This window comes from Kosakonia sp. YIM B13571 (assembly GCF_042788095.1).
Lineage (GTDB): Bacteria > Pseudomonadota > Gammaproteobacteria > Enterobacterales > Enterobacteriaceae > Kosakonia > Kosakonia quasisacchari.
The window spans coordinates 56,797-102,099 of record NZ_JBHZPL010000014.1 but is presented as its reverse complement, the minus strand read 5'-3'; the positions used below and the strand labels follow the sequence as shown (position 1 = coordinate 102,099).

The 45,303-nt window shown below is 54.5% G+C and carries 49 protein-coding genes and 1 tRNA gene (1 of these 50 only partly in view); 25 read left to right on the top strand and 25 right to left on the bottom strand.

Translation table 11 applies throughout. The features are described from left to right. Position 1: 1 nt before the first annotated feature. A tRNA-Met gene (locus tag ACFX4O_RS22310) sits at positions 2-78 on the bottom strand. Positions 79-284: 206 nt separating this feature from the next. Here ACFX4O_RS22310 and mltA point away from each other — a divergent pair. Then, positions 285-1,388: a murein transglycosylase A gene (gene mltA, locus ACFX4O_RS22305; protein WP_380211198.1), complete on the top strand. Its 1,104-nt coding sequence runs from the start codon at positions 285-287 to the stop codon at positions 1,386-1,388. A gap of 66 nt (positions 1,389-1,454) precedes the next feature. After that, the gene (gene tcdA, locus ACFX4O_RS22300) at positions 1,455-2,267 is read left to right on the top strand and encodes a tRNA cyclic N6-threonylcarbamoyladenosine(37) synthase TcdA (protein ID WP_020455040.1); all 813 of its coding nucleotides are present in this window, start codon (positions 1,455-1,457) and stop codon (positions 2,265-2,267) included. Here the strand turns inward: tcdA and csdE are convergent. Together csdE and csdA are read right to left on the bottom strand one after the other, a co-directional pair. Next, positions 2,252-2,701 (bottom strand): cysteine desulfurase sulfur acceptor subunit CsdE, encoded by a 450-nt coding sequence (gene csdE, locus ACFX4O_RS22295; protein ID WP_380211199.1) that lies wholly within the window; start codon positions 2,699-2,701, stop codon positions 2,252-2,254. The two genes, tcdA and csdE, sit on opposite strands and share 16 nt — an antisense overlap. After that, positions 2,698-3,906, bottom strand: coding sequence for a cysteine desulfurase CsdA (gene csdA / locus ACFX4O_RS22290; protein WP_380211201.1), 1,209 nt, complete (start codon positions 3,904-3,906; stop codon positions 2,698-2,700). The genes csdE and csdA overlap by 4 nt, the downstream gene beginning before the upstream one ends. 192 nt (positions 3,907-4,098) lie before the next feature. Here csdA and ACFX4O_RS22285 point away from each other — a divergent pair, with 192 nt between their 5' ends. The 4 genes from ACFX4O_RS22285 (at position 4,099) to rlmM (ending at position 7,121) form a co-directional block, all read left to right on the top strand. After that, a complete protein-coding gene (locus ACFX4O_RS22285) occupies positions 4,099-4,326 on the top strand; it encodes a YgdI/YgdR family lipoprotein (RefSeq protein WP_017457702.1) in 228 nt (75 codons plus the stop codon). A gap of 351 nt (positions 4,327-4,677) precedes the next feature. Continuing rightward, a complete protein-coding gene (gene gcvA, locus ACFX4O_RS22280) occupies positions 4,678-5,592 on the top strand; it encodes a glycine cleavage system transcriptional regulator GcvA (RefSeq protein WP_131408319.1) in 915 nt (304 codons plus the stop codon). A gap of 40 nt (positions 5,593-5,632) precedes the next feature. Continuing rightward, entirely contained in the window at positions 5,633-6,028 is a 396-nt protein-coding gene (locus ACFX4O_RS22275; RefSeq protein ID WP_020455036.1) for a DUF423 domain-containing protein, read from the top strand. Then, complete coding sequence (rlmM, locus tag ACFX4O_RS22270; RefSeq protein ID WP_131408317.1) at positions 6,021-7,121, top strand: 23S rRNA (cytidine(2498)-2'-O)-methyltransferase RlmM; 1,101 nt, start codon at positions 6,021-6,023, stop codon at positions 7,119-7,121. The genes ACFX4O_RS22275 and rlmM overlap by 8 nt, the downstream gene beginning before the upstream one ends. Positions 7,122-7,239: 118 nt before the next feature. Here the strand turns inward: rlmM and ACFX4O_RS22265 are convergent, their stop codons facing one another. Continuing rightward, the gene (locus ACFX4O_RS22265) at positions 7,240-8,274 is read right to left on the bottom strand and encodes an aminopeptidase (protein ID WP_380211204.1); all 1,035 of its coding nucleotides are present in this window, start codon (positions 8,272-8,274) and stop codon (positions 7,240-7,242) included. 236 nt (positions 8,275-8,510) lie between these two features. Here ACFX4O_RS22265 and cysG point away from each other — a divergent pair, with 236 nt between their 5' ends. From cysG to rpoS, 13 genes are all read left to right on the top strand, one after another. After that, positions 8,511-9,926, top strand: coding sequence for a siroheme synthase CysG (cysG, locus tag ACFX4O_RS22260; protein WP_380211318.1), 1,416 nt, complete (start codon positions 8,511-8,513; stop codon positions 9,924-9,926). Positions 9,927-9,935: 9 nt separating this feature from the next. Beyond that, complete coding sequence (gene cysD, locus ACFX4O_RS22255; protein ID WP_380211205.1) at positions 9,936-10,844, top strand: sulfate adenylyltransferase subunit CysD; 909 nt, start codon at positions 9,936-9,938, stop codon at positions 10,842-10,844. Positions 10,845-10,853: 9 nt separating this feature from the next. Then, positions 10,854-12,281: a sulfate adenylyltransferase subunit CysN gene (cysN, locus tag ACFX4O_RS22250; RefSeq protein WP_380211207.1), complete on the top strand. Its 1,428-nt coding sequence runs from the start codon at positions 10,854-10,856 to the stop codon at positions 12,279-12,281. Then, positions 12,281-12,886: an adenylyl-sulfate kinase gene (gene cysC, locus ACFX4O_RS22245; RefSeq protein WP_131408311.1), complete on the top strand. Its 606-nt coding sequence runs from the start codon at positions 12,281-12,283 to the stop codon at positions 12,884-12,886. The genes cysN and cysC overlap by 1 nt, the downstream gene beginning before the upstream one ends. Before the next feature lie 111 nt (positions 12,887-12,997). After that, a complete protein-coding gene (locus ACFX4O_RS22240; RefSeq protein WP_131408309.1) occupies positions 12,998-13,327 on the top strand; it encodes a DUF3561 family protein in 330 nt (109 codons plus the stop codon). A gap of 161 nt (positions 13,328-13,488) precedes the next feature. Then, complete coding sequence (gene ftsB / locus ACFX4O_RS22235; protein WP_097401560.1) at positions 13,489-13,827, top strand: cell division protein FtsB; 339 nt, start codon at positions 13,489-13,491, stop codon at positions 13,825-13,827. A 19-nt stretch (positions 13,828-13,846) separates the two neighbouring features. Next, a complete protein-coding gene (gene ispD / locus ACFX4O_RS22230) occupies positions 13,847-14,557 on the top strand; it encodes a 2-C-methyl-D-erythritol 4-phosphate cytidylyltransferase (RefSeq protein ID WP_380211211.1) in 711 nt (236 codons plus the stop codon). Further along, positions 14,557-15,036, top strand: a complete 480-nt coding sequence (gene ispF, locus ACFX4O_RS22225) for a 2-C-methyl-D-erythritol 2,4-cyclodiphosphate synthase (protein WP_131408305.1) — start codon at positions 14,557-14,559, stop codon at positions 15,034-15,036. Before ispD ends, ispF begins: the two co-directional genes overlap by 1 nt. Continuing rightward, a complete protein-coding gene (truD, locus tag ACFX4O_RS22220; RefSeq protein ID WP_380211213.1) occupies positions 15,033-16,082 on the top strand; it encodes a tRNA pseudouridine(13) synthase TruD in 1,050 nt (349 codons plus the stop codon). Before ispF ends, truD begins: the two co-directional genes overlap by 4 nt. Beyond that, entirely contained in the window at positions 16,063-16,824 is a 762-nt protein-coding gene (surE, locus tag ACFX4O_RS22215; RefSeq protein ID WP_131408300.1) for a 5'/3'-nucleotidase SurE, read from the top strand. Before truD ends, surE begins: the two co-directional genes overlap by 20 nt. Beyond that, entirely contained in the window at positions 16,818-17,444 is a 627-nt protein-coding gene (locus ACFX4O_RS22210) for a protein-L-isoaspartate(D-aspartate) O-methyltransferase (protein WP_017457717.1), read from the top strand. The genes surE and ACFX4O_RS22210 overlap by 7 nt, the downstream gene beginning before the upstream one ends. A 166-nt stretch (positions 17,445-17,610) precedes the next feature. Further along, complete coding sequence (nlpD, locus tag ACFX4O_RS22205; RefSeq protein WP_235855210.1) at positions 17,611-18,684, top strand: murein hydrolase activator NlpD; 1,074 nt, start codon at positions 17,611-17,613, stop codon at positions 18,682-18,684. Between the two features lie 125 nt (positions 18,685-18,809). Beyond that, positions 18,810-19,802, top strand: a complete 993-nt coding sequence (gene rpoS / locus ACFX4O_RS22200) for an RNA polymerase sigma factor RpoS (protein ID WP_002442472.1) — start codon at positions 18,810-18,812, stop codon at positions 19,800-19,802. Between the two features lie 64 nt (positions 19,803-19,866). On the opposite strand, the gene ACFX4O_RS22195 is transcribed toward rpoS, so the two are convergent. Further along, the gene (locus tag ACFX4O_RS22195; RefSeq protein WP_380211216.1) at positions 19,867-20,232 is read right to left on the bottom strand and encodes a DUF4440 domain-containing protein; all 366 of its coding nucleotides are present in this window, start codon (positions 20,230-20,232) and stop codon (positions 19,867-19,869) included. Then, entirely contained in the window at positions 20,229-21,437 is a 1,209-nt protein-coding gene (locus tag ACFX4O_RS22190; protein ID WP_380211218.1) for an MFS transporter, read from the bottom strand. The genes ACFX4O_RS22195 and ACFX4O_RS22190 overlap by 4 nt, the downstream gene beginning before the upstream one ends. Positions 21,438-21,544: 107 nt before the next feature. Between ACFX4O_RS22190 and ACFX4O_RS22185 the strand changes: the two genes are divergently transcribed. Then, entirely contained in the window at positions 21,545-22,432 is an 888-nt protein-coding gene (locus ACFX4O_RS22185) for a LysR family transcriptional regulator (RefSeq protein ID WP_380211220.1), read from the top strand. 301 nt (positions 22,433-22,733) lie between these two features. Here the strand turns inward: ACFX4O_RS22185 and mutS are convergent, their stop codons facing one another. Further along, the gene (gene mutS, locus ACFX4O_RS22180; protein ID WP_380211222.1) at positions 22,734-25,295 is read right to left on the bottom strand and encodes a DNA mismatch repair protein MutS; all 2,562 of its coding nucleotides are present in this window, start codon (positions 25,293-25,295) and stop codon (positions 22,734-22,736) included. Between the two features lie 158 nt (positions 25,296-25,453). Beyond that, on the bottom strand, positions 25,454-25,993 hold the full coding sequence (locus ACFX4O_RS22175) for a carboxymuconolactone decarboxylase family protein (protein ID WP_380211224.1): 540 nt from the start codon (positions 25,991-25,993) through the stop codon (positions 25,454-25,456). A 121-nt stretch (positions 25,994-26,114) separates the two neighbouring features. Here ACFX4O_RS22175 and ACFX4O_RS22170 point away from each other — a divergent pair, with 121 nt between their 5' ends. Further along, positions 26,115-27,047, top strand: a complete 933-nt coding sequence (locus ACFX4O_RS22170; protein ID WP_380211226.1) for an AraC family transcriptional regulator — start codon at positions 26,115-26,117, stop codon at positions 27,045-27,047. Between the two features lie 77 nt (positions 27,048-27,124). Here the strand turns inward: ACFX4O_RS22170 and ACFX4O_RS22165 are convergent, their stop codons facing one another. The 5 genes from ACFX4O_RS22165 to ACFX4O_RS22145 all read right to left on the bottom strand — a co-directional run bounded on the left by ACFX4O_RS22165 (position 27,125) and on the right by ACFX4O_RS22145 (position 31,322). Further along, a complete protein-coding gene (locus ACFX4O_RS22165; protein ID WP_131408675.1) occupies positions 27,125-27,415 on the bottom strand; it encodes a putative quinol monooxygenase in 291 nt (96 codons plus the stop codon). Between the two features lie 115 nt (positions 27,416-27,530). Beyond that, positions 27,531-28,466, bottom strand: coding sequence for a GlxA family transcriptional regulator (locus ACFX4O_RS22160; protein WP_380211228.1), 936 nt, complete (start codon positions 28,464-28,466; stop codon positions 27,531-27,533). Positions 28,467-28,477: 11 nt separating this feature from the next. Beyond that, entirely contained in the window at positions 28,478-29,677 is a 1,200-nt protein-coding gene (locus tag ACFX4O_RS22155; RefSeq protein ID WP_380211319.1) for an MFS transporter, read from the bottom strand. Positions 29,678-29,716: 39 nt separating this feature from the next. Next, on the bottom strand, positions 29,717-30,478 hold the full coding sequence (locus ACFX4O_RS22150) for an SDR family oxidoreductase (RefSeq protein ID WP_380211230.1): 762 nt from the start codon (positions 30,476-30,478) through the stop codon (positions 29,717-29,719). A 28-nt stretch (positions 30,479-30,506) separates the two neighbouring features. Continuing rightward, positions 30,507-31,322 carry an SDR family NAD(P)-dependent oxidoreductase gene (locus ACFX4O_RS22145; protein WP_380211231.1) on the bottom strand — a complete coding sequence of 272 codons (816 nt, stop codon included), beginning with the start codon at positions 31,320-31,322 and terminating at the stop codon, positions 30,507-30,509. Between the two features lie 214 nt (positions 31,323-31,536). On the opposite strand from ACFX4O_RS22145, the gene ACFX4O_RS22140 reads away from it, so the two are divergent. Continuing rightward, complete coding sequence (locus ACFX4O_RS22140; protein WP_131408685.1) at positions 31,537-31,860, top strand: hypothetical protein; 324 nt, start codon at positions 31,537-31,539, stop codon at positions 31,858-31,860. Positions 31,861-32,385: 525 nt separating this feature from the next. After that, complete coding sequence (locus ACFX4O_RS22135; protein WP_380211234.1) at positions 32,386-33,924, top strand: carbohydrate porin; 1,539 nt, start codon at positions 32,386-32,388, stop codon at positions 33,922-33,924. A gap of 42 nt (positions 33,925-33,966) precedes the next feature. On the opposite strand, the gene chbG is transcribed toward ACFX4O_RS22135, so the two are convergent. The 7 genes from chbG to ACFX4O_RS22100 form a co-directional block, all read right to left on the bottom strand. Beyond that, positions 33,967-34,725, bottom strand: coding sequence for a chitin disaccharide deacetylase (gene chbG / locus ACFX4O_RS22130; RefSeq protein WP_380211236.1), 759 nt, complete (start codon positions 34,723-34,725; stop codon positions 33,967-33,969). Between the two features lie 12 nt (positions 34,726-34,737). Beyond that, positions 34,738-36,093 carry a 6-phospho-beta-glucosidase gene (locus ACFX4O_RS22125; RefSeq protein WP_380211238.1) on the bottom strand — a complete coding sequence of 452 codons (1,356 nt, stop codon included), beginning with the start codon at positions 36,091-36,093 and terminating at the stop codon, positions 34,738-34,740. 54 nt (positions 36,094-36,147) lie between these two features. Next, a complete protein-coding gene (gene chbR / locus ACFX4O_RS22120) occupies positions 36,148-36,990 on the bottom strand; it encodes a transcriptional regulator ChbR (RefSeq protein WP_380211240.1) in 843 nt (280 codons plus the stop codon). A gap of 10 nt (positions 36,991-37,000) precedes the next feature. After that, the gene (chbA, locus tag ACFX4O_RS22115; protein ID WP_131408694.1) at positions 37,001-37,348 is read right to left on the bottom strand and encodes a PTS N,N'-diacetylchitobiose transporter subunit IIA; all 348 of its coding nucleotides are present in this window, start codon (positions 37,346-37,348) and stop codon (positions 37,001-37,003) included. A 47-nt stretch (positions 37,349-37,395) separates the two neighbouring features. Next, a complete protein-coding gene (chbC, locus tag ACFX4O_RS22110; protein ID WP_020455001.1) occupies positions 37,396-38,754 on the bottom strand; it encodes a PTS N,N'-diacetylchitobiose transporter subunit IIC in 1,359 nt (452 codons plus the stop codon). Between the two features lie 81 nt (positions 38,755-38,835). Then, complete coding sequence (locus ACFX4O_RS22105) at positions 38,836-39,156, bottom strand: PTS sugar transporter subunit IIB (RefSeq protein ID WP_017459242.1); 321 nt, start codon at positions 39,154-39,156, stop codon at positions 38,836-38,838. A gap of 329 nt (positions 39,157-39,485) precedes the next feature. Continuing rightward, positions 39,486-40,163: a type 1 glutamine amidotransferase domain-containing protein gene (locus ACFX4O_RS22100; protein WP_131408698.1), complete on the bottom strand. Its 678-nt coding sequence runs from the start codon at positions 40,161-40,163 to the stop codon at positions 39,486-39,488. Between the two features lie 379 nt (positions 40,164-40,542). Here ACFX4O_RS22100 and ACFX4O_RS22095 point away from each other — a divergent pair, with 379 nt between their 5' ends. Next, a complete protein-coding gene (locus tag ACFX4O_RS22095; protein ID WP_131408700.1) occupies positions 40,543-40,800 on the top strand; it encodes a YdgH/BhsA/McbA-like domain containing protein in 258 nt (85 codons plus the stop codon). A gap of 96 nt (positions 40,801-40,896) precedes the next feature. Here ACFX4O_RS22095 and ACFX4O_RS22090 read toward each other — a convergent pair whose 3' ends face one another. The 3 genes from ACFX4O_RS22090 to ACFX4O_RS22080 form a co-directional block, all read right to left on the bottom strand. Further along, positions 40,897-41,280, bottom strand: a complete 384-nt coding sequence (locus ACFX4O_RS22090; protein WP_131408702.1) for a DoxX family protein — start codon at positions 41,278-41,280, stop codon at positions 40,897-40,899. Positions 41,281-41,394: 114 nt separating this feature from the next. Continuing rightward, positions 41,395-42,771 carry a heavy metal sensor histidine kinase gene (locus ACFX4O_RS22085; protein ID WP_380211244.1) on the bottom strand — a complete coding sequence of 459 codons (1,377 nt, stop codon included), beginning with the start codon at positions 42,769-42,771 and terminating at the stop codon, positions 41,395-41,397. Next, positions 42,764-43,471: a heavy metal response regulator transcription factor gene (locus ACFX4O_RS22080; RefSeq protein ID WP_131408706.1), complete on the bottom strand. Its 708-nt coding sequence runs from the start codon at positions 43,469-43,471 to the stop codon at positions 42,764-42,766. The genes ACFX4O_RS22085 and ACFX4O_RS22080 overlap by 8 nt, the downstream gene beginning before the upstream one ends. A 166-nt stretch (positions 43,472-43,637) precedes the next feature. Here ACFX4O_RS22080 and ACFX4O_RS22075 point away from each other — a divergent pair, with 166 nt between their 5' ends. Further along, positions 43,638-44,207: a YceI family protein gene (locus tag ACFX4O_RS22075; RefSeq protein ID WP_380211246.1), complete on the top strand. Its 570-nt coding sequence runs from the start codon at positions 43,638-43,640 to the stop codon at positions 44,205-44,207. Between the two features lie 17 nt (positions 44,208-44,224). On the opposite strand, the gene ACFX4O_RS22070 is transcribed toward ACFX4O_RS22075, so the two are convergent. Both ACFX4O_RS22070 and ACFX4O_RS22065 read right to left on the bottom strand, forming a co-directional pair. Further along, the gene (locus tag ACFX4O_RS22070) at positions 44,225-45,010 is read right to left on the bottom strand and encodes an anti-sigma factor family protein (RefSeq protein ID WP_380211248.1); all 786 of its coding nucleotides are present in this window, start codon (positions 45,008-45,010) and stop codon (positions 44,225-44,227) included. Then, positions 45,007-45,303, bottom strand: partial view of a sigma-70 family RNA polymerase sigma factor gene (locus ACFX4O_RS22065; RefSeq protein WP_380211249.1) — the 3' portion only. It continues 261 nt past the right edge of the window; 297 of the gene's 558 nt are visible here — the last part of the coding sequence; its start codon lies off the right edge, out of view — the gene reads right to left on this strand; the stop codon is at positions 45,007-45,009. Before ACFX4O_RS22065 ends, ACFX4O_RS22070 begins: the two co-directional genes overlap by 4 nt.

Below are 45,303 nucleotides of genomic sequence, written 5' to 3'. Positions count from 1 at the left end.
TTGGTTGCGGGGGCCGGATTTGAACCGACGACCTTCGGGTTATGAGCCCGACGAGCTACCAGGCTGCTCCACCCCGCGTCCGTGGATGCGCACTATACTCTGCAAACGTATTGATGCAACCTTTTTTTTGCGTGGATCGCATAATTGACGGGATTGTGTGTAAAAACAATACAATCCGTTTATTTTTTGCACTAAATTAGCGCCGAGTAGTGCTGGCGCATTTCATTAGCGGGTGGGGTTTGTTATCTTCACCCCGCTCCGGGTTAATCAGAAGATGAGAGATAATGAAAGGACGTTGGGTTAAGTTCGCACTCACAGGCGCAATGGTGGCAATCCTCGCAGCCTGCTCTTCAAAACCGACCGATCGCGGTCAACAGTATAAAGACGGAAAATTTTCCCAGCCTTTTTCCCTGGTCAATCAACCTGACGCCGTAGGTGCGCCAATCAATGCCGGAGACTTCTCCGAGCAGGTCAATCAAATTCGCAGCGCCTCACCGCGCCTCTACGGCAGCCAGAGCGGCGTGTATAACGCGATTCAGTCGTGGCTGATGTCCGGTGGCGATACGCGTAATTTACGCCAGTACGGTCTCGACGCCTGGCAAATGGAAGGCACTGACAACTATGGCAACGTGCAATTCACCGGTTACTACACGCCGGTCGTACAGGCGCGCCATACACGCCAGGGCGAATTTCAGTACCCGATTTACCGTATGCCGCCTAAACGCGGTCGTCTGCCGTCCCGCGCGGAAATTTACGCCGGCGCGCTCAGCGAAAGCTATGTGCTGGCGTACAGCAACTCGCTGATGGACAACTTTATTATGGATGTTCAGGGCAGCGGTTATATCGATTTTGGCGACGGCAGCCCACTTAACTTCTTCAGCTATGCCGGGAAAAACGGTCACGCTTATCGCAGTATCGGCAAAGTGCTGATCGACCGGGGGGAAGTGAAGCGTGAAGATATGTCGATGCAGGCGATTCGTGAATGGGGCGAAAAACATAGCGAATCGGAAGTCCGCGCGTTGCTGGAAGAGAATGCGTCATTCGTCTTCTTTAAACCGCAATCCTGGGCACCGGTAAAAGGAGCCAGTGCAGTGCCGCTGATTGGTCGTGCGTCTGTCGCTTCTGACCGGTCGATTATTCCGCCGGGCACGACGTTGCTGGCGGAAGTGCCGCAGCTGGATAATAACGGCAAGTTCAATGGCAAATATGAACTGCGCCTGATGGTGGCGCTGGATGTCGGCGGTGCAATCAAAGGCCAGCACTTCGATATTTATCAGGGCATTGGCCCGGATGCGGGTCACCGCGCCGGATGGTACAACCATTATGGCCGCGTATGGGTGTTGAAAAACGCCCCCGGAACCGGCGCTGGCGGCGTGTTCAGCGGTTGAGTATGCTACACTCGCCCCTCTTCAGGACCCGGAAGAGGGGCTTTCGTTTCATCTTGAGGTTTGTTTATGTCAGCAGTAATCAGTGACGCCTGGCGCCAGCGTTTTGGCGGTACCGCGCGGTTGTATGGTGAAAAAGCGCTGCAATGGTTTGCCGACGCGCATATCTGTGTGGTGGGCATTGGCGGTGTCGGTTCGTGGGCGGCAGAAGCGCTGGCGCGTACCGGCATTGGCGCGATCACGCTGATTGATATGGATGATGTCTGCGTCACGAACACCAACCGGCAAATCCACGCCCTGCGTGAAAATGTGGGGCTGGCAAAAGCCGAGGTGATGGCGGAGCGTATTCGCCAGATAAACCCGGAGTGCCTGGTGACGGTGGTCGATGATTTTGTCACTGCCGATAACGTTGCACAGTTGATGAACCGTGATTACAGCTATGTGATTGACGCTATTGACAGTGTGCGCCCAAAAGCAGCGCTCATTGCTTATTGCCGACGCAATAAGATCCCGCTGGTGACGACCGGCGGCGCGGGTGGGCAGATCGATCCGACCCAGATCCAGGTGAGCGATCTGGCGAAAACCATTCAGGATCCGCTGGCGGCGAAACTGCGCGAGCGGTTAAAAAGCGATTTTGGCGTAGTCAAGAACAGCAAAGGCAAGCTGGGCGTGGATTGCGTATTTTCCACCGAAGCGCTGGTTTACCCGCAGGCTGACGGCTCCGTGTGCGCAATGAAAAGCACGGCGGAAGGGCCAAAACGTATGGATTGTGCTGCCGGTTTCGGTGCGGCGACGATGGTAACCGCGACGTTTGGATTTATCGCGGTCTCCCATGCGCTGAAAAAACTGATGGCGAAAGCGGAGCGTCAGGCCAGCGCCTGACGGGCTGCATTCTGCACGGCGGCCGCCAGCGCCGTCAGCCCCTGGCTACGCGATGCGCTAAGCTGGGTGCGTAACCCCAACTCATCAAACAGCGCCAGTGGATCGTGATTCACCAGCGTTTCCGGGGATTTTCCTTCTACGGCGGTCAGCAGAACCGCCAGCAACCCGCGTACGATGCGGCCTTCACTGTCGCCAAAAAAGTGCATTTTTCCGTCCGCGCTGAGCGTGGAACCCAGCCAGACACGGTTTTCGCAGCCGGGAATTTCCCGCGCCTGCGCTTTTAATTCATCCGTTGCTGCGGGTAACTGCTTACCAAGCAGGATCAACTGGCGATACTTCTCTTCCCACTGATTGAGTGCGCCAAATGTCTGGCGCAGTGTCTTTTCGGTTACTACCGTGCCGAACGGATGTCCGGCAAAAGCAGGGCTGGTCATGCATCCCCCAGAATGTCGAGCGCGCGATCAACGGCACTGATCAGCGCATCAACATCGTGTTGCGTATTATAAGGGGCAAATGAAGCGCGCAGCGTACCATTGACACCCAGCGCCGCCAGCAACGGCTGAGCGCAGTGTTGACCGGCACGCAGCGCGATGCCGTAGCCGGCAAGTAGCGTCACCATATCGCTATGGTGAATACCGTCAAAATCGAAAGCTAACAGGCTGGAATCCTGGCAGCGGAACGAGCGGAAACCCGGGCGCTGCGCCAGTTGCTCCTCTGCAAGCGTGGCTAACCCACGGCTGTAGCTCTCCGCCTGGACGATATCCAGCGTATCCAGCCACTCGAGCGCGGCGCTTAAACCAATCACCCCCGCGACGTTAGGCGTCCCGGCTTCCAGTTTGTACGGCACCGGTTGCGTGGTGAATCCATCAAACGTCACTTCGGTAATCATCTTGCCGCCGCCGAGCCACGGTGTCATTTCATTGAGCAGTTCCGCTTTGCCATACAGCGCACCGATGCCGTTTGGCCCATACAACTTATGGCCGGAGAAGGCATAAAAATCGATATCCAGACGCTGCACGTTCGCCGGGAAATGCACCACGCCTTGTGCGCCGTCGACCACCACGACCATGCCTGCCGCGTGTGCCAGGGTAATGGCGCGTTCCAGATCCGGGCAGCCGCCAGTGACGTTGGACATCTGTCCGAGCGCCAGAATGCGGCTACGCGGGGTAATTAACTGCGGTAATTGCGCGATATCCGGTAAGTGATCTGCACCCAGCGGTAATTTCACCACCTTTGCGCCCGTTTGCTGCGCGACCATCAGCCACGGTACCAGGTTCGCGTGGTGTTCCGCTTCACTGACGAGGATTTCATCCCCGGCTTGCAGACGCGGGCGAGCGTAGCATTGCGCGACCATATTGATGGCTTCAGTGGTGCCGCGCGTCCAGACGATATTTTTCCCGGAGGGCGCGTTTAGCAGGGCGGCAACCTGTTCGCGCGCGGCTTCATAGCGGGCGGTGAGCTGCTGCGCCTGCGCGAACTGGCTGCGATGCACGTTGCCAGCGCTCAGGCTGTAGAACTGTTGCGTGGCGTCAATCACGGTTTGCGGCTTCAGAGCAGTGGCGGCGCTGTCGAGATAGACACCCGCATCGGCAAGCGCCGGAAACTGCGCGCGAAAGTGCGCTGGGTTAAATGCGTTCATGCGATTCCTCATCTAATTACCAAGATCGTCGCGCAATTTTTCGGTCGTAGCAAGGCAGTTGATAACCATCGGAATTGTCTGTTTGTCCTGGCAGAGTTCAGTAAGCAGGTTATGCTGAATAGTGTTAGTTAATCGTTCGAGACTCTTCCACGAAGAGTATTTCACAGCATTAATTGCCAGAAGGAGAAGAAGATGAAAAAGGCTGCCGCAATTATTTCTGCATGTGCTTTTGCTTTTGCCCTGAGCGCCTGTTCCAGCCCGAACTATGCATTACATACCAACGACGGTCGTACGATTATTTCGGAAGGTAAACCGAAAACCGACGATCAGACCGGCATGATCTCTTATAAAGACGCCAACGGCAATGAGCAACAGATCAACCGTACCGACGTTAAAGAGATGGTCGCGCTAGAGAAATAACCCTGATTTCAGGCAAAAAAAAGCACCGCAATCTTGCGGTGCTACATTAATCACTATGGACAGACAGGGTAAATGTACAGGAAGTGAAAAAGGGGTAGCGTCGCTACCGGGGTCTGAATAGCAGACCAAATTGCAAACACAACAACACAACATCACAACCGTAAGCCAAAAGCCCTTCAGAACACGCATTCCAAAAAAAGCTTCTCGTTCCGGCTCAGGAAGTGCCGCCACTATAGGTATTTGCTGGTAGAAGCTCAACGGACAATTTATAATGGCTCAGATAAAAAAAACTAATAGGTTAAACACTGTTTCCTGTTTGTTAAATTGCCTTTACATCTAAGCCTGATAACCATGTCCAAGCGATTACCACCACTGAATGCATTACGTGTTTTTGATGCCGCTGCCCGCCATCTGAGTTTTACTCGTGCCGCCGATGAGCTTTTTGTGACGCAGGCCGCAGTAAGCCACCAAATCAAGTCCCTCGAGGATTTTCTCGGCCTGAAATTGTTCCGTCGACGTAACCGTTCGCTGCTGCTCACCGAAGAAGGTCAGAGTTATTTTCAGGATATCAAAGAGATATTTTCCCAGCTCAATGAGGCCACGCGAAAGCTACAAGCACGCAGTGCAAAAGGTGCGCTAACGGTGAGTTTATTGCCCAGTTTTGCCATTCAATGGTTGGTGCCGAGACTCTCCAGCTTTAACTCAGCTTATCCGGGAATCGACGTGCGCATTCAGGCGGTTGACCGGGAAGAGGACAAACTGGCGGACGATGTCGACGTGGCGATTTTTTACGGACGCGGCAACTGGCCTGGGCTGCGTGTTGAAAAATTGTACGCAGAATACTTGCTACCGGTGTGTTCCCCATTATTACTCACCGGCGATAAGGCATTGAAAACACCAGCAGATCTGGCGCATCACACCTTACTCCATGACGCTTCTCGTCGCGACTGGCAAACTTATACGCGCCAGTTAGGTCTTAATCTTAACGTTCAGCAGGGACCTATTTTCAGCCACAGCTCAATGGTGCTGCAGGCAGCCATCCACGGACAAGGGGTCGCGCTGGCCAACAACGTAATGGCACAGTCCGAAATTGAGGCAGGCCGTCTGGTCTGCCCATTTAATGATGTTCTGGTCAGCAAGAACGCGTTTTATCTGGTTTGTCATGACAGCCAGGCAGAACTGGGTAAAATAGCCGCCTTTCGTCAGTGGATCCTGGCAAAAGCGGCCAGCGAACAGGAAAAGTTCCGTTTCCGTTACGAACAATAATTCGCGCGCGTACGTCGCGTATGACTTTTAGGGTACTCACATGACCAGCCGTTTTATGCTGATTTTTGCCGCGGTAAGCGGTTTTGTGTTCGTCGCGCTGGGGGCTTTCGGTGCGCACGTTTTACGTAAATCTTTGGGCGTGGTGGAGATGAGTTGGATCCAGACCGGGCTCGAATATCAGGCGTTCCACACGCTCGCGGTGCTTGGGCTTGCGGTGGCGATGCAGCGCCGCATCAGCATCTGGTTTTACTGGAGCAGCGTTTTTTTGGCGTTCGGCACCGTGTTGTTTAGTGGCAGCCTTTATTGCCTGGCGCTCTCGCATTTACGCCTGTGGGCGTTTGTTACGCCAGTCGGTGGCGTCTGTTTTCTCATCGGCTGGGCATTAATGTTAGTTGGCGCAATTCGTCTGAAACGTAGGGGCGTTGTTCATGAATAAAGTGGTGTTGCTGTGCCGCCCAGGTTTTGAGAAAGAGTGCGCAGCCGAAATTACCGATAAAGCCGGGCGCCTTGAGGTGTTCGGTTTCGCGCGTGTGAAAGAGAACGCGGGCTACGTTGTTTTCGAATGTTACCAGCAGGACGACGCTGACAAAGTGGCACGCGAGCTGCCGTTCAGTTCGCTGATTTTTGTCCGTCAGATGTTTGTCGTCAGTGAACTGCTGCGCGACCTGCCGCCGGAAGATCGCATTACACCGATCGTCGGCATGCTGCAGGGTGTCGTGGATAAAGGCGGCGATCTGCGTGTCGAAGTGGCCGATACCAACGAAAGCAAAGAGTTGATGAAGTTTTGTCGCAAGTTTACCGTTCCGCTGCGCAGTGCGCTGCGTGAAGCGGGTATCCTGGCGCGTAGCGATTCACCGAAGCGTCCGGTCGTTCATGTGTTCTTTATTGCGCCGGGCTGCTGTTACACCGGTTATTCGTATTCGTTTAACAACTCGCCGTTCTATATGGGCATCCCGCGTCTGAAGTTTCCATCCGATGCGCCGAGCCGTTCAACGCTGAAACTGGAAGAGGCGTTCCACGTCTTTATTCCGGCAGATGAGTGGGACGAACGCCTGGCAAATGGTATGTACGCGGTCGATCTCGGTGCGTGCCCTGGTGGTTGGACCTATCAACTGGTGAAACGCAACATGTGGGTGGCTTCTGTGGATAACGGTCCGATGGCGCAAAGCCTGATGGATACCGGCCAGGTGACCTGGCTGCGTGAAGATGGTTTCCGCTACCGACCAAACCGCAACAACATCTCATGGATGGTGTGCGACATGGTGGAGAAACCGGCGAAAGTCGCCGCACTGATGGCGCAGTGGCTGACCAATGGCTGGTGCCGGGAAACCATTTTCAACCTCAAGCTGCCAATGAAAAAGCGCTACGAAGAAGTGTCGAACAACCTGGCTTATATTCAGGCGCAACTGGATGAACACAACATTTCCGCACAGATCCAGGCGCGTCAGCTGTATCACGACCGCGAAGAAGTGACGGTACATGTGCGCAGAATGTGGGCTGCAGTAGGCGGGCGTCGCGACGAGCGCTAGCTGCCAGTTCGTCCGGCTATCTTATGTATCCGGACGATGCGCAAAAGCCTTTTCGTTTCGGCTCTTGCGCACAGGGCGGGTTCGGAGAATCTGCACGATAACGCCAGCAATGCTGGCGTTAATTTTTGGTGGTTTTCGCCAGTTCGCTCACCAGCGGCAGCATGATTCGCACCACGTCGCGGCTGCGGCGTTCAATGCGCCCCGGTAGCGCCTGGTCGATATACTGTTGGTTATCCAGCCGGGCATTATGGTGGCTCACGCCTTCCGGGAAGGTTTTGGATTTGGCGCGCTGCTGGTTGCCGTCTTTCAGACCCAGCGACCAGTTTGTCGCTTCCACCGACAGCACCGGAATAGACGCCTGATCAAACACCTGCGCATCATTAGCGCTGTGGTTGCTTTTTGTGGTTGTGACCGGAGCGCTCATCGCCAGAATCCCGTGCGAACGGGCAATCGCCAATGCCCGATCCCGCGTCAGTTTGCGCACTGAAGCCGGGGTGTTTTTCCCGCTATTAAAGTAGAGCTTGTCGCCAACGATCAGGTTATTCATGTTGATCACCAGCAGCGTGTTTTTGCGCTCTTTGTCGGTCATTCGCGCGAGATAGCTCTCTGCGCCAAGCTGGCCTTCCTCTTCGCCGCTGGTGGCGACAAAACGAATACCGTATTGTGTTGGCGTCTGCTTCAGCGCTTGCGCCAGCTCAAGCATTACGCCCACTGCTGCGGCGTTATCATCCATCCCCTGCAGTGTTAAACCGCCAAGGTTGTTGTCGACATCCGCATCGCTGCGCGGCGCGTAGGTATCGAGGTGCGCCATAATAATGATCTGCTGCGGCAGTTTGCCTTCATGCGCGGCAATCACCGTGCTGCCGGTAACGTTTTGCCAGTTCTGCTGGTTATCTTTCGCTGTATAGCGGTAACGGGTTTTGAATTTGCGGATATCGCTCTGGTAGCCCATTTGTTCAAATTGTTGCTGAACATAGTCCGCCGAGAGCATTTCGGCGGGGGTGCCGGTCATACGTCCTGGGAACAGGGTGGCAATGTGACGCGCCTGCTCAGTAGCAAAGTCGCCGGGTTGAGACGTCCGGGCAGAAACCGGGAGGATAAAGCATACGCCGAGCGCCAGGGCAGCGGTACGGAGGCGCAATGCGGAAAACATAGTGAGTCCTTTAAGCAGCAGAATTTTTACCGCGCTTAGTATGAAACTGTGACCCGCTTTACACAATTTCATTTCTTCTTAACCTTCCGAAAATACTGATGTTAAGCACTTTTTGATATTTGCTTTGCACAATCGTTATTCCTTTGCGGAACTACTCATTCCAATTCGTAATTTCATTCGTTCTAAACCGCCCCCTATAGTCCCTCTATTGCTGGTCTTGAGTGAGTTACTGCGTTGTGGATTACCTGCCGTTATTTGCTGCTGTAAAAGACCGCCCCGTTTTAGTGATTGGCGGCGGCGAAATTGCCGCGCGCAAGATTGCCTTTTTGCGTCGGGCTGGCGCTCATGTGCAAGTGGTGGCGAAACAGCTGGAACCGCAGTTGCAGCAACTTGCCGATGCGCAATCGCTTCACTGGCTGGCGACCGAGTTTGACGAATCACAGCTGGACACGGTTTTCCTGGTGATTGCCGCCACCAACGATTCGGCGCTGAACCGCCGGGTGTTCGACGCCGCCAATGCGCGTCATCGGTTGGTGAATGTTGTGGACGATCAGCCGCTGTGCTCCTTTATTTTCCCGTCGATTGTCGATCGCTCGCCGTTGCTGGTGGCGATCTCTTCCGGCGGCAACGCACCTGTGCTGGCGCGGTTACTGCGTGAAAAGATTGAAGCGCTGCTGCCGGGAAATCTCGGGCGCATGGCAGAGGTTGCCGGGCGCTGGCGGACGCGCATCAAAGCGTTTCGCCGTACCACCGATGAGCGGCGTCGTTTTTGGGAAACCGCTTTTCGCGGGCGTTTTGCCAGCCTGATGGCAGCGGGTAACGAACCGGCAGCGGAAAAAGCGCTGGAAGCGGAACTGACTCAACCAGGTTCAAGCGGCGGTGAAATCATTCTTGTCGGTGCCGGGCCAGGCGATGCCGGACTGCTGACATTGCGGGGTTTGCAGGTTATCCAGCAGGCAGACGTTGTGTTTTATGACCACCTCGTAAGTGATGCAGTGCTGGAGCTGGTGCGGCGAGATGCCGAGAAAGTTTGCGTCGGTAAACGCGCTGGCTCGCACGCAGTGGCGCAGCATGATACCAACCGCATGTTGGTGGAAGCGGCGCGCGAGGGGAAAACGGTGGTGCGCCTGAAAGGCGGCGATCCGTTTATCTTCGGACGCGGCGGTGAAGAGCTACAGGCCGCCGCTGCGGCGGGCATTCCCTTCCAGGTGGTGCCGGGCGTTACTGCGGCATCGGGTGCGACAGCTTATGCAGGCATTCCGCTGACGCACCGGGATTTTGCCCAGAGCGTCACCTTTGTAACCGGACATTATAAAGCCGACAGCGCGCCGTTTGACTGGTCGCAACTGGCGCAGAGTCGCCAGACGCTGGCTATCTATATGGGCACGATGAAAGCGGCTGAAATCAGCGAACAACTGATTGCCCACGGACGCGACAAAACCACGCCGGTGGCGGTGATTTCCCGCGGTACGCGCGCGGATCAACAGGTGGCCACCGGCACATTAGAACAACTTGAGGAACTGGCGAAAGCCGCGCCAATGCCTGCCCTGTTGGTGGTAGGTGAGGTGGTTGGGCTGCAGCGTGAACTCGCCTGGTTCCAGCATACGACAGCGACGGATGCGTTTGGCGCTTCCGTGATTAATCTGGCTTAAGGAATGGTTATGGATCAAAAACGACTCACTCATTTGCGACAACTGGAGGCGGAAAGCGTCCATATCATCCGCGAAGTGGCCGCCGAATTTTCCAACCCGGTGATGATGTATTCCATCGGCAAAGATTCCAGCGTGATGCTGCATCTGGCGCGCAAAGCCTTCTACCCAGGTACGCTGCCGTTCCCGTTGCTGCACGTTGATACCGGCTGGAAATTCCGTGAGATGTACGAATTCCGTGACCGTACCGCAAAGGCCTATGGTTGCGAGTTGCTGGTGCATAAAAACGCGGAAGGGGTGGCGATGGGGATTAACCCGTTCGTACACGGCAGCGCCAAACACACCGATATCATGAAAACCGAAGGGCTGAAGCAGGCGCTGAACAAGTACGGTTTTGATGCGGCGTTTGGCGGCGCGCGCCGTGACGAAGAGAAATCGCGAGCCAAAGAGCGCATTTACTCCTTCCGCGATCGTTTCCACCGCTGGGATCCGAAAAACCAGCGCCCGGAGCTGTGGCATAACTACAACGGCCAGATCAACAAAGGCGAAAGTATTCGCGTATTCCCGCTCTCTAACTGGACCGAGCTGGATATCTGGCAGTATATCTTCCTGGAAAATATCGACATTGTTCCGTTGTACCTGGCGGCTGAACGCCCGGTGCTGGAGCGCGACGGCATGCTGATGATGATCGACGATGACCGTATCGATCTGCAGCCCGGTGAAGTGATCGAAAAACGGATGGTGCGTTTCCGTACGCTTGGTTGCTGGCCGTTGACCGGCGCGGTGGAATCAAACGCACAAACGCTGCCGGAGATTATCGAAGAGATGCTGGTTTCAACGACCAGTGAACGCCAGGGGCGCGTGATTGACCGCGACCAGGCCGGCTCCATGGAGCTGAAAAAACGTCAGGGATACTTCTAAGGAGCCGCCATGAACAACACAATTGCACAACAAATTGCTAATGAAGGCGGCGTCGAAGCGTATCTGCATGCCCAGCAGCACAAAAGCCTGCTGCGCTTTTTAACCTGCGGTAGCGTCGATGATGGCAAAAGTACATTGATCGGCCGCCTGCTGCATGATACCCGCCAGATCTACGAAGATCAGCTCTCTACGCTGCACAACGACAGCAAACGCCACGGTACTCAGGGCGAAAAACTCGATCTCGCACTGCTGGTGGATGGCCTGCAAGCAGAGCGCGAACAGGGCATTACTATTGATGTGGCGTACCGCTATTTCTCCACAGAGAAACGCAAATTTATCATCGCCGATACACCTGGGCATGAGCAGTACACCCGTAATATGGCGACCGGCGCGTCAACCTGCGATCTGGCGATTTTGCTGATCGATGCGCGCAAAGGTGTGTTGGATCAAACGCGCCGTCACAGCTTTATTTCCACGCTGCTCGGCATTAAGCACCTGGTGGTAGCCGTCAATAAAATGGACCTTGTTGACTTTAGCGAAGAGACGTTCGACAACATTCGTCAGGATTACCTGACCTTTGCCGGGCAACTGCCGGGCAACCTCGATATCCGCTTTGTGCCGCTGTCGGCGCTGGAAGGGGATAACATCGCCAGCCAGAGCGCGAAAATGCCGTGGTACAGCGGCCCGACGCTGCTGGAAGTGCTGGAAACCGTAGAAATCCAGCGCGTTGTGGATACGCAGCCGATGCGCTTCCCGGTGCAGTATGTGAACCGCCCGAACCTCGATTTCCGGGGGTTCTCCGGGACGCTCGCTTCTGGCGTGGTGAAAGTCGGCCAGCGCATTAAAGTGCTGCCGTCTGGCGTTGAATCATCCATCGCCCGCATCGTGACCTTTGATGGTGATTTACAGGAAGCCGCAGCGGGCGAAGCCATTACGCTGGTGCTGAAAGATGAGATCGATATCAGCCGTGGCGACTTGATTCTGGATGCGCAGGAAACGTTGCCAGCGGTGCAGGGCGCATCGCTGGATGTGGTGTGGATGGCGGAACAGCCGCTGCAACCGGGCCAGAGTTATGACATCAAAGTGGCTGGCAAAAAAACACGTGCCCGTGTTGATGGTATCCACTACCAGGTGGACATCAATAATCTGACGCAGCGCCAGGCAGAAACGTTACCGCTTAACGGCATTGGTCTGGTAGATCTGACGTTTGACGAACCGCTGACGCTGGATGCTTATCAGCAGAACCCGGTGACCGGCGGCATTATCTTTATTGATCGCCTGAGTAACGTGACCGTTGGCGCAGGAATGGTGCGTGACGTTTATGTCCAGCAGCCGGCCAGCACGTCCGAATTCAGCGCATTTGAACTGGAACTGAATCAACTTATTCGTAAGCACTTCCCGCACTGGGGCGCCCGCGATCTGCTGGGAGGCAAGTAATGGCACAGCATGACGAAAACGTCGTCTGGCACGCGCACCCGGTGACGCCAAAAGCGCGTGAGCAACTCCACGGTCACCGTGGGGTTGTGCTGTGGTTTACCGGCCTTTCCGGTTCGGGAAAATCCACTGTCGCAGGGGCGCTGGAAGAGGCGCTGCACCGCGCGGGCGTCAGCACCTATTTACTGGATGGCGACAATGTGCGCCACGGGCTGTGCAGCGATTTGGGGTTTAGCGACGCCGATCGCAAAGAGAATATCCGCCGCGTGGGCGAAGTGGCTAAATTGATGGTTGAAGCGGGGCTGGTCGTGCTCACTGCTTTTATCTCGCCGCACCGTGCCGAGCGGCAAATGGTGCGCGAGCGCCTGGGCGAAGGGCGTTTTATCGAAGTGTTTGTTGATACGCCGCTGGATATCTGCGAAGCGCGCGATCCTAAGGGGTTGTATAAGAAAGCGCGTGCCGGTGAACTTCGCAATTTTACCGGCATTGATTCGGTTTACGAAGCGCCTGAATCCCCGGAAGTACATCTGGACGGCGAACAATTGGTAACAAATTTGGTCAGCCAATTATTAGACCTCCTCCGGCGGGGCGATATTATCAGATCCTGAGACGGTACTGGCGATACACGCCATTTTCAGGTTTTCCCGGCGTTGATGTTTACGCCACCTGAATCAGGGCATGTATCTCCGTTACCGATCGTACAGGCAACAGGATCAGATATGCGCAACAGTCAGAACATCACCATTCCACGGTCGCAGGCGATGACGACCACTACCGACGAAACCACCACATGGTCGTTCCCTGGAGCGGTTGTGGGCTTTGTCGCTTGGCTGCTGGCGCTCGGCATCCCGTTTATGATTTACGGCTCCAATACGCTTTTTTTCTTTCTCTACACCTGGCCTTTTTTTCTCGCGCTGATGCCCGTAGCCGTCGTGGTCGGCATTGCGCTGCATTCGCTACTTGATGGCAAGCTGCTTTACAGCAGCGTGGCGACACTGTTGACGGTGATCGCCATGTTCGGCGTGCTGTTTATGTGGCTGATGGGTTAACCCTTCTCATACGTCAAACCGTAACGCTCATTAAGGCAATGTGTCTGGCTACGGATCGCCGGACATTTATGGTAAAGTCTGGCGCTTGTGCGGCATCACCCGGCTGGAGTGGAGTCTGACGAAAAGTTATGGGATGATGATGCCGTTTTTCAGGGGGCAGGATGGGTAAACTAACGCTGCTATTGCTGGCTTTACTGGTCTGGCTACAGTATTCGCTGTGGTTCGGCAAGAATGGTCTGCATGATTACGGCCGCGTCAGCGAAGATGTGGCGGCACAGCAGGCGACTAACGCTAAATTAAAATCGCGTAACGATCAGCTTTTCGCCGAAATTGACGATCTCAATGGCGGCCAGGAAGCGATTGAGGAACGCGCTCGCAACGAATTAACGATGACCAGGCCGGGCGAAACATTTTATCGTCTGGTGCCGGACGCCTCAAAGCGCGCGTCGGGCTCAGTGCAAAACACGCAAAATACACAAAATACGCAGAACAGACCTTAAATAATCCCGGACTCACGACATGTCAGCAATGATCCCGGACGTCTGTGCCGTGGTGCCGGCCGCCGGATTTGGCCGCCGCATGCAAACGGAATGTCCTAAGCAATATCTCTCCATCGGTGATAAAACCATTCTTGAGCACGCGGTTGCCGCGTTGCTCGCTCATCCGCGCGTTAGCCGCGTGATTATCGCGGTCAGCCCTGGCGATGAACGTTTCGCGCAATTACCCCTTGCAGACCATCCGCAAATCACCGTGGTGAATGGCGGCGCAGAGCGTGCAGATTCCGTACTGGCAGGCTTGAAGGCCGCCTCGGGCGTACAGTGGGTGCTGGTGCATGATGCCGCGCGGCCTTGTCTGCATCAGGATGATTTAAACCGCTTGCTGGCGCTGAGTGAAACCAGCCGCGTAGGTGGAATTCTTGCCGCTCCGGTGCGCGACACTATGAAGCGCGCTGAACCCGGTAAAACCGCAATTGCTCACACCGTTGAGCGCAATGACTTATGGCATGCGCTAACACCGCAGTTTTTCCCGCTGCCGCTGCTGCACGACTGCCTGACCCGCGCGCTGAATGAAGGCGCTTTGATTACTGATGAAGCTTCTGCGCTGGAGTATTGTGGTTTTCACCCGGAGCTGGTCGCCGGACGTGCGGATAATATTAAAGTCACCCGACCCGAAGATTTACGACTTGCAGAATTCTACTTGACCCATGCAGACCTCCAGGAGAAAGCATAATGCGTATTGGACACGGTTTTGACGTACACGCCTTTGGAGGCGTTGGCCCGATTATCATTGGCGGTGTGCGCATTCCCTTCGAAAAAGGCCTGCTGGCTCACTCCGATGGTGATGTTGCGCTGCATGCGTTAACTGACGCGCTGCTGGGTGCGGCGGCGCTTGGCGATATTGGCAAACTGTTCCCGGATACCGATCCGGCGTTCAAAGGAGCAGACAGCCGCGCGCTGCTGCGTGAAGCCTGGCGGCGCATTCAGGCTAAAGGCTATACGCTTGGTAACGTCGATGTCACCATCATCGCGCAGGCACCGAAAATGTTGCCGCATATTCCGCAGATGCGCGTATTTATCGCTGAAGATCTCGGCTGCCATATGGATGATGTCAACGTCAAAGCCACCACCACCGAGAAACTTGGCTTTACCGGTCGCGGCGAAGGTATCGCCTGTGAGGCTGTCGCGCTGTTGTTGAAGGCGGCGAAATGACAGAGTTTGATAACTTGACATTTTTGCACGGCAAACCGGCGGCAAGTGGCGTTCTGAAAGCCAACCCGGAAGATTTCGTCGTGGTAGAGGATCTTGGCTTTGAGCCTGATGGTGAAGGCGAGCATATTCTGGTACGGATCCTGAAAAACGGCTGCAACACGCGTTTTGTGGCTGATGCGCTGGCAAAATTTCTTAAAATTCACGCGCGTGAGGTGAGTTTCGCCGGGCAAAAAGATAAACACGCTGTCACTGAACAGTGGTTGTGCGCCCGCGTGCCGGGTAATGCGATGCCCGATCTCAGCGCATTTCAGCTTGAGGGCTGTAAAGTGCTGGAGTACGCCCGCCACAAGCGCAAGCTGCGTCTCGGTGCGCTCCAGGGCAATGCGTTTACGCTGGTGCTGCGCGAGGTAAGCGACCGTGCGGATGTTGAGGCGCGTTTGCAGGCCATCGTGGAGAAAGGTGTACCGAATTATTTCGGCGCTCAGCGCTTTGGCATCGGCGGCAGCAACCTGCAAGGCGCACTTCGCTGGGCGCAGAGCGATGCGCCAGTGCGCGATCGTAATAAGCGCAGTTTTTGGTTGTCGGCAGCGCGCAGCGCGTTGTTTAATCAAATCGTCAGTGAGCGGTTGAAAAAAACAGACTTTAATCAAGTTGTTGACGGCGATGCGCTACAATTAGCGGGGCGCGGCAGCTGGTTTGTTGCAACCCTTGAAGAGCAGGCGGAACTGCAAACGCGCGTTGAGGCAAAAGCGCTGATGATTACCGCGTCGCTACCGGGTAGCGGTGAGTGGGGCACGCAGCGCGACGCGCTGGCGTTTGAACAACAGGCGGTTGCTGATGCGCCTGAATTACAAGCTTTGCTGGTGCGGGAGAAAGTCGAAGCAGCGCGCCGCGCGATGCTGCTCTACCCGCAAAAGTTGTGCTGGAACTGGTGGGATGACGTCACCGTCGAATTACGGTTCTGGCTTCCGGCGGGCAGTTTTGCCACCAGTGTCGTCAGGGAACTTATCAACACATCGGGTGATTATGCGAATATTGCTGAGTAACGATGATGGGATCCACGCGCCAGGTATCCAGACGCTGGCAAAGGCTCTTAGAGAGTTTGCCGACGTTCAGGTCGTCGCTCCCGATCGTAACCGCAGCGGTGCGTCTAATTCACTGACGCTTGAATCCTCGCTTCGTACTTTTACCTTTGAAAACGGCGATATCGCCGTCCAAATGGGCACGCCGACCGATTGCGTTTTTCTGGGCGTTAACGCGCTGATGCGTCCGCGCCCGGATGTGGTGGTGTCTGGCATTAATGCCGGGCCGAACCTTGGCGATGATGTTATCTATTCCGGTACGGTTGCTGCCGCGATGGAGGGGCGCCACTTGGGATTCCCGGCGCTGGCGGTGTCGCTTAACGGGCATACGCATTATGAAACCGCCGCAGCAGTAACCTGTTCGATCTTACGTGCTTTAAACCGCGAACCGCTACGAACCGGCCGTATTTTGAATATTAACGTCCCGGATCTGCCGCTGGATGAGATCAAAGGCATTCGCGTTACGCGCTGTGGTAGCCGCCATCCGGCGGATCAGGTGATTCCACAGCAAGATCCGCGCGGTAACACACTCTACTGGATTGGCCCGCCTGGCGAGAAATGTGATGCCGGGCCGGATACCGATTTCGCTGCCGTTGATGAAGGCTATGTTTCCGTGACGCCGCTGCATGTGGATTTAACCGCTTACAGCGCGCATGATGTGGTGTCGGGTTGGTTGGATCGTGCCGGGGTGGACAGGCAATGGTAAGCAAACGCGTACAAGATCTTCTCAATCAATTACGCGCGCAGGGCATTAAAAACGAGCAGGTGCTTGAGGCGTTGTCGCAAGTGCCGCGCGAGAAATTTATCGACGAGGCGTTTGAACACAAAGCGTGGGATAACGTCGCGTTACCTATTGGTCAAGGGCAAACCATTTCGCAACCCTATATGGTGGCGCGAATGACCGAGCTGCTGGAGCTGACGCCAGCCTCGCGGGTGCTGGAAATTGGCACCGGTTCGGGGTATCAGACCGCGATTTTGGCGCGTCTGGTGCATCATGTTTGCTCGGTTGAACGCATCAAAGGGTTGCAATGGCAGGCGCGTCGCCGCCTGAAGCAGCTTGATTTGCATAATGTTTCTACTCGTCACGGTGATGGCTGGCAGGGGTGGCAAGCTCGTGCGCCGTTTGACGCCATTATTGTGACCGCTGCACCGCCGGAAATCCCGGCTGCACTGATGTCGCAGCTTGATGACGGCGGTATTCTCGTTTTGCCCGTGGGCGATGAACTCCAGCATTTAAAGCGGGTTCGTCGGCGGGGAAGCGAATTCATTATCGATACCGTTGAAGCCGTACGCTTTGTTCCGCTGGTGAAAGGCGAGCTGGCCTGAGAAACAGAGTTTTCCTGGGTTTTTCAGGCAATAACAGCGTATGGTGAGCACATTTGCCGTAAACGTTCGCGGTTATCTTTAAGTCATTGGTAATTTACATATTGTTGGGGGATAAATGAGCGCGGGAAGCCCAAAATTAACCGTAAGCCGTGTGGCGGCATTGTCGCTGGTTTCACTTTGGCTGGCAGGGTGTTCAAATTCCACTAATGCTCCGGCCCCGGTCAGTTCCGTTGGCGGCATGAAGAGCGCCAGCAGTAATAATTCCAGTTCCGGTATGTTAATCACGCCGCCGCCAAAACTTGGTACGTCCGCGCAACAACCGCAAATTCAGCCGGTACAGCGTCCTGCCGTTCAGCCGACGCAGATCCAGCCTGTCGCACAACAGCCAGTTCAGACGATGAATGGTCATATCGTCTATAACCGCCAGTATGGCAATATTCCGAAAGGCAGCTACACCGGCGGCAGCACATACACCGTTAAGCGTGGCGATACGCTGTTTTATATCGCGTGGATCACCGGGAACGATTTCCGTGATCTCGCGCAGCGTAATAATGTTGCCGCGCCGTACAGTCTGGAAGTCGGGCAAACATTACAGGTTGGCAACGCATCCGGTACGCCAATCACTGGTGGTAACGCCATAACTCGGGCTGATGCTTCTGCGCAAGGAATCGTCTCAAAACCTGCGCAAAATTCAACCGTAGTGGTTGCTTCGAAACCGACAATTACGTATTCTGAGGATTCAGGTGAACAAAGTGCTAACAAAATGTTGCCGAACAATAAGCCTGCGACGATCGTCACAGCGCCTGTTACGGCTCCTTCTGTAAGCTCAACCGAACCGACTGCCAGCAGTACATCAACCAGCTCGCCGATTGCTTCATGGCGCTGGCCGACTGAGGGCAACGTTATCGACAACTTCTCTGCGACCGAAGGTGGCAATAAAGGTGTCGATATTGCGGGCAGTAAAGGACAGGCTATCGTCGCGACCGCAGATGGGCGCGTTGTATATGCCGGTAACGCACTGCGCGGTTACGGTAATTTGATCATCATAAAACACAACGATGATTACCTGAGTGCCTACGCCCATAACGACACAATGCTGGTCCGGGAACAACAAGAAGTTAAGGCGGGGCAAAAAATCGCTACCATGGGTAGCACCGGAACCAGTTCTACACGCTTGCATTTTGAAATTCGTTACAAGGGGAAATCCGTAAACCCGCTGCGCTATTTGCCGCAGCGATAAATCGGTGCAAAGTGGATGAAGTGCTCCCCATTTGAGCTGTTGCAGCGTGCGCAGATGCCGCTGCAGCCGGCAAAATGAGTAGTCTTCAGGTGCTTTGCCCAGGGATCACGGGTAGGAGCCACCTTATGAGTCAGAATACGCTGAAAGTTCATGATTTAAATGAAGACGCGGAATTTGATGAGAACGGAGTAGAGGCTTTTGATGAGAAAGCCTTAGTAGAAGAGGAACCCAGTGATAACGACCTGGCTGAAGAGGAGCTGTTGTCGCAGGGTGCCACCCAGCGTGTTTTAGACGCGACTCAGCTGTACCTTGGGGAAATTGGGTATTCCCCACTCTTAACGGCCGAAGAAGAAGTCTATTTCGCACGCCGTGCGCTACGTGGTGATGTAGCCTCTCGCCGTCGCATGATCGAAAGTAACCTGCGTCTGGTGGTGAAAATTGCCCGTCGTTATAGTAATCGTGGTCTGGCGCTGTTGGATCTGATTGAAGAGGGTAATCTTGGGCTGATCCGCGCCGTTGAGAAATTTGACCCGGAACGCGGGTTCCGTTTCTCAACGTATGCCACCTGGTGGATCCGTCAGACTATTGAACGGGCAATCATGAACCAAACCCGTACTATTCGTCTGCCAATCCACATTGTTAAAGAGCTGAACGTCTATCTGCGTACTGCACGCGAGTTGTCCCATAAGCTGGACCACGAACCGAGCGCAGAAGAGATTGCCGAACAGCTGGATAAACCTGTTGATGATGTCAGCCGCATGCTGCGTCTCAACGAGCGCATTACCTCAGTTGATACGCCGCTGGGCGGTGATTCTGAAAAAGCGCTGCTGGATATTCTGGCCGATGAGAAAGACAACGGTCCGGAAGACACCACGCAAGACGATGATATGAAACAAAGCATCGTAAAATGGCTGTTCGAACTGAACGCCAAACAGCGTGAAGTGCTGGCGCGTCGTTTCGGTCTGCTGGGTTATGAAGCGGCGACACTGGAAGATGTGGGCCGTGAAATTGGTCTCACGCGTGAACGTGTTCGCCAGATTCAGGTTGAAGGTCTGCGTCGTCTGCGTGAAATCCTGCAGACACAGGGGCTGAATATCGAAGCGCTGTTCCGCGAATAAGCATCATTTCACGACAAAAAGGCCGCTCGCAGATGACGCGGCCTTTTTTCTTTGCTTGTTGCCGTTACGCTGCCTGAGCCGTCTCATGCAAATGACGCCACAACACGCGCCCTTGCTGAAATTGAAACACCACCGTTGACCAGTGCACATGCTCGCCCTGCGTTTCCCGATAGCCTATTACCGCGCCACCATCCCACTCCGCCAGCGGTTCGATGTTATCGACAACAATCTTCAGCCCCGCACGGCCACCGCGTTGCGCCTGGAAGAAGCCGGCAAGAGTCGGGTAGTCCAGAGATGCGCCGGAAAGCGTCACCATGGAAAAGTTTTCGGCAAAGCGTGCCATCAATCCCTCCAGTTCACCTTCACCCCGGCTGAGCCAGTTTTCGATGGCGACATGTGCGTCAATAATTTCACTGATATAGGGCTTCATGGTTTCTCCTGATGCAGATAGTACAGTGTTTGCTGGTTATTCAGCCGCAGGGCGGCCACCAGCGGTAACAAGGAAAAGGCGGCGGCGGTATTAAACGTGCCGCGCCAGGCCAGTAAGGGGGGAAACAGATGCTGTAACGCGCTCAATACGAACGCCAGCAAGGTTGTCCCGAGGAAAAAACTCAGTTGCCGGTTAAGATTCCACAGCGCGCTGGCATCGGGCATCTCATGATGGGTAATCGTCAAAAAGGCACTGCTTTGCGCGGTGCTGCTGCACAAACTCCCACCTGCACCCATCAGCGTAAATGCCGCGATAACGACACTGGCAGGCGTCTGTGGCGTAACCCCCGTCAACATCAGGATCCCAACAGCCTGCAATAAACAGCCAGTGATGATTAATGGTCGTGGGCCAAGGCGGTTGAAATAACGGCCGCTAAAACAGATCGCGGCGAAAGACGCCAGCGACCACGGGATCATTAACGCGCCGGTCATTGCGGGCGACATCCCGGCGATGCGCTGCAAATAAAACATGCCTACCACACTCACACCGATGAACATCCCCGGCACGCAGAGATAAATCAGCATAGCGAAGCGCAGCAGCGAATTGCGCAGTAAGGATAGGTGCAGCAGCCGCGACGACCCGCTTGCCACTGGCTCGTCTTTTAGCCAGATGCACGCGAGCAGCAGCGTTAACAACGCAACAGGCAGCGTGGCGAAGAAAATCCAGCGCCAACTAAAAGACTCTACCAACACACCACCGATCGCCGGCGAGCAGGCGGGAGCCAGCAGCGCGACCAGCATCACAGCGGATGAGACTTTGGCGCGTTCATGGGGTTTAAATTGCTGCCAGGTTAACGCTTGCCCCACCGGTATCAGCAGCCCGCCGCCCATGCCTTGCAGCACACGCCAGAAAATGAGGTTCCCGGCAGAGTTGGCGCAGCCTGCCGCCATCGCCGCCGTGCTGAATACAATCAGTGAAAAGATAAAGATCCGTCGTGCGCCAAAGCGTCTGGTTAGCCGTGCACTAAACGGGATCGCCAGCGTTAAACCGGCGATATACCCGTTGCTGACCCATGCCAGAGTAGAAACAGAAGCTTGCAAGCTAACCGCCATCGCCGGAAACGCCACGCTGGCAATAAACATGTTGATTAAGTCGAGAAAAAAGCCCAGCAGATACACCACCGCGACCTTGTTGCGATACACCATTTTCTGTCCTCCAGTGTGGAGGCGTAATGTAGCGGGGCGATGGGGCGGGATAAACGGCGTACCGGGCGATATACTGTCAAAATTATTTTTACAATGATGGAAACCCGATGCTCAATTTATCGCGTATGGCTATCTTTGTTGCCGTGGCCGATACCGGCAGTTTCACCGCTGCCGCCGCCGCGCTTGGGCAAACGAAAGCAGTGGTCAGCTTCAATATCCGCCAACTGGAAAACGAACTTGGCGTCACCTTATTGCTGCGCTCAACGCGGCGGTTAACGCTAACCGATGCGGGCAGTTTGTTTTACCAGCGCGGTGTTGAGTTGCTCAACGCTGCAGAGACCTTGCAAGATGATGTCCGGGCGAGCCACGTCGGGTTATGCGGCGAGTTGCGGATCACCAGCACACCGGAGTATGGCGCAAAGGTTGTAGTGCCAGCGCTGGCGGCGTTTGCAAAGTTGCATCCTGGTTTGCGTATCCGCCATGTGGCGTCGTCTCAGCATAATGATTTGATTTCAGAACGTTTTGATGTGGCGATCCGCTTAGGATCGCTGGCAGATTCGCGCTATCACGCAGCATTGATCTCCCGCTTCGCGATTGTGCCAGTGGCAACGCCCGAATGGCTGAGCGCCCATCCTGTGACTTCGCTGCAATCGCTGGCACAAGCGGAGTGGATCATTCACGAGCGCTTAACCGCACCGCTGCGCTGGCAAGTTACCGATGCCCACGGGCACAGCGAAACGCTGGACATCACCACGCCTGCACGTTTATCCGCAGATAGCGCGCAAGCGTTAATGGAATTCGCGTTGGCCGGTTGCGGCGTGGCGTTATTACCGCTGTGGCTGGTGCAAACGGCGCTGGACAGTCACCAGCTTGTTCATCTGTTACCGGAATACCGCTTCGCACAGCAGGGCGTGTATGCCGTCTATGCGGATGCACAGCATCTTCCGGCCAAAGTCCGTGCGTTTGTTGATTTTTTGCGTGCTCGTCTGGCTTAGCGCTTAACGCATTGTCGCGCACTTAAACGGCCTGAAAACGTGGCATTCAAAATCTGCACGTAAACGGATCGGCACCGTCAATAAGGCGCGAAACATCCTATGTCCATCCAGGCGAGTGATCGCCGGTAAAAGGTGGCTGGGCGACGGTTCAGCCTGATCATCGCGAACTGCGGCACCGTTCCAGACGAGCGTCTCGCATGACGTCGCAAGGTTTTGATACTGCACCGCCGGTGCCGGAAACGTCGCCGTGGCTGGCGGATAAGTGAAAATCCCTCTCCCGTTCAGGGAGAGGGAAGAGGTGTTACAGCAGGTTTTTCAGACGGTAGATCCACTCCAGCGCCTGGCGCGGCGTTAGGCTGTCTGGATCGAGGTTTTCCAGCGCTTCAACCGCCGGGTTTGTCTCTTCCGGCGCTGCCAGTAGCGACATTTGCGTGCCGTCGATCTGTGTGGCTGCCGCGCTCGGCGACAGGCTTTCCAGCTCGCGCAATTTACCGCGCGCCCGCTTGATCACCTCTTTGGGTACACCCGCCAGCGCGGCGACAGCCAGGCCGTAACTTTTGCTGGCTGCGCCATCCTGCACGCTGTGCATAAAGGCGATGGTATCGCCGTGCTCCAGCGCATCAAGATGCACATTCGCCACGCCTTCCATTTTTTCCGGCAACTGAGTCAGCTCGAAATAGTGGGTGGCAAACAGCGTCAACGCTTTGATCTTATTCGCCAGATTCTCCGCACATGCCCACGCCAGCGACAGACCATCATACGTCGATGTCCCGCGGCCAATTTCGTCCATCAGTACCAGGCTGTTTTCCGTGGCGTTATGCAGGATGTTCGCGGTTTCGGTCATCTCCACCATAAATGTGGAGCGCCCGCTGGCCAGATCATCCGCTGCGCCGACGCGGGTAAAGATGCGATCGATTGGCCCGATCTCCACTTTTTGCGCCGGAACATAGCTGCCGATATAGGCCAGCAACGCAATCAGCGCGGTCTGGCGCATATAGGTACTTTTACCGCCCATATTCGGGCCAGTGATGATCAACATCCGCCGCTGCGGCGACAGGTTCAGCGGGTTGGCGATAAACGGCTCTTTCAGCACTTGCTCAACCACCGGATGGCGGCCTTCGCTAATGCGAATGCCCGGTTTTTCGCTAAAGGTCGGGCAGCAATAATTGAGGGTGTATGCACGTTCCGCCAGGTTGACCAGAACATCCAGTTCAGCCAGCGCCGAGGCGCTCTGCTGCAAATCCGCCAGATGCGGCATCAGCAGGTCGAACAGTTCGTCATAAAGCTGTTTTTCCAGCGCCAGCGCTTTGCCTTTTGAAGTCAGAACTTTGTCTTCGTACTCTTTCAGTTCCGGAATGATGTAGCGCTCAGCGTTTTTCAGCGTTTGGCGGCGGACATAATGAATCGGTGCCAGGTGGCTTTGCCCACGGCTGATCTGGATGAAGTAGCCGTGGACAGCGTTATAGCCCACTTTCAGCGTATCCAGCCCAAGCCGCTCACGCTCGCGGATCTCCAGTCGGTCGAGATAATCGGTCGCGCCATCAGCCAGCCCGCGCCACTCATCCAGCTCGGCGTTATAACCCGGCGCAATGACGCCGCCGTCTCGCACCAGCACCGGTGGCGCTTCAATGATGGCGCGCTCCAGCAGTTCGCGTAACTCGACAAACTCGCCCATTTTTTCACGCAGCGCCTGTACCGGTGCGCTGCCGATATCCGCCAGTTGGCTGCGCAGTTCCGGTAATTGCTGGAAAGCGTAACGCATACGCGCCAGATCGCGCGGACGGGCAGTACGCAGCGCGAGTCGCGCCAGAATACGCTCCAGATCGCCCACCTGGCGCAGCACCGGTTGTAGCTCGCCGGTGTGTTCCTGCAACGCGCTGATGGTTTGCTGGCGCTCGGTCAGCACTTTCGTATCGCGCACCGGCATATGTAGCCAGCGTTTGAGCATGCGGCTGCCCATCGGCGTGACGGTACAGTCGAGCACCGACGCCAGCGTGTTTTCGACACCGCCCGCCAGGTTCTGGGTGATCTCCAGATTTCGGCGCGTCGCGGCATCCATAATGATGGTGTCCTGCTGGCGCTCCATGGTGATGGAACGAATATGCGGTAGGGCGGTGCGCTGCGTGTCTTTCACATATTGCAGCAGGCAACCGGCGGCGCACAGGCCGCGCGGCGCGTTCTCGACGCCAAAACCGACCAGGTCGCGCGTGCCGAACTGCATATTCAACTGCTGGCGCGCGGTGTCGATTTCGAACTCCCACAGCGGGCGTCGGCGCAAACCACGGCGGCCTTCAATCAGCGCGGTTTCCGCAAAATCTTCCGCATAGAGCAATTCCGCCGGATTGGTGCGTTGCAGCTCGGCGGCCATCGTGTCGCGATCCGCTGGTTCACTAACGCGAAAACGCCCGGAACTGATATCCAGCGTTGCGTAGCCAAAGCCTTTGCTGTCCTGCCAGATGGCGGCGAGAAGGTTGTCCTGGCGCTCCTGCAACAGCGCTTCATCGCTGATGGTGCCGGGGGTGACAATGCGCACCACTTTGCGCTCTACCGGCCCTTTGCTGGTGGCCGGATCGCCGATCTGCTCGCAAATCGCCACCGATTCACCCAGGCTCACCAGCTTCGCCAGATAGTTTTCCACCGCATGATACGGCACACCCGCCATCGGAATCGGCTCACCGGCAGACGCGCCGCGTTTGGTCAGTGAAATGTCCATCAGCTGCGAGGCGCGCTTAGCGTCGTCGTAAAACAGCTCGTAGAAGTCGCCCATACGGTAGAACAGCAGAATATCCGGGTGCTGCGCTTTCAGCTTCAGATACTGCTGCATCATGGGCGTATGTGCGTCGAAATTGTCGATAGTACTCATCGGTCAGTGATGTCCATTATCGTGAAATGTATGAGTGAATCTTTTGTTGTTCTGGTTAGCGATCACTCTGCCAGGGCAGCATGATAACGAAGTCTGAGGGGCTGGGAAACAGGAAGGGAAAACCTGGCTTCCTCACCATGCGGGAAGCCAGTGGAGCGTTACAGTGCGGCGGCTTTCGGGAAATCCACAACCGTGTCGTTGACGCGGTTGATCATATTGGTAAACAAAATAGCGCTGATGGCGCTGATTATCTCGACAATCTGACGATCCTCAAAACCGGCGCTGCGCAGCGATTCGACCTTTTCCGCCGGCAGTGTGCCGTGCGTGGTGACCACGGTTTTAACGAATTTCAACAGCGCGTCAATGTGCGCATCTTCCGGGAATTCGCCACGGCGCAGCTGTTGCGTTTGCTCTACGCTATAACCCGCCATTTTTCCCGTTAATGTATGCGCGGCCAGGCAGTAGTCACAGCCGGAAATTTCACTGACCAGTAAGTTGATTGCTTCCAGTTCTTTTTTATTCAGCGTACTTTTTGCCAGTGCGGCATTATGTTGTAACGCCTGAGCAAGCATATCCGGGGCAATGCCAATGGTCTGGTAGGCATTAGGTACTTTACCCATCGCTTTCTTAATGGCACCGAAAAGATCGGCGGTTTTATCGGTGGCGTTTTCGGGTTGAATGGATGTTAAACGGCTCATGATGATCTCCTGTCAGTGTATGGGTCCGCCGTATTGGCGATGTGCTCATAATAGGGAGATAGCTTCCGGGTAACCGTTATACATCGTCTCTATTTTTTGTCTTATCGTCTCAGAGGGAAATATGGATAGCCTCAGCCAACTGCTTGCGATGCTGGCGCCAACCTGCGCTGTGAACCTTCATTGTCGCTTTGCTGGTCGCTGGGAAGCCGGTCATGACCAGCTTGCGCCTGGCGTGGTGCCCTGGCATGTGGTTTTACATGGTGAAGCGAGGCTGGTGGTAGAAGGCAGAAATGTGGATGTGCGCGCGGGCGATGTGCTCCTGCTTCCCCACGGTTCGCCGCATCTGCTCCAGAGCCTGGTCGAATGGGGGCAGGTGGTTCCGGCGTTAAAGCATGACAACGGTATCCTGACAGAAGTTCGAAGCCCGGCGAAGGGGGCAGCGGTGGAAGTGCTGTGCGGTGAATTTGATTTTGGCCCGCACAGCGGCTGGTTGTTTCCCCATGAAAGCCACCTTATCCATCTGCAAACGAACCACTGGCAAGCGTGTCCTGAACTGGAAATGTTGCTGATGATGCTGGTGCGAGAAAGTCTCGGTTCGTTACCGGGGAATGCGACGATTGCCAAAGGGCTGGCCGATACGCTGCTGGCGCTTATCTTGCGCCTTTTACTCTCGTTACATGAGCCGCCCGCCGGCTTGCTCAGACTGATGAGCAATAAACGGCTTGCCCCCGCGTTACTGGCCGTCATCGCCGATCCTGCGCATCCGTGGACAATGGAAACGATGGCCGAGCGGTGCTTTTTATCCCGTGCGACATTTGCCCGCTATTTTGCCCGCAGCTATCCGCTTACGCCGCAGGCGTGGCTTTCCCAACTGCGCATGGCGATCGCTTCGCAGTTACTCATTACGCAAATGGGTTTAACTGTTGACGCCGTTGCCGAACGATGCGGGTTTCTCTCGCTGTCCTCTTTTTCGAAAGGATTTAAACGGCTGTATGGCGTGAGTCCTGCGCAATACCGAAAGCGCCGCACCCATCTGCAAACGCCTCAGCCATAGCGTCTGTAAATGCAAAAACGGGCTGGCAAAAATCGCCAACCCGTTTAAAGAGCCTGCTACAAGAAAATATTCAACGGTTAAGCACCACTGCTCAGGGTCATGACGTTAAGGTCGGCGAGCCCGTCAATGGCGCCCACTAATGCCCTGAATGGCGCGGCCTGACTGTGTTGCTCCAGCATTTTTGCCGATGCCCAGCGCTCAATCATCACGAACTGGTGGTTGTTTTCACGGTTGACATGCAGCTGATAAGAGAGACAACCCGGTTCACCCTGCACGGCTTGTTCAACGGTTTTAAGCGCCTGAGCCACTTTTTCACGGCTATCGATATGGGCGGTAATGGTCGCAACAACCGTTACGGTATCACTCATTTTATGCTCCTGATTTCATAAGAAAGTTCAGGTCAGTCTACGCCGCCTGCCAGCATAAAAAACCCGTTTTTGGCATTAGCTCTTTCACCGCAGGAATGAAAATCAGCATGAAACCTTAGCGGCCGGTGCGTAGCGACTGCGGCGGGATACCGTACCCACGTACGAAAACTTCCCGCATATGGCGACCATCGCGAAAACCGGCTTCACGGGCAATCGTATCCAGCGAAAGCCGGCTTTGCTCAATCATCAGCCTCGCTGCTTCCAGCCGTAATCCTTCAATCGCCTTCGCTGGCGATTTGCCCGTCTCCTGGCGAAACAGGCGACTGAGCTGGCGGGCGCTCACGTGAACCGTATCGGCCAGCAGCTCCACCGTCAGCGCTTTTTTCAGATTATTGCGGGCGTATTCCAGCGCACTTTGCAGCCGATCCGAGCGTGGTGCCAGCGTCAGCATTTCAGAGTGCTGCGTCTGTCCGCCGGAACGGCGTTGATTCATCACCAGCCGGTGCGCAACGACACGTGCTACCTCGGCACCCAGATCTTTTTCCACCATGCCGAGCGCCATATCCAACCCGGCCGTCATTCCGGCTGACGTCCAGATGCGATCATCAATGATAAAAATGCGATCGTCTTCAAGTTGAACGTCCGGATGTTGCAGCTCCAGGCTTCGGGCGTGCGCCCAGTGCGTAGTGGCGCGCTTTTTATCCAGCAAACCCGCCTGCGCCAGCACAAATGCGCCGGTGCAGATCCCCGCGATGCGGCGCGCCTGTAGCGCGGTGGTTTGCAGAAAGTGAACGATGCCAGCGCTGGCCGGTTCATCCACGGGCGACAGCACACCCGCGACCAGCCATGTATCGATTTGGGTGACGCTTTCCAATGGCCGGGATTCGACGCCAATGCCGGATGAGGAATAAACGGTGCCGCCAAACTCTGAGTAGACCGTTGGCTGATAAAGCGCTTCACCGGCCACTAGGTTGGCGAACTCAAACACCGTCAATGTGGACAGCGCCAGCATCTGAAAATGGTCGGAAATAAGTAACCCAATTTTGTGCATCGCGACACCCTTTAACATGCGTTGGCGGCCGGCAAAGCCCGGCTCCGAACGCGTAATCGTTCAGAGATCCATAAACTGATAAGCGCCAATAGTAAAAACAGGACTGCGCTTAGCATCACACCATAAAAGCCGAACAGCGGATAGAGCCATGAAGCGACCGCCGAGCCAAAACCAATGCCGCAAAACATAAACGCGCTGGTCAGGGCGAGCGAGATGCCGCGCGTCGACGCCGATGCGATTTCGACAATCCGCCGCTGCTGGGTTGGCCACAGAAGATCGGTAGAAAATGCCCACAACACCAGTAACAAATAGAGCAACGCCAGCTTACCGGGCAGGATCATAAGCAGCAGCATATCCAGCACCAGCATTGTGATGCCCACGACCAGTAACCGTTCGGCGCTATAACGGCGTGCGGCGCGGCCAACAAACAAGTTCCCCAAAATCCCGGCAACACCAATCACCGTCAGCGCCACCGAGACGCTGGCGGTATCGCCTTGCCAGCGATCGCGGATCATCGGCGAAATAAAGGCATACATGTCATACACACCGGAGGTGATGAAAAAGACCACCAAAAACGCCGCCAGCGATTTGCCATCCATTAACACCTGTCCCACCTGGCGTAAACGGATATCCACCCCTTTAACGATATTGGGCACCGAGAACCAGACGGCCAGCGCGGTCAGCACACTCACCAGCGCGACAAGTGCAAATAACGCTCTTGCCCCCCAACCATTCGCGATCCACGCCGCCAGCGGAATACCCACCATGCTTGCCATGGAGACGCCAAGCAGGATCGTGGCAATGGCGCTGCCACGTTCATGTTGCGTGACAAGTTCCGCGCCGAGCGCCACCAGCACCGGGCCAATCAGCGATGCGCCCAGCCCCATCACCACGCGGGAGATAACCAGCGCGGTGTAATCGGGGGCGATGGCGAAAATAAATGCCCCGAGGCCGAACACCAGCATCCCGGCCAGCACTTGATATTTGCGCATCACATGACCCAAAAACACCTGCGCCAGCGGTGCGCTGATGGCAAAGGTCAGGCCGAAAATAGCGAGTAAACGCGCGCTTTGACCATCACTCAACCCCCATTCATGGGAGATGGCGCTCAGGCTGCCCGCTACCGATAGCGCCCCCGTTGCCTGAATAAAATACGCCAGGCTCAGCGCCCACAACGCGCGTCGTTGCGTCAGAGATAATCGATTATTCATCATTCACTCCCGCAGCGGAGCCGGAGCCCCACTGTTTGATCATGCAACAGGGATCGGGTTGTCCACCATCGCCTGGTTAAAGGCGTTGATCATCTCATGTTCGTTCGCGCCAGGGTTGTCGCGCGCGGGCAGCACGCTATCGACAATGGCTTCAATGGTATCGGTGCCCAGCTTGTCGAAGGTCTGCTGGATAAAGTCCGGCAACGGCATCGCACGCGTGTCGCCACTTTTATAGATCAGATCGGTATCGACCCACGGCGGCGAAATTTCGATAACCTTGACGCCAAAATCCTTCAGCAGGAAGCGCTGGGACAAGGTGTAAGAGTGGATAGCAGCTTTGGTCGCCGAATAGAGCGCGTTACTGACGAGAGGTAAGAACGCCAGAATCGAACTGTTATTGATAAGTACCGCGTCCGGCTGTTGTTTCAGATGCTCAATAAATGCCGCGCTTACCCGCACCGGGCCTAACAAGTTGGTGTCTAACAGCATGGTGGCCATCGCATCATCAAGCTCACCGGCGGGGTCGTCGAACGGCATAATGCCTGCATTGTTGATAACTACGTTTAGCGCCGGGTAGCGCGAAAGTACCTCTTGCGACGCCGCTTTGATGCTCGCGGCCTGCGTGACGTCCAGCACCACGGAATCCATGCCTGGGTTCGCTTCTGTGACGCTGTCCAGCAGCGCTTTTCGCCGCCCGGAGATGATCACTTTATTACCCAACTGGTGAAATTTTTCCGCCATCGCGCGGCCAATGCCTGAAGTGCCGCCGGTAATAAAAATCGTATTGCCTGTCAGTTTCATAAAAAAGCCCTCTGTTTGAAATGGATGTTCAGTGCGTGGTAGCCGGGCGGTAGCGCTCAGCCGGTACGTTACTGGAGAGGTTGGGCAGCATGGCCTGTCGGCGTTGTTCCATTGCCTGCCAGTCCGCGTCGTTGTGCAGTGAGGGGATGGTGACGAGTTCACCCTGCGCGAAGCCAACCAGTGCGGCGTCAACCAGGTCGTAAGCACTCATCACTATGGATTTATCCAGCTGTTCCAGCGGCAAGCCACCGTTATCCCAGAAAGGCGTTGCTGTTGCGCCGGGTAACACGGCCTGGATCTGAATGCCTTTCTCCGCCAGTTCATGATGCAGCGACTGGCTAAACGCCAGCACAAAGGCTTTCGTCCCGCCGTAGACCCCGTTCAGCAGTTCCGGCGCGATGCCGACAATCGAGGAGATATTGATAATGGCGCCTGCGCCGCGCGCCACAAAACCGGGAACGACCGCGTATGTGAGGCGGGTCAGCGCGGTGACGTTGAGGTTAATCATCGCCTCCATCTGATCGACATCGCTGGATAACAGCGGTGTGTGTGTCCCGACGCCGGCGTTGTTCACCAGCAGCGTGATGCTGGCATCTTCACGCAGCTTCGCTTCCAGCGCCCGCAGTTGTTGGGCGTCGTTTAAATCGGCGGCGACGGCTTCCACATTGCGGGCGGTATCTGCCGTGATGTGGCTGGCCATCTGGTTCAGGCGGTTATGGTTACGGGCGACGATAATCAGGTCATAGCCCATTCTGGCCAGGCGGTTGGCATAAATCGCGCCAATACCGGTTGATGCGCCGGTGATAACAGCCGTGCCTTTGTGAGGTTGTGTAGCGATGGTCATGCAAGATTCCTTAGGTCAGCAATGGATGCGATGGAAGCATCATAAGCAAACCCTGAATGTCTTAAATGACGTTTATAGGCGTGATTCAGGACATTTCGTAACGCGTGTCGTCGTACTGTTTCCACAGCAAGCCTGAGGCGTGTCGCGTGCTCTTTTCAAAGGACAATCGGAGAGTTGTCTACGCTTAAAAGAAACAGCATGGTGAGGAGCGCGGATGAGCAAGAAGATTATGCAGGAGTACCTGGTGCTGGGCGGCAAGCATCATGGCGAGGTGTGGCGCGGTGTTTACCCGGCCATGGGGTTGAACTTATCAAAGCATGATGAGCGTTACGGGCAATTTTTCGACCGGGAAGGGCAGCAGAAAATTGAGCTGTCACGCAAGGAGCAATATTTCATCTCTGAATGGATCTCCCCGCAAGGCCAGACTTTTTTGTTAGCCACGGCGGAGGAACTCACGGAATTTGATATTGAAGAGGAGATTGAACGGATTACGCCGCCGCTGCGTCCGCTTGATGGCGCGGTAGAGGACTGGGTTTAAGCATGAGCAACATAAATCCACGGTGGCTCGTGGATTTTTAAGGATGGATGTGCCAACTACTGCTCAGTTATCCCTATTCTTTACTCCAGTATGCGGGTTATATTTTCCTGGTATTTCATAAAGACTCTATAAATCCTTCGCGTAACGTAATGTATTTATCACTATTATTAGGTGAGCCTTTTAAATGACAGGCTAATAATAAAATGAAAATTTAGGATTATATTATTTAGTATTAGGAATACCGCTTACAGAGCAATGTAATATCGATCTGTTTTCGTATTAATTCTGCGAGATAGATCAAATAGAGGGAAACTGTTGGTGGACACAAATATTCGCTCTGCACGACTATTGTTGTCGATGTAGAGCCTCTGCGTCATCTCCAGGGAATAATTGAGATAATTATTAGAAATTTGCTTATTAAGCGTTCTCCCGCTTCTTCATGGTTTTTATTTGTGAAGAAGCGGATTTATTCGCGTAACGCACGCCACTAACTTATTTGCTTTCTATTTACAAAGGGAATTTTCAATGAAAAAAACATTGCTTGTGCTGTTGATTTCGGCCGTTTGCGGTAATGCCTGGTCGCAAAGCCTGACGGTAGAACAGCGCCTGGCGCAGCTGGAAAAACAGTTACAGGAAAATGCCGTTGAATTGTCACAGACCAAAGCGGCATTAAAACAGTATCAGGAAACCGAATCGGAAAATAAAACTAATAAACTTGTGACGACTGTCATTAATAAACAAATGACAAATAATGCCGCAGCGGAAAAAACAGCACCAACGCTGAAAGAGATTAGCGATTTTGTCAAAGAAGATATCGGTTTTACCTATTCCGGCTATCTTCGTTCCGGTTGGGGTGCCGCCAGTCATGGATCGCCACAGCCTTATGCCGTTGGATCGGTCGGGCGTTTTGGTAATGAATACTCCTCGTGGTTTGATCTGCAATTCAAACAACGCGTCTATGACCAGAATGGGAAAACGGCTCATGCGGTGGTGTTGTTCGACGGCAATGTCGGTGAGCAGTATGGCGACGCTTGGTTTGATAAAGATGCCGAAAGTCGGCTGCAATTTTCTGATATTTACCTGACCACCAAAGGGTTTCTTCCGTTTGCGCCAGAAGCAGACTTTTGGGTCGGTAAACACAACTTACCGAAATATGAAATCCAGATGCTGGACTGGAAAAGCCATCTGACGGAGAGCGGTGCGGGCGTGGGCATCGAAAACTGGCAGCTCGGCGTGGGCCAGCTCAATGCCGCGCTGGTGCGACAGGATTTGAATGCTCATGCGGTGAGCTACCCTGCCGCCAGCGAGGCGCTGCAGGTGAATACCAACACGCTCGATGTACGCTACAACAATATCCCGCTGTGGGATAACGCGACGCTGGCTCTGCTTGCCCGTTATTCAGTGGCAAACAAATCCGACACCTATAAAAACCGTGAGGATAACGGCAGCTACTACAGCATTAAAGACGCGTGGCTGGCCGGTGTGGTTGTTCGCCAGGAGCTTAGTGCGGGCGGTTTTGAGGAGTTTACCGTGCAGGCGGCGGATAACTCGCTGGCCAGCGGTTTTGCTCAGCCCTTTGGCCCCAGCCCAACGTATGGTTTTGGCGACAACTATTACGGCGAGCACAGCTATGGCAAAGCGTTTCGCCTGATCTCGCAGGGTGAAGCGTATCCGTTCTCACAAGTGGTAATGGCACATGCGCTGATCTACTCGGCGGGTAACGATATTTACAGTTATGACACCGGTGCACATACGGATTTTCACAGCTTGCGTGCGGTGGTGCGCCCGGCGTGGATTTGGGACAGCTACAACCAGACCGGGGTTGAGCTGGGGTGGTTTAAGCAGACCAACAAACAACAGGGCGTGAATTACCATGAGCAGGGTTATAAAACCACGCTTTACCATGCGCTGAAAGTCGACACCAGCCTGCTGGCCTCGCGGCCGGAGATCCGTTTTTATACGACCTATATTCGCGCGCAGGATAACGGCATCAGCCATTTCCAGTTTGGCGATCAGAAAAAGGATCAGCTAGCGGTGGGCGTTCAGGCCGAAGTGTGGTGGTAACAGCTCAAAGTTGCGGCGCAAAGGCGCGCCGCAACGCGTGGGTTAAATATCCGCAAAGCTCCCCAGGCGGTAGCCTCGCTCGGCAATCGCATATTTCAACGACAGCGACGTCAGCACCTCCAGCTCCGCTAAGCGTGGGTAACAGTAGCTGCTCTGACGCACGGTGTTATCAATAAACGCCGGGTGGCACATGATCTCCAGCGAGGTTTCTCCTCGGGCAGTAGACGCATCCAGCGCCTGTAAAAAGAGCGCTTCGGAAATCGCTTCGCCGTAAAACTCACTGCTAAAACCGTGTGTCGTGCGCAGTGTGTCGGGTAGCGCGAAGTCTGGCGGCAAAGCGGGGCGATCGATGCGCAGCGCCACGCCGCGCTGCGCGGCGAACTCAGCGACGATGGGCAGGATCTGCGGGATCATATGCACATGGTGATGGCTGTCCAGATGCGTCGGCTCCCGGCCAAACAGGGCGATAAACCGTTGATACTGTGCTTCCAGCTCATTGGTTATCTCTTCCAGCGGCAGCGTATCTTCCTGCGCCATCTGCCAGATCCATTTTCCCAGTCGCCCGTCACGCGCAAGGCCGGGCATCGGCGTCAGCGGTTTGCCTAACGTCAGCACAAAGTGCATACCGACACCGAGCAAGGGTTCGCACTGACACAGCCCGGCAGCGTGTTCTACGGCATCGCCGTTGACCAGCGCGGTCGTTGAAGTGACTACGCCATGACGAAAGCTGTCAATAATGCCGTAGTTCTGCCCTTTGCTGAGGCCAAAATCATCCGCGTTAACAATCAGTAAGCATTCCATAGCTTGCCCCGGTTAGTGATGTTCAGCTTTCAGTTGTGCAAGGGTATTGGCAAAGTTTGGCAGCCACTTTTCATGAGCGAGGAGCATTTCACGCGCCAGAATTTCCGCGTCGCGATCGGAGTGGATCAGCGGACTAAGGCTCAGCGCCAGCAAGACATCATTCAGCTCGCCGCTGAGCGCCGCTTTGCTGGCCGCCACTTCAAAGCCTTTAATGGTGTAGATAAGCCCCAACACTTTCTCATCAAAGTGGGTCACGCGCGGGTGCGGTGTCGCGCCGTTGCGCCCCAGCGTACAGGTCATCTCTACCGCCCAGTCAGCCGGGATATTATCGATATGCCCATGATGCGGAATATTCACATAGTGCTCGGTTTGCTTATCGTTATAGATAGCGTTGATCACTTCGCAGGCCGCATCGGAATAGTACGCGCCGCCGCGCTGTTCAAGCTCTTTCGGTTTCACCTTCAGCTCAGGATCTTTGTACAGCTCAAACAGTTGTTTTTCGACTTTCTGCACCACCTGCGCCCGTGCGCCGCCTTTGTAGTACTCGCCCATCTCAATCGCCAGCATCTCTTTTTGCTTAACGTAATAGAGCAGATAAGAGCAGGGCAGCAGATTGAGCGAGCGGATCAACCCTTCGCTAAACGGCAGGTCGAAAATGTTCTTCACCGAGGAGGCTTTCAGCTTGCCGGAAGCCACACCGTCGAGCAGCTCCGCAAAGCGGGACTGACCATTCACCAGCACATCTTTAATAAACACCATGTGGTTAAGGCCAAACAAATCCATGGCGACATCATCGCTGCTGCTCAGGTGCAGCACGTCATGAATAAACATCTTCATGCCGACCGGAATATTGCACACGCCGATAAACTTTTTAAAATCGGTGTGGCGATACACCGCTTCTGTGACCATTCCAGCCGGATTAGTGAAATTAATCACCCACGCATCCGGGCAGATTTCCTCCACATCTTTAATGATGTCGAAAATAACCGGAATGGTGCGTAACCCTTTAAACAGCCCGCCCGCACCGTTGGTTTCCTGGCCCAGATAACCGTGACTCAGCGGAATGCGCTCATCCAGTTCGCGGGCTTTCAACTGGCCGACGCGCAACTGTGTGGTGACAAAGTTCGCCTCGTGCAGCGCTTCGCGGCGGTTCAGCGTTTTAAAGAGTTTTAGCGGGATACCGGCTTTATCAATCATGCGCTGGCAAAGATCGAAAATAATATCCAGCTTCTCTTTTCCGTCCTCAACATCGACCAGCCATAATTCCGAGACCGGTAACTCGTGGTAGCGCTTAATAAACCCTTCCAGTAATTCCGGGGTGTAGCTGCTACCGCCGCCAATGGTGACGACTTTTAATTTCTGGTTCATGATTTCTCCCTTCGTGTCAGACACGGTGGTGTAAAACGTTCAGCCCGCTCGCCGTTACTGGTTGATTATCGTTAACCTTTTTCGGTAGCTATTGGGGGTGAATGAGGTCATTTTCTTGAATGTTTTAATAAACAGGCTTGGGCTGCTGTAACCCGACTCATAAGCAATATCGGTGACCGAATAGTTAGTCATTTCCAGTTGCTTCTTCGCGAAATCAATGCGGATTTCATTAATAATCTGCATCGGCGTTTTGCGGTAATAGCGGCGGGTGGCGCGGGTCAGATACTCCTGCGATTTGGCCGCCAGTTGCACCATATTTTCCAGCGCGTTTTCGCCAAACTGCGTTTTATCGTGCATCGACTCGATCGTGGTTTTTAACCACTGTGGTGTGTCATCCACCACCTGTTCTTCACGGTAGTGGCGCAGACGGTTGATGACATAAAACGTCACCGCCTCGATAAACTCGTCCAGCCCGGTTTCACGGAAATTGAGTGACGCGATAACGGTTTCCACATAGCTCAGAAAAGCGCTGCTGACGCGGTATGCCTGCGAGGCGACAAAACAAAATGGCAGCAGGGCGAGATAATGCTGTTCAAAAAAACGTTTACTGATCCCCACATTGAGAATGCGCGTCGCGCCAAATTCATAGAAACTTTGGTGGTGCGAACCCAACGGGATAAAGACAAAGTCACCGCGTTCAAGCAGCACGCGCTTACCGTTGATCTCCTGGTAATAGCGACCGGTTAATACCAGCGTGAACTCGTAATAGTCGTGCTGATGCAGCCCGCTGGCACTCTCCGTTTTGTTGTAGATAAACACATGGAAATTTTTACCGTTAAACAACTGCTGTTCGTGAACGGTTTTGATTCCCAGCGTGTTGATCAAAGGCTGCATCATTAACTCCTTGTTATTTCAATTTTTCGTGAAGCTCAATCAGTTCCGTTATCAGCTCGCGCGCCAGCATTGACGTCATCAGATGATCCTGCGCATGCACCAGCACCAGGCTCATTTTCACCCGGCCTTCGCCCTGATCGCCCTCAATCAGTTTAGTCTGCACCAAATGTGCCTCATTGAGCGCCAGCCTTGATTGCTCCATTAGCGCTTTTGCACCGTCAAAATCACCCTGTTTAGCCTGCTTCAGCGCGGTGTACGCCAGGCTGCGCGCATGCCCTGAGTTGATGATTAAGCCCATCACCACTTCTTCCAGCTCATCGGCTGGGGTGGTGCTCTCCAGGACAGTGTCGAGATCGAACATATGTACTCCTCGCGTGGTTTCCGGCGGAGCAACACCGCCGGGTTCGGTCAGAATTTCAGTGCATTAGCGATATCTTCTTCGCTCTCTTCCTGCTCAATAGCGTTCTGCGCTTTATTGGCAACCATCACGAACGGCAGGTAAACCAGTGTGGCAATGCCTAAGTTGAACAGCGCCAGCAACAACGCGGCGATGCTGCCGTTAGTATTAAAGAATGCGCCCAGGCCGGTTGGCATCGTCCACGGTGCAATGTTGGTGATCGGTGGAATAAAGCCGGTGTAGTAGGCCAGCAGCGTAATGGCGGCAAGTATCGGCTGCACCAGAATGAAGGGGATAAACATCACCGGGTTCATGATGATCGGCAGGCCGAACAAAATCGGTTCGTTAATCTGGAACAGGCCGGAGGGCAGACCCAATTTCGCCACCTGGCGGTAATCCGCGCGGCGTGAAGCGAGGAAGATGGCAATAATCAACCCCAGTGTTGCGCCGCTGCCGCCGAGGAAGATATAGGAGTCGAGCATCGGTTTCGCCCAGACATGGAACGTTTTACCCGCTGCCAGCGCCGCTTCAACCGAGCCATATTGTTGATAGACAGAAATATTTTCCAGCGCCCACGGCGTCATGATGCCGCTGTCCAGCGCAGTCAGCGCCAGCGAACCGTGAATGCCGAAAAACCACAGCAGCGGCACAAACAGCACATATGCCCAGCCGACCACACTGCCCAGCGAAGCCAGCGGCGTGGAGATGGTGTCCATAATGATTTGATGGAAATTGGTGCCGTAGTGATTCAGCGCCCAGGCGATAATTCCCATAATCGACAGAATAATAAAACCGGGGATCAGCGCGGAGAACGAGCGCGCCACCGAAGCCGGCACACTGTCTGGCAAGGTAATCACCCAGTTGCGGCGCACGATAAAGGTGAACATTTCCGCCACGGCCAGGCCAATGATAATCCCGGAAATAATATTCGCGCCGCCTAACCAGTTTGCGCCAACGGCGTAAGATTCACCGACGCTATACGGCGTGACGGTCATAAAAGCGGCAATCGATAACAACCCTGCGGCCAGCGCATCCACTTTGCGCTCTTCCGCCAGCGCCATACCGATAAAAAAGGGTGCCATCAGCGACATAATGCCCAGCGTGCCGTTATACACATTGCCGCCGATGCCTTTAAAACTGTTCAGCGTCTCAATGGTTGAGGCATCCAGCCGAATGCCTAACGAATAAAAAAACGATCCTTCGCCAAAGCTCAGGAACACGTTATTAATTAAGACAAACATCGCCCCTGCGAGGGTTAATGGCATTAAGCGGATAAAACCGTTTTTAATGGCGTTAACATGTGGCTGTTTGCCGATTTTTACCGCAAAAGGCACCAGTATCTTTTCAAGTGAAGCAATAGCATTACTCATAGAAAAATACCCTTAAATACCGCAATGCAACATTGCGGCGAATGTGTGGGATCACTGTGTGATAAGCGAACGCAACAGCGTTTAATTGGCAGCGGCTTTTTTTATTGCCGCCACGGCGGCCTTCAGAACACCTAAACCATCGACTTTGCCGTACAGCGAGGCGTCGATTACTTCGACAGGCTTATTGGGAAGCAGACGCTGGATATCCGGTAACATCCAGGCGATTTGTGGGCCTAACAACACGACATCGGCCTGCGGACCTTTTTCACTGGCGAGCGTCTCGGGAAATGCTTCAATAATGACCGGGACTTCATATTTTTCCGCCTGGGTGCGCATCTTCGACACCAGCAATGACGTCGACATGCCCGCAGAACAAAACAGGTAAATATGTTTCTTTTCCATAAAAACGACCCTCATTGTCCGATGATCCGCCAGCCAGACTCGTTTATCTCTCTTCATGCTGGCGGTGCGCCTAACCTAAATGACTTTTTTCTTCGGCTGAAACAAGTATACGGGAGGGTTATTGGTGCGGGTATTTCATAAGGCTCCAAAATTGTCTCTGGTTGACCTGGTGCTTTGCGGGTCTTCACATTTTGGGCAATTTATCGTTAAAGAGGTGGGTCTGGTGGGAAGAAGGGCGGTTCAATTATTTCCGGATTACCCGGTGTAGCGGCGCAAAAAGAGGCTGCGAGGAGCCGCCATTACGCTGCAGGTAATGGCGGCAACAGCAATTAACTCAGCATGGCGACTAACGCTTTCGCCACGGCTTCAGAACTGGCCGGGTTTTGCCCGGTGATCAGTTTGCCGTCTTCGACGACGAACGGTGCCCAGTTCGGCCCTTTGTCATACTTCGCGCCGAGCGCTATCAATTCGTCCTCCACCAGAAACGGCACCACATTGGTCAACTCAACATCTGCTTCTTCGCCGTTGGTAAAGCCGGTCACTTTACGGCCTTTTACCAGCGGTTCGCCGGAAGTGGTTTTCACATGACGCAACACACCCGGCGCGTGGCAGACGAAACTCACCGGTTTACCGGCGCGCTCGAACGCTTCAATCAGCGCAATTGAGGTACTGGATTCCGCCAAATCCCACAGCGGGCCGTGACCGCCGGGGTAAAAGACAGCGTCAAAATCGTCGGCGCGCACGCTATCCAGCTTGACGGTGTTAGCCAGCGCTTGCTGTGCGGCCGGGTCGGCTTTAAAACGGTGGGTCAGCTCCGTTTGAAAATCCGGCAGATCGCTTTTCGGATCCAGCGGCGGCTGGCCACCCGCAGGCGAGGCGAGCACAACCTCTGCGCCCGCGTCTTTGAACACGTAATAAGGGGCGGCGAACTCTTCAAGCCAGAAGCCCGTTTTTTTGCCGGTATTACCCAGTTCGCTGTGGGATGTCAGCACCATTACTATTTTCATGTTACCTCCGTCGTGATGCGTTATCAGCGGCATTGCCGTTGCCATACTGAATGAATAAATCGCTCAGTAAGCATAGCGATGAATATCGGGTTTACCGGGATTGTCGGAAAACTCCGGGTATAAGCGTTACAGCATTCACACTTTATTACACGGAGCTACATCAATAATTACTTTCTTCAATAATTAGCGCCAGCGCTGGCGAATATTTAACCGTGCATTGCTGCCATTTTTTATTTATTCCAAGAAATGTCTAATCCTGTAAATAACGCCAGTCTGACAAACTTGTTATAAAACTGTCAGCCACTGGTCAGCATGTGCTGCGTAATATTGCTTACGTTGAAACATGATTGTCAAAACCTCTTTTATGCGGAGCTTTATTATGAAAAACATTATTAATACTGTGCTTGCTGCAACACTGTTTAGTGCAATCTCTTTCGGTGCTTTTGCCGCGCAACCGGTCACCGATGATAGCGGCCTGGTGCCGATGGGCACCATTTCAATTGCCAAAGCCGATACGGTTTCGGATCTCGAAGCGCAAGTTCAGCAAGCCGCTGCAAAAGATAACGCGAAATACTATAAAATTATCTCCGCCGGTGGCGATGAGTATATTTATGGTAATGCGATTTTGTATAAATAATAGCGTGCAATTAACCCCGGTCTTTGATTCGCTAAAGGCCGGAGTTAATTATTTCGATAGATAAAAAGGGCGCCGTGAAGGGCGCCTTTTTGCTGGTTATGATTTTCGCTGTTCGCGCGCCAGTAAGTAGAAACAGAGCAGGCCAGCGCAGATACTCATGTTTTTGGTGAATTGAATCACTTGCCCGGCTTGCTGTGGGCCGCTTGCCGCCCAGAACTGATGAAACATAATACTGGTGAGGAAAATATAAAAAATCCACAGTAGCGATATTTCTTTAACCCGATAACCAATAATAAATGCGATACTGCCGCCCAGTTCGATGGCAATGGCAAAAATGATCATCAGCTTGCCAATCAGCATGTCTCCAAACGGTGTTTTTAACACGTTATCGGTGAAGTTAATTATTTTTCCGCTGCCGCTATATAAAAATAGCGGGGTAATTAAGATACGGGCAACTACCATAATAATCTGGTTGTTCATGCGCGGTTCCTTGAATAAGTAAAAACCAATGAGTGAGCATGAACAGTATATTGGCGACACCCTGACGGGCGAATGACACCACTCTGTCAACGCTGTCAGGGATAATGGCTGGCGCTATTTATTTAGCGCCAGCGTAAAGCCAAAGATATTTTCGCCGTTCAGGCTGGTGGCAAAGACATCACCGCCGTGCATTTGCGCCACCGCTTTGACAATCGACAGCCCAAGCCCGTGGTTGGTATCGCTTTGCGTTCTGGCGTGATCGGCGCGGTAAAAGCGCTCAAACAATCTTTCCAGATGGTGGCTTTCAATGGCATCGCCATAATTTTTAACGCTCACCGTTGCATGCTGGTCGTTGCTACTTAAGGTGACCGTGACCTGGCTATTTTCGTAGGCGTAGCGGGCGCTGTTTTCCAGCAAATTGGCGAGCGAGCGGGTAAACAACCGCCTGTCAACGCAGATCGTCACATCACCTTCGATCAGCAAGTGCAAATGGCGATCGGTAAACGACGGTTCGGTATATTCGGCTGTTTTTAACGCTTCCTCGCGCAGCGACACTTCCGCAAGCTGCGCCGGATGTTTACCGGTTTGCGCATGGGACAAAAACAGCATGTCATTGACGATCGACGTCATGCGGTTCACCTCCTCAAGGTTTGATTCGAGGCAGGCTTCGAGCTCCTCATGGCTGCGTTTGCGCGAAAGGGCTAGCTGCGTCTGGCCGAGAATGCTTGAGAGCGGCGTTCTCAACTCGTGCGCCACATCGGCGTTAAAACTTTCCAGTTGTCGCCATGCGGTTTGCTGGCGGGCAAGCACGCCGTTAAAGGCTTCCGCCAGACCCTGCAACTCCTGCGGCAGCGCGGTGGCGTCCAGCCGCTGGCCGTCAATCCCCGGCGCAAGTTCACGCGCCTGTTGGCTGAGGAGTTCCACCGGTTGCATCCCCTGGCGGGAGATGACAAAGCCTAAAAAGGTCACGAACAGCACGCCCATGGTGGTGATAAAAATCAGCACCTGGGTAAATTCATTCAGTGTGCCCATATACGGCGTGGAGTCGATTGAAACCACGAAATGCAGCGGCGTTACGCCATCGCGGTAGCGAATGGTTTTCGTCAGAAGAAACAGCGGACACTGGTCGGTTTTTTCCCGGTTAACGCGGCTGAAACCATCGGTAAGCGCATTAAGATCGATCTCTTTTGGCGGCTCGCCACCCACTTGCAGCGTCGGATCGCTGCTTAAAATCCAGTAATGAACGCGCCCGCCTTCCGAGTTACTCAGGCTCATCAGCTTGGTTTTGAGTTCGTCCAGTTCATGATGATTAAACTTAGAAACAATCAACGGCTCCACCAGCGAATAGCGGAACATCAGCTCGTTATGCATCTGTTTATTCAGCGATTCGCGCAGCGATTCCCGCAAGCAAAGCGCATAAGCGAGGGCAATACATAAGGTGACCACCGCAAACGTCAGTGCCAGCTTGCGGGAAATAGAACGTTTAAACATACGCACTCATTTTGCCGGGATCTTCGTCGCGATACTCAAGGATGTAACCCATGCCGCGCACGGTGTGCAGCAACTTCTCTTCAAACGGAGAATCGATTTTGGCGCGTAAACGTTTAATCGCGACTTCGACAATATTGGCGTCGCTTTCAAAGTTCATATCCCAGACCTGCTCAGCAATCATCATTTTCGACAGCACTTCCCCCTGGTGCCTGGCAAGCAGGCTTAGCAGGGCGAACTCCTTTTGCGTCAGGTCGATGCGTATACCGTTGCGGTAAACTTTGCGCGCCAGCAGATCGAGTTGCAGGTTGTGGACCTGCAATTGAGAAATATCGAGCCCATCAGTTGGTCGGCGGCGCAGCAGCGCCTGAATGCGGGCCACCAGCTCAATCAGTGAAAAGGGTTTGGTCAGGTAATCATCCGCGCCCAGTCTCAGCCCCTTTACCCGCTCATCGAGCGAACCGCGCGCGGAGAGCATCAGCACCGGCGTCTGCTTCAGCTTGCGCAGGCTGGTAATGACGGTGTAACCGTCCATCGACGGCAGCATGACATCAAGAATAATGGCGTCGTAGTCCATCTCTGTTGCCAGGAACAATCCCTCGCGCCCGTCGGCGCAGACATCGACGTTGTAACCTTGCTCGCGTAGTGCGGTGTTGATGTAAGACGAAATTTTCTCTTCATCTTCGATTAAAAGGAGTTTCATGACGCTGGCCCTGATGATTACTTATAACTAACGTCAATAATATAAAGCGTTGCCGCCAACAATTGCCTGACCGTTAACTGACAATTTTGTAAGCAAAAGATGTAATAACGAATAAAATTCCCGACTGGTGCGTTTACGGTGTATCTGCAATCAGGAGAATCCATTTATGAAACGCATCATCCCAGGCATGATGATTGGCCTTTTGAGCGCGCCGGGCTTACAGGCGATGCCACTCAGCTACAATATCGCCACGCCCGCCACCACGGTAGCGCTCTCATGGCACGCGTTTGGTGGCGTTTCACAAGCTCACCTTGAAGGGGTGAGTGGGGACGTGACGCTGAACCCGGCAAAGGAGATTGAGGATCGCATTAACGTGACGATTCCCGTTGCGACGCTCATTGCTTCTAATAACTTGCTGACTTACCAGTTGAAAAGCAGCCTGTTTTTTGATGCTGAGCACTATCCGACGATTGCGTTTCACAGTAGCCGGGTGGTGGATTTAGGCGGCGGGCATTTTCGGGTTTTTGGTTCCCTGGCGGTAAAAAACGTTCAACGCCCGGTGATCCTCGACGCCACGCTGCAAAATCAGGGCAGGGCGGATCCGGGGCAACTTTCGCTCCATGCCACCACCGCTATCTCCCGTTCGGCGTTTAATATGGACAAGTTCGCCATATTGGTGGATGACACGGTGACGATAAATATTGAAATCCATGCGCAAGCCCGCCAGCCAGCGTAAACCGTAGCGGGCGAGACTTATGACAGCGCGGCGTGTAGCGCCTGCGCGTGTTGTGACAATTGCGGCGGTGGGTTTCGGCCTATCAGCACAAATTGATAGCCGCGCTGTTGCCACCAGACGAGGTGCATATCATGGCGATTTTCAGGCGTTAACGCACGCGTCTGACGCTCGCGCTCAGGCGAAATGCACAGCGCCATCGGACCATATTCCGCATCCATCCAGGCGATTTGCGCAATCGAGGTGCTGTCATAGCGCAGCATGCGCACCATTTTGAGTTCTGCGCCGATCAGTGCCAGTTGCGCCACCTTCAGGCTTAAGCCAATATCCTGCGCCGTGCGCGCCAGCCCGCGTTGCAGCGCCGTGGGCGAGCTGTCTGCATCCAGCAGCGTTTCCGCGCTATACAGCGACATGTATTGCGCCTCGAGATCGCGGATTTTCTCGCTCTCATCGCGCGCCACCGCCATGGGTCTTGCGAAATAGCCAAGCCCGCTGCCGATAACCAGAAAACTGAGCGACGCGGCAATCAGCGAACGACGGCTGACGCCTGCGGATGGGCGGGGCGACGCCAGCAGATCGTTTAATCGTGCCTGCATCCGTGCTGCGGGGGCTTCATCAAGCAGCGGTGCAAACGCCTCGGCAAAATCCGCAGGGTTTTGTCTTAGCGCCTCGGTGCGGCTGGCAAGCTGTTCGTCCTGGGCAAGCTGATGTTCAAATTGTTGCGCATCGGCTTCACTCATCTCGCCATCAAGCCAGGCGACGATCGCGTCATCCTGGTAGGGGGGGGTAAACGTGCTGGGTTTCACGAGCGTTTCTCCTGGGCTTTGGGCGGCGTATTCACTTTTTTCGCTAGCGTTGCGCGTGCGCTTGCCAGCCGGCTCATGATCGTGCCGATAGGCACCGCGAGCGTGTTTGCCGCTTCCTGATAGGTAAACCCTTCGACATAAACCAGAAACACGGTATTACGCTGTGCTTCCGGCAGCGCACTGACATGCTGCATAATTTTCGGGTAATGCAGACGCGCGTCATCCTGAGCGTGCGTATCTTCAGCCAGCAGTTCGTCGCTCTCCACAAAACCTTGCCCGATCCGCACGCGGCG

Coding starts and splice junctions, on each gene's coding strand:
- ACFX4O_RS22175 (WP_380211224.1), bottom strand. CDS start 25,993: ATGAGCCGTTTAACATCCATTCAACCCGAAAACGCCACCGATAAAACC.
- surE (WP_131408300.1), top strand. CDS start 16,063: ATGCGAATATTGCTGAGTAACGATGATGGGATCCACGCGCCAGGTATC.
- chbR (WP_380211240.1), bottom strand. CDS start 36,990: ATGATGCAGCCTTTGATCAACACGCTGGGAATCAAAACCGTTCACGAA.
- mltA (WP_380211198.1), top strand. CDS start 285: ATGAAAGGACGTTGGGTTAAGTTCGCACTCACAGGCGCAATGGTGGCA.
- ACFX4O_RS22135 (WP_380211234.1), top strand. CDS start 32,386: ATGAAAAAAACATTGCTTGTGCTGTTGATTTCGGCCGTTTGCGGTAAT.
- chbG (WP_380211236.1), bottom strand. CDS start 34,725: ATGGAATGCTTACTGATTGTTAACGCGGATGATTTTGGCCTCAGCAAA.
- ACFX4O_RS22080 (WP_131408706.1), bottom strand. CDS start 43,471: ATGAAACTCCTTTTAATCGAAGATGAAGAGAAAATTTCGTCTTACATC.
- ACFX4O_RS22090 (WP_131408702.1), bottom strand. CDS start 41,280: ATGAACAACCAGATTATTATGGTAGTTGCCCGTATCTTAATTACCCCG.
- ACFX4O_RS22195 (WP_380211216.1), bottom strand. CDS start 20,232: ATGAAGCCCTATATCAGTGAAATTATTGACGCACATGTCGCCATCGAA.
- ACFX4O_RS22275 (WP_020455036.1), top strand. CDS start 5,633: ATGACCAGCCGTTTTATGCTGATTTTTGCCGCGGTAAGCGGTTTTGTG.
- ACFX4O_RS22160 (WP_380211228.1), bottom strand. CDS start 28,466: ATGCACAAAATTGGGTTACTTATTTCCGACCATTTTCAGATGCTGGCG.
- mutS (WP_380211222.1), bottom strand. CDS start 25,295: ATGAGTACTATCGACAATTTCGACGCACATACGCCCATGATGCAGCAG.
- ACFX4O_RS22140 (WP_131408685.1), top strand. CDS start 31,537: ATGAGCAAGAAGATTATGCAGGAGTACCTGGTGCTGGGCGGCAAGCAT.
- rpoS (WP_002442472.1), top strand. CDS start 18,810: ATGAGTCAGAATACGCTGAAAGTTCATGATTTAAATGAAGACGCGGAA.
- ispD (WP_380211211.1), top strand. CDS start 13,847: ATGTCAGCAATGATCCCGGACGTCTGTGCCGTGGTGCCGGCCGCCGGA.
- rlmM (WP_131408317.1), top strand. CDS start 6,021: ATGAATAAAGTGGTGTTGCTGTGCCGCCCAGGTTTTGAGAAAGAGTGC.
- ACFX4O_RS22105 (WP_017459242.1), bottom strand. CDS start 39,156: ATGGAAAAGAAACATATTTACCTGTTTTGTTCTGCGGGCATGTCGACG.
- ftsB (WP_097401560.1), top strand. CDS start 13,489: ATGGGTAAACTAACGCTGCTATTGCTGGCTTTACTGGTCTGGCTACAG.
- csdA (WP_380211201.1), bottom strand. CDS start 3,906: ATGAACGCATTTAACCCAGCGCACTTTCGCGCGCAGTTTCCGGCGCTT.
- ACFX4O_RS22095 (WP_131408700.1), top strand. CDS start 40,543: ATGAAAAACATTATTAATACTGTGCTTGCTGCAACACTGTTTAGTGCA.
- ACFX4O_RS22100 (WP_131408698.1), bottom strand. CDS start 40,163: ATGAAAATAGTAATGGTGCTGACATCCCACAGCGAACTGGGTAATACC.
- ACFX4O_RS22170 (WP_380211226.1), top strand. CDS start 26,115: ATGGATAGCCTCAGCCAACTGCTTGCGATGCTGGCGCCAACCTGCGCT.
- cysC (WP_131408311.1), top strand. CDS start 12,281: ATGGCACAGCATGACGAAAACGTCGTCTGGCACGCGCACCCGGTGACG.
- ACFX4O_RS22075 (WP_380211246.1), top strand. CDS start 43,638: ATGAAACGCATCATCCCAGGCATGATGATTGGCCTTTTGAGCGCGCCG.
- ispF (WP_131408305.1), top strand. CDS start 14,557: ATGCGTATTGGACACGGTTTTGACGTACACGCCTTTGGAGGCGTTGGC.
- ACFX4O_RS22125 (WP_380211238.1), bottom strand. CDS start 36,093: ATGAACCAGAAATTAAAAGTCGTCACCATTGGCGGCGGTAGCAGCTAC.
- chbA (WP_131408694.1), bottom strand. CDS start 37,348: ATGTTCGATCTCGACACTGTCCTGGAGAGCACCACCCCAGCCGATGAG.
- ACFX4O_RS22185 (WP_380211220.1), top strand. CDS start 21,545: ATGCTCAATTTATCGCGTATGGCTATCTTTGTTGCCGTGGCCGATACC.
- ACFX4O_RS22085 (WP_380211244.1), bottom strand. CDS start 42,771: ATGTTTAAACGTTCTATTTCCCGCAAGCTGGCACTGACGTTTGCGGTG.
- cysN (WP_380211207.1), top strand. CDS start 10,854: ATGAACAACACAATTGCACAACAAATTGCTAATGAAGGCGGCGTCGAA.
- ACFX4O_RS22190 (WP_380211218.1), bottom strand. CDS start 21,437: ATGGTGTATCGCAACAAGGTCGCGGTGGTGTATCTGCTGGGCTTTTTT.
- ACFX4O_RS22150 (WP_380211230.1), bottom strand. CDS start 30,478: ATGAAACTGACAGGCAATACGATTTTTATTACCGGCGGCACTTCAGGC.
- truD (WP_380211213.1), top strand. CDS start 15,033: ATGACAGAGTTTGATAACTTGACATTTTTGCACGGCAAACCGGCGGCA.
- chbC (WP_020455001.1), bottom strand. CDS start 38,754: ATGAGTAATGCTATTGCTTCACTTGAAAAGATACTGGTGCCTTTTGCG.
- gcvA (WP_131408319.1), top strand. CDS start 4,678: ATGTCCAAGCGATTACCACCACTGAATGCATTACGTGTTTTTGATGCC.
- csdE (WP_380211199.1), bottom strand. CDS start 2,701: ATGACCAGCCCTGCTTTTGCCGGACATCCGTTCGGCACGGTAGTAACC.
- ACFX4O_RS22240 (WP_131408309.1), top strand. CDS start 12,998: ATGCGCAACAGTCAGAACATCACCATTCCACGGTCGCAGGCGATGACG.
- ACFX4O_RS22155 (WP_380211319.1), bottom strand. CDS start 29,677: ATGAATAATCGATTATCTCTGACGCAACGACGCGCGTTGTGGGCGCTG.
- cysD (WP_380211205.1), top strand. CDS start 9,936: ATGGATCAAAAACGACTCACTCATTTGCGACAACTGGAGGCGGAAAGC.
- ACFX4O_RS22210 (WP_017457717.1), top strand. CDS start 16,818: ATGGTAAGCAAACGCGTACAAGATCTTCTCAATCAATTACGCGCGCAG.
- ACFX4O_RS22145 (WP_380211231.1), bottom strand. CDS start 31,322: ATGACCATCGCTACACAACCTCACAAAGGCACGGCTGTTATCACCGGC.
- ACFX4O_RS22265 (WP_380211204.1), bottom strand. CDS start 8,274: ATGTTTTCCGCATTGCGCCTCCGTACCGCTGCCCTGGCGCTCGGCGTA.
- ACFX4O_RS22285 (WP_017457702.1), top strand. CDS start 4,099: ATGAAAAAGGCTGCCGCAATTATTTCTGCATGTGCTTTTGCTTTTGCC.
- ACFX4O_RS22165 (WP_131408675.1), bottom strand. CDS start 27,415: ATGAGTGATACCGTAACGGTTGTTGCGACCATTACCGCCCATATCGAT.
- tcdA (WP_020455040.1), top strand. CDS start 1,455: ATGTCAGCAGTAATCAGTGACGCCTGGCGCCAGCGTTTTGGCGGTACC.